The 57504-nt window shown below is 46.6% G+C and carries 60 protein-coding genes (1 of these 60 only partly in view); 37 read left to right on the top strand and 23 right to left on the bottom strand.

Annotated features, from left to right (window positions below):
- Positions 1-1378: the 5' portion of a chromosomal replication initiator protein DnaA gene (gene dnaA / locus R7Q48_RS21005; RefSeq protein ID WP_005378835.1), read on the bottom strand. Its footprint begins 29 nt before the window's first position; only the first 1378 of its 1407 coding nucleotides appear in the window; its start codon is at positions 1376-1378; its stop codon lies off the left edge, out of view.
- Positions 1379-1790: 412 nt separating this feature from the next.
- On the opposite strand from dnaA, the gene R7Q48_RS21000 reads away from it, so the two are divergent.
- The 23 genes from R7Q48_RS21000 to glmU all read left to right on the top strand — a co-directional run bounded on the left by R7Q48_RS21000 (position 1791) and on the right by glmU (position 22040).
- Positions 1791-2537, top strand: coding sequence for an amino acid ABC transporter substrate-binding protein (locus tag R7Q48_RS21000; protein WP_213894283.1), 747 nt, complete (start codon positions 1791-1793; stop codon positions 2535-2537).
- A 114-nt stretch (positions 2538-2651) separates the two neighbouring features.
- The gene (locus R7Q48_RS20995; RefSeq protein WP_005378829.1) at positions 2652-3323 is read left to right on the top strand and encodes an amino acid ABC transporter permease; all 672 of its coding nucleotides are present in this window, start codon (positions 2652-2654) and stop codon (positions 3321-3323) included.
- Positions 3320-4057 carry an amino acid ABC transporter ATP-binding protein gene (locus R7Q48_RS20990; RefSeq protein ID WP_005378827.1) on the top strand — a complete coding sequence of 246 codons (738 nt, stop codon included), beginning with the start codon at positions 3320-3322 and terminating at the stop codon, positions 4055-4057. The genes R7Q48_RS20995 and R7Q48_RS20990 overlap by 4 nt, the downstream gene beginning before the upstream one ends.
- A 242-nt stretch (positions 4058-4299) precedes the next feature.
- Positions 4300-4434 carry a 50S ribosomal protein L34 gene (gene rpmH / locus R7Q48_RS20985; RefSeq protein ID WP_005378825.1) on the top strand — a complete coding sequence of 45 codons (135 nt, stop codon included), beginning with the start codon at positions 4300-4302 and terminating at the stop codon, positions 4432-4434.
- Between the two features lie 46 nt (positions 4435-4480).
- On the top strand, positions 4481-4804 hold the full coding sequence (gene rnpA / locus R7Q48_RS20980; RefSeq protein WP_005394102.1) for a ribonuclease P protein component: 324 nt from the start codon (positions 4481-4483) through the stop codon (positions 4802-4804).
- Positions 4771-5028, top strand: a complete 258-nt coding sequence (yidD, locus tag R7Q48_RS20975; RefSeq protein WP_005378822.1) for a membrane protein insertion efficiency factor YidD — start codon at positions 4771-4773, stop codon at positions 5026-5028. Before rnpA ends, yidD begins: the two co-directional genes overlap by 34 nt.
- A 2-nt stretch (positions 5029-5030) precedes the next feature.
- Positions 5031-6653, top strand: coding sequence for a membrane protein insertase YidC (gene yidC, locus R7Q48_RS20970; protein WP_005383834.1), 1623 nt, complete (start codon positions 5031-5033; stop codon positions 6651-6653).
- A gap of 130 nt (positions 6654-6783) precedes the next feature.
- Positions 6784-8145, top strand: coding sequence for a tRNA uridine-5-carboxymethylaminomethyl(34) synthesis GTPase MnmE (mnmE, locus tag R7Q48_RS20965; protein ID WP_256903354.1), 1362 nt, complete (start codon positions 6784-6786; stop codon positions 8143-8145).
- A 100-nt stretch (positions 8146-8245) separates the two neighbouring features.
- Positions 8246-8680 (top strand): FMN-binding protein MioC, encoded by a 435-nt coding sequence (mioC, locus tag R7Q48_RS20960; RefSeq protein WP_005378900.1) that lies wholly within the window; start codon positions 8246-8248, stop codon positions 8678-8680.
- Positions 8681-9157: 477 nt separating this feature from the next.
- Complete coding sequence (mnmG, locus tag R7Q48_RS20955) at positions 9158-11053, top strand: tRNA uridine-5-carboxymethylaminomethyl(34) synthesis enzyme MnmG (RefSeq protein ID WP_256903353.1); 1896 nt, start codon at positions 9158-9160, stop codon at positions 11051-11053.
- Positions 11053-11688 carry a 16S rRNA (guanine(527)-N(7))-methyltransferase RsmG gene (gene rsmG, locus R7Q48_RS20950; protein ID WP_005378902.1) on the top strand — a complete coding sequence of 212 codons (636 nt, stop codon included), beginning with the start codon at positions 11053-11055 and terminating at the stop codon, positions 11686-11688. Before mnmG ends, rsmG begins: the two co-directional genes overlap by 1 nt.
- A gap of 10 nt (positions 11689-11698) precedes the next feature.
- The gene (locus tag R7Q48_RS20945) at positions 11699-12472 is read left to right on the top strand and encodes a ParA family protein (RefSeq protein ID WP_005383838.1); all 774 of its coding nucleotides are present in this window, start codon (positions 11699-11701) and stop codon (positions 12470-12472) included.
- Positions 12473-12496: 24 nt separating this feature from the next.
- The gene (locus R7Q48_RS20940) at positions 12497-13378 is read left to right on the top strand and encodes a ParB/RepB/Spo0J family partition protein (protein ID WP_005383840.1); all 882 of its coding nucleotides are present in this window, start codon (positions 12497-12499) and stop codon (positions 13376-13378) included.
- Between the two features lie 189 nt (positions 13379-13567).
- Positions 13568-13957, top strand: a complete 390-nt coding sequence (locus tag R7Q48_RS20935; protein ID WP_005378921.1) for a F0F1 ATP synthase subunit I — start codon at positions 13568-13570, stop codon at positions 13955-13957.
- 8 nt (positions 13958-13965) lie between these two features.
- Complete coding sequence (atpB, locus tag R7Q48_RS20930) at positions 13966-14778, top strand: F0F1 ATP synthase subunit A (RefSeq protein ID WP_005378922.1); 813 nt, start codon at positions 13966-13968, stop codon at positions 14776-14778.
- Between the two features lie 57 nt (positions 14779-14835).
- A complete protein-coding gene (gene atpE / locus R7Q48_RS20925) occupies positions 14836-15090 on the top strand; it encodes a F0F1 ATP synthase subunit C (protein ID WP_002540812.1) in 255 nt (84 codons plus the stop codon).
- Between the two features lie 74 nt (positions 15091-15164).
- The gene (gene atpF / locus R7Q48_RS20920; protein ID WP_005378929.1) at positions 15165-15635 is read left to right on the top strand and encodes a F0F1 ATP synthase subunit B; all 471 of its coding nucleotides are present in this window, start codon (positions 15165-15167) and stop codon (positions 15633-15635) included.
- 14 nt (positions 15636-15649) lie between these two features.
- Positions 15650-16183 carry a F0F1 ATP synthase subunit delta gene (atpH, locus tag R7Q48_RS20915; RefSeq protein ID WP_005378930.1) on the top strand — a complete coding sequence of 178 codons (534 nt, stop codon included), beginning with the start codon at positions 15650-15652 and terminating at the stop codon, positions 16181-16183.
- 13 nt (positions 16184-16196) lie between these two features.
- Positions 16197-17738, top strand: a complete 1542-nt coding sequence (atpA, locus tag R7Q48_RS20910; RefSeq protein WP_005378931.1) for a F0F1 ATP synthase subunit alpha — start codon at positions 16197-16199, stop codon at positions 17736-17738.
- Between the two features lie 44 nt (positions 17739-17782).
- A complete protein-coding gene (atpG, locus tag R7Q48_RS20905) occupies positions 17783-18649 on the top strand; it encodes a F0F1 ATP synthase subunit gamma (RefSeq protein ID WP_005378932.1) in 867 nt (288 codons plus the stop codon).
- Positions 18650-18684: 35 nt separating this feature from the next.
- Complete coding sequence (gene atpD, locus R7Q48_RS20900; protein WP_005378933.1) at positions 18685-20088, top strand: F0F1 ATP synthase subunit beta; 1404 nt, start codon at positions 18685-18687, stop codon at positions 20086-20088.
- A gap of 18 nt (positions 20089-20106) precedes the next feature.
- Entirely contained in the window at positions 20107-20529 is a 423-nt protein-coding gene (locus R7Q48_RS20895; protein ID WP_005378937.1) for a F0F1 ATP synthase subunit epsilon, read from the top strand.
- A 149-nt stretch (positions 20530-20678) separates the two neighbouring features.
- Complete coding sequence (gene glmU, locus R7Q48_RS20890) at positions 20679-22040, top strand: bifunctional UDP-N-acetylglucosamine diphosphorylase/glucosamine-1-phosphate N-acetyltransferase GlmU (RefSeq protein ID WP_213904097.1); 1362 nt, start codon at positions 20679-20681, stop codon at positions 22038-22040.
- An 80-nt stretch (positions 22041-22120) separates the two neighbouring features.
- Here glmU and R7Q48_RS20885 read toward each other — a convergent pair whose 3' ends face one another.
- Positions 22121-22861, bottom strand: coding sequence for an amino acid ABC transporter permease (locus R7Q48_RS20885; RefSeq protein ID WP_005383852.1), 741 nt, complete (start codon positions 22859-22861; stop codon positions 22121-22123).
- A gap of 115 nt (positions 22862-22976) precedes the next feature.
- Here R7Q48_RS20885 and R7Q48_RS20880 point away from each other — a divergent pair, with 115 nt between their 5' ends.
- Positions 22977-23753, top strand: a complete 777-nt coding sequence (locus tag R7Q48_RS20880) for a transporter substrate-binding domain-containing protein (protein ID WP_213877823.1) — start codon at positions 22977-22979, stop codon at positions 23751-23753.
- A gap of 44 nt (positions 23754-23797) precedes the next feature.
- Here the strand turns inward: R7Q48_RS20880 and punC are convergent, their stop codons facing one another.
- Positions 23798-25003, bottom strand: coding sequence for a purine nucleoside transporter PunC (punC, locus tag R7Q48_RS20875; RefSeq protein WP_318132433.1), 1206 nt, complete (start codon positions 25001-25003; stop codon positions 23798-23800).
- Between the two features lie 152 nt (positions 25004-25155).
- Between punC and punR the strand changes: the two genes are divergently transcribed.
- The gene (punR, locus tag R7Q48_RS20870; protein ID WP_017821565.1) at positions 25156-26058 is read left to right on the top strand and encodes a DNA-binding transcriptional activator PunR; all 903 of its coding nucleotides are present in this window, start codon (positions 25156-25158) and stop codon (positions 26056-26058) included.
- A 53-nt stretch (positions 26059-26111) separates the two neighbouring features.
- Here the strand turns inward: punR and ilvA are convergent, their stop codons facing one another.
- From ilvA to ilvG, 5 genes are read right to left on the bottom strand one after another with little or no spacing between them, the layout of a single operon-like run.
- Positions 26112-27659: a threonine ammonia-lyase, biosynthetic gene (gene ilvA / locus R7Q48_RS20865; RefSeq protein ID WP_005429804.1), complete on the bottom strand. Its 1548-nt coding sequence runs from the start codon at positions 27657-27659 to the stop codon at positions 26112-26114.
- Between the two features lie 4 nt (positions 27660-27663).
- On the bottom strand, positions 27664-29505 hold the full coding sequence (gene ilvD / locus R7Q48_RS20860) for a dihydroxy-acid dehydratase (RefSeq protein WP_029790004.1): 1842 nt from the start codon (positions 29503-29505) through the stop codon (positions 27664-27666).
- 13 nt (positions 29506-29518) lie between these two features.
- The gene (gene ilvE / locus R7Q48_RS20855) at positions 29519-30457 is read right to left on the bottom strand and encodes a branched-chain-amino-acid transaminase (RefSeq protein ID WP_005378953.1); all 939 of its coding nucleotides are present in this window, start codon (positions 30455-30457) and stop codon (positions 29519-29521) included.
- Between the two features lie 12 nt (positions 30458-30469).
- Entirely contained in the window at positions 30470-30754 is a 285-nt protein-coding gene (gene ilvM / locus R7Q48_RS20850) for an acetolactate synthase 2 small subunit (RefSeq protein ID WP_005378958.1), read from the bottom strand.
- A gap of 11 nt (positions 30755-30765) precedes the next feature.
- The gene (ilvG, locus tag R7Q48_RS20845; protein ID WP_005378960.1) at positions 30766-32412 is read right to left on the bottom strand and encodes an acetolactate synthase 2 catalytic subunit; all 1647 of its coding nucleotides are present in this window, start codon (positions 32410-32412) and stop codon (positions 30766-30768) included.
- Between the two features lie 465 nt (positions 32413-32877).
- Between ilvG and R7Q48_RS20840 the strand changes: the two genes are divergently transcribed.
- Positions 32878-34401 carry a YifB family Mg chelatase-like AAA ATPase gene (locus tag R7Q48_RS20840; RefSeq protein ID WP_005383862.1) on the top strand — a complete coding sequence of 508 codons (1524 nt, stop codon included), beginning with the start codon at positions 32878-32880 and terminating at the stop codon, positions 34399-34401.
- Between the two features lie 55 nt (positions 34402-34456).
- Here the strand turns inward: R7Q48_RS20840 and R7Q48_RS20835 are convergent, their stop codons facing one another.
- On the bottom strand, positions 34457-35413 hold the full coding sequence (locus tag R7Q48_RS20835; RefSeq protein ID WP_318132432.1) for a DUF2860 domain-containing protein: 957 nt from the start codon (positions 35411-35413) through the stop codon (positions 34457-34459).
- A gap of 149 nt (positions 35414-35562) precedes the next feature.
- Here R7Q48_RS20835 and R7Q48_RS20830 point away from each other — a divergent pair, with 149 nt between their 5' ends.
- On the top strand, positions 35563-36441 hold the full coding sequence (locus R7Q48_RS20830; protein ID WP_064376860.1) for an acyltransferase: 879 nt from the start codon (positions 35563-35565) through the stop codon (positions 36439-36441).
- Between the two features lie 46 nt (positions 36442-36487).
- On the opposite strand, the gene R7Q48_RS20825 is transcribed toward R7Q48_RS20830, so the two are convergent.
- From R7Q48_RS20825 to R7Q48_RS20805, 5 genes are all read right to left on the bottom strand, one after another.
- Entirely contained in the window at positions 36488-37090 is a 603-nt protein-coding gene (locus tag R7Q48_RS20825) for a thiol:disulfide interchange protein DsbA/DsbL (RefSeq protein WP_256903350.1), read from the bottom strand.
- Between the two features lie 34 nt (positions 37091-37124).
- A complete protein-coding gene (locus R7Q48_RS20820; protein ID WP_005379037.1) occupies positions 37125-38111 on the bottom strand; it encodes a serine/threonine protein kinase in 987 nt (328 codons plus the stop codon).
- 48 nt (positions 38112-38159) lie between these two features.
- Positions 38160-39581 carry a cytochrome c oxidase accessory protein CcoG gene (gene ccoG, locus R7Q48_RS20815; protein WP_005379038.1) on the bottom strand — a complete coding sequence of 474 codons (1422 nt, stop codon included), beginning with the start codon at positions 39579-39581 and terminating at the stop codon, positions 38160-38162.
- Positions 39582-39889: 308 nt separating this feature from the next.
- A complete protein-coding gene (locus R7Q48_RS20810) occupies positions 39890-40156 on the bottom strand; it encodes a YihD family protein (RefSeq protein ID WP_005379040.1) in 267 nt (88 codons plus the stop codon).
- A 166-nt stretch (positions 40157-40322) separates the two neighbouring features.
- Positions 40323-40490, bottom strand: a complete 168-nt coding sequence (locus tag R7Q48_RS20805; RefSeq protein ID WP_005379043.1) for a hypothetical protein — start codon at positions 40488-40490, stop codon at positions 40323-40325.
- Positions 40491-40786: 296 nt separating this feature from the next.
- Here R7Q48_RS20805 and R7Q48_RS20800 point away from each other — a divergent pair, with 296 nt between their 5' ends.
- Together R7Q48_RS20800 and trhA are read left to right on the top strand one after the other, a co-directional pair.
- Positions 40787-41593 (top strand): sporulation protein, encoded by an 807-nt coding sequence (locus tag R7Q48_RS20800; protein ID WP_005379045.1) that lies wholly within the window; start codon positions 40787-40789, stop codon positions 41591-41593.
- A 70-nt stretch (positions 41594-41663) separates the two neighbouring features.
- Complete coding sequence (gene trhA, locus R7Q48_RS20795; RefSeq protein ID WP_005379047.1) at positions 41664-42317, top strand: PAQR family membrane homeostasis protein TrhA; 654 nt, start codon at positions 41664-41666, stop codon at positions 42315-42317.
- 33 nt (positions 42318-42350) lie between these two features.
- On the opposite strand, the gene R7Q48_RS20790 is transcribed toward trhA, so the two are convergent.
- The 6 genes from R7Q48_RS20790 to def all read right to left on the bottom strand — a co-directional run bounded on the left by R7Q48_RS20790 (position 42351) and on the right by def (position 48720).
- Positions 42351-42935, bottom strand: coding sequence for a DUF3157 family protein (locus R7Q48_RS20790; RefSeq protein ID WP_169629131.1), 585 nt, complete (start codon positions 42933-42935; stop codon positions 42351-42353).
- A gap of 26 nt (positions 42936-42961) precedes the next feature.
- The gene (locus tag R7Q48_RS20785; protein WP_017821575.1) at positions 42962-44407 is read right to left on the bottom strand and encodes a TrkH family potassium uptake protein; all 1446 of its coding nucleotides are present in this window, start codon (positions 44405-44407) and stop codon (positions 42962-42964) included.
- 9 nt (positions 44408-44416) lie between these two features.
- Complete coding sequence (trkA, locus tag R7Q48_RS20780; RefSeq protein ID WP_005379062.1) at positions 44417-45793, bottom strand: Trk system potassium transporter TrkA; 1377 nt, start codon at positions 45791-45793, stop codon at positions 44417-44419.
- A gap of 63 nt (positions 45794-45856) precedes the next feature.
- Positions 45857-47140, bottom strand: coding sequence for a 16S rRNA (cytosine(967)-C(5))-methyltransferase RsmB (gene rsmB / locus R7Q48_RS20775; RefSeq protein ID WP_213894298.1), 1284 nt, complete (start codon positions 47138-47140; stop codon positions 45857-45859).
- Between the two features lie 80 nt (positions 47141-47220).
- The gene (gene fmt, locus R7Q48_RS20770) at positions 47221-48168 is read right to left on the bottom strand and encodes a methionyl-tRNA formyltransferase (RefSeq protein WP_053308102.1); all 948 of its coding nucleotides are present in this window, start codon (positions 48166-48168) and stop codon (positions 47221-47223) included.
- A gap of 33 nt (positions 48169-48201) precedes the next feature.
- Positions 48202-48720 carry a peptide deformylase gene (def, locus tag R7Q48_RS20765; RefSeq protein WP_005379068.1) on the bottom strand — a complete coding sequence of 173 codons (519 nt, stop codon included), beginning with the start codon at positions 48718-48720 and terminating at the stop codon, positions 48202-48204.
- A 138-nt stretch (positions 48721-48858) separates the two neighbouring features.
- On the opposite strand from def, the gene R7Q48_RS20760 reads away from it, so the two are divergent.
- The 4 genes from R7Q48_RS20760 (at position 48859) to R7Q48_RS20745 (ending at position 52174) form a co-directional block, all read left to right on the top strand.
- Positions 48859-49953 (top strand): LysM peptidoglycan-binding domain-containing protein, encoded by a 1095-nt coding sequence (locus tag R7Q48_RS20760; protein ID WP_017821578.1) that lies wholly within the window; start codon positions 48859-48861, stop codon positions 49951-49953.
- Positions 49937-51046 carry a DNA-processing protein DprA gene (gene dprA / locus R7Q48_RS20755; protein WP_213894300.1) on the top strand — a complete coding sequence of 370 codons (1110 nt, stop codon included), beginning with the start codon at positions 49937-49939 and terminating at the stop codon, positions 51044-51046. Before R7Q48_RS20760 ends, dprA begins: the two co-directional genes overlap by 17 nt.
- A gap of 2 nt (positions 51047-51048) precedes the next feature.
- A complete protein-coding gene (locus R7Q48_RS20750; RefSeq protein WP_005379074.1) occupies positions 51049-51528 on the top strand; it encodes a DUF494 family protein in 480 nt (159 codons plus the stop codon).
- Between the two features lie 76 nt (positions 51529-51604).
- Positions 51605-52174, top strand: a complete 570-nt coding sequence (locus tag R7Q48_RS20745; protein ID WP_053350677.1) for a type I DNA topoisomerase — start codon at positions 51605-51607, stop codon at positions 52172-52174.
- Between the two features lie 65 nt (positions 52175-52239).
- Here R7Q48_RS20745 and R7Q48_RS20740 read toward each other — a convergent pair whose 3' ends face one another.
- Both R7Q48_RS20740 and purE read right to left on the bottom strand, forming a co-directional pair.
- Positions 52240-53373 (bottom strand): 5-(carboxyamino)imidazole ribonucleotide synthase, encoded by a 1134-nt coding sequence (locus R7Q48_RS20740; RefSeq protein WP_225474240.1) that lies wholly within the window; start codon positions 53371-53373, stop codon positions 52240-52242.
- Between the two features lie 4 nt (positions 53374-53377).
- The gene (purE, locus tag R7Q48_RS20735; RefSeq protein ID WP_005379082.1) at positions 53378-53863 is read right to left on the bottom strand and encodes a 5-(carboxyamino)imidazole ribonucleotide mutase; all 486 of its coding nucleotides are present in this window, start codon (positions 53861-53863) and stop codon (positions 53378-53380) included.
- Positions 53864-54062: 199 nt separating this feature from the next.
- Here purE and R7Q48_RS20730 point away from each other — a divergent pair, with 199 nt between their 5' ends.
- From R7Q48_RS20730 to R7Q48_RS20715, 4 genes are all read left to right on the top strand, one after another.
- Entirely contained in the window at positions 54063-54620 is a 558-nt protein-coding gene (locus R7Q48_RS20730) for an L-threonylcarbamoyladenylate synthase (RefSeq protein ID WP_256903349.1), read from the top strand.
- A 47-nt stretch (positions 54621-54667) separates the two neighbouring features.
- A complete protein-coding gene (gene hemF, locus R7Q48_RS20725) occupies positions 54668-55585 on the top strand; it encodes an oxygen-dependent coproporphyrinogen oxidase (RefSeq protein ID WP_053350839.1) in 918 nt (305 codons plus the stop codon).
- A gap of 101 nt (positions 55586-55686) precedes the next feature.
- Complete coding sequence (gene aroE, locus R7Q48_RS20720; protein WP_005379088.1) at positions 55687-56520, top strand: shikimate dehydrogenase; 834 nt, start codon at positions 55687-55689, stop codon at positions 56518-56520.
- A gap of 3 nt (positions 56521-56523) precedes the next feature.
- Positions 56524-56787 (top strand): DUF1488 domain-containing protein, encoded by a 264-nt coding sequence (locus R7Q48_RS20715; RefSeq protein ID WP_005379090.1) that lies wholly within the window; start codon positions 56524-56526, stop codon positions 56785-56787.
- A gap of 7 nt (positions 56788-56794) precedes the next feature.
- On the opposite strand, the gene R7Q48_RS20710 is transcribed toward R7Q48_RS20715, so the two are convergent.
- Entirely contained in the window at positions 56795-57343 is a 549-nt protein-coding gene (locus R7Q48_RS20710) for a gamma carbonic anhydrase family protein (protein WP_005379096.1), read from the bottom strand.
- Positions 57344-57504: the final 161 nt, after the last annotated feature.

Raw genomic sequence — 57504 nt, 5'->3', positions numbered from 1 at the left:
AGTAATCTTCTTTAATGTCGTGGCTCTCTTCACGCAGCTGCTCAATCTTGCGACAAGCATGAAGTACGGTCGTATGATCGCGGCCCCCAAACGCATCGCCAATTTCAGGCAAACTGTGGTTGGTTAGCTCTTTTGCTAACGCCATAGCCAGCTGACGAGGACGCGCTACAGAACGAGAACGACGCTTAGACAGCAAGTCCGCTACTTTAATCTTGTAGTATTCCGCCACTGTCTTTTGAATGTTATCGATTGTCACAAGCTTCTCTTGTAGAGCAAGCAGATCGCGCAGCGCTTCACGAACAAAATCAATCGTAATTGGACGGCCAGTAAAGTTCGCGTTCGCAATAACACGGTTCAGTGCACCTTCTAGCTCACGAACGTTCGAACGCAGACGCTTGGCAATGAAGAATGCCACTTCATCAGCAAGGTGGATTTGGTGATCTTCAGCTTTTTTCATCAAGATCGCCACACGCGTTTCAAGCTCAGGCGGCTCGATCGCAACAGTAAGACCCCAACCAAAGCGAGATTTAAGACGATCTTCAACGCCATTAATTTCTTTAGGATAACGGTCAGACGTTAGAATGATCTGCTGATTACCTTCCAATAGTGCGTTGAAGGTATGGAAGAATTCTTCTTGTGAACGTTCTTTATTAGCAAAGAATTGGATGTCATCGATAAGGAGCGCATCCACGCTGCGGTAGTAGCGTTTGAATTCTTCAATCGCATTGTTTTGCAGCGCTTTCACCATGTCTTGCACAAAACGTTCTGAGTGCATGTAGACCACTTTTGCGTTCGGGTTGTTATCCACAATCGCGTTACCCACCGCATGCAATAAGTGGGTTTTACCCAAACCCGTGCCGCCGTATAGGAATAGTGGGTTGTAAGCTGCACCTGGGTTATCCGATACCTGACGCGCCGCAGCCAAACCCAGTTGGTTCGACTTACCTTCAACAAAGTTATCGAACTTGTGTTTTGGGTTCATGTTTGAGCGGTGATTGATAGCCGCAATCGCTTGAGCGTCGTCATCCCAGGTTTTGTGTACTGGCTTACGCGCCTGTAATTGCGCAGGTGCAGATGACTCGGCAGCCACATCTGCAGGCGTACGTGTCGGCGCTGGTTTTGGTGCAGAGACAGGTCGGCTCCCCACTTCAAAACGTAAGTTAGGAATATCGCCACCGCAGTATTCCTGCAGTAAGCGAGTAATATTGTTCAGATACTTATCACGCACCCAGTCCAACACAAAGCGGTTTGGCGCGAATAGAGTGAGAGTATTGTCATTGAGCTCCGCTTGTAGCGGACGAACCCACATGCTGAATTCTGTAGCTGGTAGCTCTTCTTGAAGCTGCTGCAAACATTGCAGCCAAAGCGAAGATGACACGGTGCCCCCACTGAGTAATTGAATTATCGGAAAAGACTGGCAATTTTACCTGTTGATAACCAAGATCGCCAGCGATTGATCGACGATCCAGTGAATAAGATCCAAGTTATTCACAATTATTTCTGCAAACTTGATGAGATCAACACACCTTGCCCCAAATTTGCCCACACAACGATCCACAATTGGGCAAAATTCACAAGATCGAGCGATTGGTGATAAGTCTGTGTATTATTTTATTCCCAATGCTGATTTTGTCGATCATTTCGCTAGGTTCAGTTCGCATTTTCGTCACATTTAACATTCTTCTTCTATTATCTAATAACTCACAGGTCTAGGTTATTGCTCTTGGTTATTTATTTAATTGAGCTAACTAACAGTAGTATTTCCAACCATAAAATTATGGAGATGTATTATGAAAAACTGGATTAAGGTTGCCGTTGCAGCCATTGCACTGTCGGCAGCAACCGTACAAGCCGCTACTGAAGTCAAAGTTGGTATGTCAGGTCGCTACTTCCCGTTTACTTTTGTAAAGCAAGACAAGCTACAAGGCTTTGAAGTCGACATGTGGGATGAAATAGGTAAACGTAACGATTACAAAATCGAATACGTAACAGCCAACTTCTCTGGTTTATTTGGTCTTTTAGAAACTGGTCGTATCGATACGATCTCCAACCAAATCACCATGACTGATGAGCGTAAAGCTAAATACCTATTTGCTGACCCTTACGTTGTAGATGGCGCACAAATTACCGTGCGTAAAGGCAACGACAGCATCAAAGGTGTTGACGATCTTGCGGGCAAAACCGTTGCGGTGAACCTAGGCTCTAACTTTGAGCAACTGCTGCGTCAATACGACAAAGACGGCAAGATCAACATTAAAACGTACGACACAGGTATCGAACATGACGTGGCGCTCGGTCGTGCAGACGCGTTTGTAATGGATCGTCTTTCTGCGTTAGAGCTGATTAAGAAAACAGGCCTTCCTCTGGAATTGGCAGGCGAACCGTTTGAGACCATTCAAAACGCATGGCCTTTCGTTGACAACGAGAAAGGTCGTAAGCTGCAAGAAGAAGTAAACAAAACACTGGCTGAGATGCGCGCAGATGGTACAGTAGAGAAAATTTCCGTGAAGTGGTTTGGCGCTGACATCACGAAATAAGAACTCTTTGTACTTTAGGCCGCAAAGTGGTATCACTCTCGGACTAAAATAAACTTACGTAAAGGTGGAACTTGTTTTCCACCTTTTCTTTTCTCTAGCCTTTAGGTAAGCCGTATGGGATTTGACTTTAATTACATGTTGGAACTGCTGCCGATATTGCTGAAATATCTTGGCACAACCATGGAAATGGCGACATGGGGATTGGTGTTTTCGCTGATTTTATCCGTCATTTTAGCCAATATTCGCGTATTTAAACTGCCAGTTCTGGATCAATTAAGCCAACTGTACATCAGCTTCTTCCGTGGCACCCCACTGTTGGTTCAGCTTTTCCTGCTTTACTACGGCTTACCGCAAATTTTTCCATTGATGGTCGGTATCGACGCCTTTTCAGCAGCGGTGATCGGTTTAACGCTGCACTTTGCCGCTTATATGGCGGAAAGTATTCGTGCCGCCATTATTGGCATTGATCGCAGCCAAATGGAAGCGAGCTTATCGGTCGGTATGACGACATCCCAAGCAATGCGCCGAGTGATTTTACCTCAAGCAACGCGTGTCGCACTGCCTTCATTGATGAACTATTTCATCGATATGATCAAGTCAACGTCTCTCGCTTTCACGCTTGGTGTGGCCGAAATCATGGCGAAAGCACAGATGGAAGCCTCATCAAGTTTCCGTTTCTTTGAAGCTTTCCTTGCGGTTGCTCTTATTTACTGGGGCGTGGTGGTAATTCTGACTCGCGTACAAATCTGGGCAGAAGCAAAACTGAATAAGGCGTACGTACGATGATTAAGTTAGAAAATATTCACAAACGTTTTGGTGAGACTGAAGTGCTGAAAGGCATCGACCTCGATATTAAGCAAGGTGAGATCATCGTGATTATCGGCTCAAGTGGAACGGGTAAATCAACCTTGCTGCGTACGGTGAACTTTCTAGAGCAGGCAGATGAAGGTCGTATCACGATAGATGACATCTCCGTTGATACTCAAAAACACACTAAAGCCGAAGTATTAGCGCTGCGTCGTCGAACTGGCTTTGTGTTCCAAAACTATGCCCTGTTTGCCCACATGAATGCGCGCCAGAACATTGCCGAAGGTCTAGTGACCGTTCGAGGCTGGAAAAAAGCCGATGCTCTCAAACGAGCGCAACAAATTCTGGATGACATCGGCCTTGGGGATAAAGGCGATAGTTATCCAGCGGCATTGTCTGGCGGCCAACAACAACGTGTGGGTATCGGCCGAGCGATGGCGCTGCAACCAGAACTGCTGTTGTTTGACGAACCAACTTCTGCGCTGGATCCTGAATGGGTCGGTGAAGTTCTCTCATTAATGAAGAAGTTAGCTAATCAGCATCAAACCATGCTGGTGGTGACGCACGAGATGCAATTCGCGAAAGAAGTCGCTGATAGAGTGATCTTCATGGCGGAAGGCAATATCGTTGAGCAAGGTTCTCCACAGGATATCTTCGATAATCCACAAGATCCTCGTTTGAAAAAATTCCTTAACCAAGTAGGAATAGAGTAACGATCAAGCATCAGGATCGATTGATCCTTGAGATTTTACTCACACTACGTATAATCGCCCGGCCGGAATTTCGTACTCATTGAGTCATTGACACATTATGTGAGTGTGATTACAATTCCGCCTCTTTGTTGAGAGGCGTCGGTTGTCCTTCTCTATATAAAGAGCTTCTTTATATAAGAAAGCAAATACCCACGCCGGGTTTAACAAGAACCTAAAACTACTGATCAGTAAAGGTAATTATCATGAAACGCACTTTTCAACCTACAGTTCTAAAGCGCAAGCGTACTCACGGCTTCCGTGCTCGCATGGCAACTAAGAACGGTCGTAAAGTTATCAACGCACGTCGTGCAAAAGGCCGTGCGCGCCTATCAAAATAATCGCTAGTTTATTTTGAACACGTACGCGTTTAATCGGGAGTTACGTTTGTTAACTCCCGAGCATTATCAAAACGTCTTCCAGCAAGCTCATCGAGCTGGCTCGCCTCATTTCACCATCATTGCTCGCAATAACAAACTTTCTCACCCACGATTAGGTTTAGCGGTTCCCAAAAAGCAAATCAAAACGGCTGTCGGTCGTAACCGATTTAAGCGTTTGGCTCGTGAAAGCTTTCGTAACAATCAACATCAGCTTCCAAACAAAGATTTTGTTGTGATTGCAAAGAAAAGCGCGCAAGATTTAAGCAATGAGGAAATTTTTAAGTTGTTTGATAAGCTATGGCAACGCCTGTCTCGCCCTTCACGTGGATAGCCATTGGGCTCGTTTATCTGTATCGCTGGTTTATCAGCCCTTTGATTGGTCCTCGTTGCCGGTTCACACCAACCTGTTCCACTTACGCGCTAGAAGCTTTGAGAGCTCACGGTTTTGTAAAAGGATGTTGGTTATCAGGCAAACGTCTATTAAAATGCCACCCTTTGAATGAAGGGGGGTATGACCCCGTTCCACCAGTCCAAAAACAAGACAGAGATAACTAACGATGGATTCTCAACGTAATATCCTGCTCATCGGTTTGGCCCTGGTTTCTTTTTTGCTGTTTCAACAATGGCAAGTTGCAAAGAATCCAGAACCTCAAGCAGTTGAACAGGCTCAATCAAGCAGCACTCTACCTGCACCATCTTTTGCTGATGAACTTGACCCAGTTCCTGGTCAACAGCAAGCTTCTGCAAAAACTATCACAGTAACGACTGATGTTTTAACTCTGTCGATCGACACCGTTGGTGGCGATGTGGTACATGCCAACCTTAACGAATACTCTGCTGAGTTAGATTCATCAGATTCCTTTGTTCTGCTTAAAGACGCTCAAGGTCACCAATTTATCGCTCAAAGCGGTCTAGTGGGCCCTCAAGGTATCGACTTGAGCAGCACAAATCGCCCTCACTACAACGTAAGTGCAGACAGCTTCACAATGGCTGACGGTCAAGATGAACTTCGCGTTCCGATGACATTCACTGCAAACGGCATCGAATACACCAAAACTTACATCTTTAAACGCGGCAGCTACGCGCTTAATGTTGAATACGATGTAGTGAACAACTCAGGCAACAACGCAACATTTGGTATGTACGCTCACCTACGTCAAAACCTAATGGACGATGGTGGTAGCATCACAATGCCTACTTACCGTGGTGGCGCATACTCAACAGAAGATACGCGTTACAAGAAGTACAGCTTTGATGATATGCAGGATCGCAACCTGTCTCTTAACCTAGCCGATGGCCAAGGTTGGGCAGCAATGATTCAGCACTACTTTGCCGCAGCTTGGATCCCACGTAACGAACCAGGTACTAACCTATACACTCGTGTAATTGGCAACCTAGGCGACATCGGCGTTCGTATGCCGAACAAAACTATCGCAACAGGCGATCAGGCTAAGTTTGAAGCAACACTTTGGGTTGGTCCAAAACTGCAAGATGAAATGGCAGAAGTGGCACCTAACCTAGACCTAGTAGTGGACTACGGCTGGTTATGGTTCATTGCGAAGCCTCTTCATATGTTGCTTTCATTCATCCAGAGCTTTGTTGGTAACTGGGGTGTGGCAATCATCTGTCTGACCTTCATCGTTCGTGGTGCAATGTACCCACTAACAAAAGCGCAATACACGTCTATGGCGAAAATGCGCATGCTACAGCCTAAGCTGCAAGCAATGCGTGAGCGTATCGGTGATGACCGTCAGCGCATGAGCCAAGAAATGATGGAACTGTACAAGAAAGAGAAAGTGAACCCACTAGGTGGCTGTTTACCTCTTATCCTACAGATGCCTATTTTCATCGCGCTTTACTGGGCACTAATGGAATCGGTAGAGCTACGTCACTCTCCATTCTTCGGTTGGATTCATGACCTTTCAGCACAGGACCCTTACTACATCCTGCCGCTATTGATGGGTGCGTCTATGTTCCTAATCCAGAAGATGAGCCCGACAACGGTAACGGATCCAATGCAGCAGAAGATCATGACCTTTATGCCGGTTATGTTTACCTTCTTCTTCTTGTTCTTCCCATCAGGTCTCGTTCTGTACTGGTTGGTGTCGAACATCGTAACGCTTATCCAGCAAACTCTGATCTACAAAGGATTAGAGAAAAAAGGCTTACACAGCAAGTAACCTTTTAGGAAATGATTGAGAAAGGCGGCCAAAAGGTCGCCTTTTTGTTTTTGGCTGATTACAATTCAGCTAATTAATTGTGATGGCTCCCTAGGTATCTTCCCTATAGCCCAGCTCAAAAGGCAAAATTATGACTACAGATACGATTGTCGCTCAAGCGACCGCGCCTGGTCGTGGCGGTGTCGGTATTATTCGAGTTTCTGGCCCTAAAGCCAACCAAGTGGCGTTAGAAGTCACTGGCAAAACACTAAAGCCCCGCTACGCAGAGTACCTGCCGTTTAAGTCAGAAGATGGCACTGTGCTTGATCAGGGCATCGCACTGTACTTCCCTAACCCACACTCATTTACAGGTGAAGACGTACTTGAGCTGCAAGGCCATGGCGGCCCTGTCGTGATGGATATGCTGATAAAACGCATTCTAGGTATAGATGGTATTCGAGCTGCTCGCCCTGGTGAGTTCTCTGAACGCGCATTTCTGAACGATAAACTCGACTTAGCTCAAGCCGAAGCGATTGCAGACCTCATTGATGCCAGTTCTGAAGAAGCAGCAAAATCGGCGCTGCAATCCTTACAGGGCGCATTTTCAGGCCGCATTAATACCTTAGTTGAGTCGCTGATTCATTTGCGTATCTATGTTGAAGCAGCCATCGACTTCCCTGAAGAAGAGATCGACTTTTTGGCCGACGGTAAAGTGGCTGGTGACCTACAAGCCATCATCGACAACCTAAATGCGGTGCGCAAAGAAGCTAACCAAGGCGCTATTATGCGTGAAGGGATGAAAGTCGTGATTGCGGGTCGCCCAAATGCGGGCAAATCAAGCCTACTGAACGCGCTATCGGGTAAAGAATCTGCAATCGTAACCGACATCGCAGGAACCACGCGTGATGTACTGCGTGAGCATATCCATATTGATGGCATGCCACTACACATCATTGATACAGCAGGTTTGCGTGATGCTTCCGATGAAGTAGAGAAAATCGGTATCGAACGCGCGTGGGATGAAATAGCCCAAGCAGACCGCGTGTTGTTCATGGTGGATGGCACGACAACCGATGCCACCGATCCGAAAGATATCTGGCCAGATTTTGTGGATCGCCTACCAGACAACATTGGCATAACTGTGATCCGTAATAAAGCGGATCAAACGGGTGAAGATATGGGGATCTGCCACGTCAATAACCCTACTCTTATCCGTTTGTCAGCGAAGACTGGTGCAGGGGTTGAAGCTCTACGCGATCATCTCAAGGAGTGTATGGGCTTCTCTGGCAACAGTGAAGGTGGGTTTATGGCTCGTCGTCGTCATCTCGATGCATTAGAACGTGCCGCACAGCACCTTCAAATAGGCCAGGAGCAGCTTGAAGGCTATATGGCAGGTGAAATATTGGCTGAAGAGCTACGCATCACCCAACAACATCTCAATGAGATTACCGGTGAGTTCAGTTCTGACGACTTACTGGGACGAATCTTCTCTTCATTCTGTATCGGGAAGTAAATAATCGAACGCGCGGTGCTGAGCTTAACTCACACCGCGTTTCTTTTTGTACGGCAAGCCATCCATGAGCTTTAGCCGTCGCATTCAATAAGGAAGAAGTATGATCCACATTATTACAGGCAGCACGTTAGGTGGCGCAGAATACGTAGGGGATCACCTGAGTGATCTACTCAACGAGAATGGATTTGAAACAACGATCCACAACCAGCCTTCCCTCAGTGATATCGAAAATCAAGGTACGTGGTTGGTGATCACCTCTACACATGGAGCTGGTGAGTATCCTGATAATATCCAACCTTTTATCGCAGCATTACAAAATACACCGCCAAAAATGACTGATGTAAAATTTGCGGTGATTGCGATTGGTGACTCTAGCTACGATACGTTCTGTGCCGCTGGTCAACACGCTTATGATTTATTAGAGGATATTGGTGCAACCCCTCTCGCAGATTGCTTTAAAATCGATGTACTGAGCCATGATGTGCCAGAAGACGCCGCAGAAATGTGGTTAAAAGAGAATATCGAACGTTTTTAAACTCACGACTTTCCCTTCAACAGAGTCGAAATTCGGCTCTGTTTTCTCCCATGTGAATAACTCCCACCAAATTATTTTGTTTAACCGCTCAAAAACCAACCAAACAGACTGTGGATAACTACAATAAGATCCAGTGATTTTCCTTTAGTTATCCCAATAACAACTTTGATCAATTTTACCCTCTGTGTATAACCACCACTTTTGATCCCAGGTAATCCTCGATCTGATCCAATCATGATCACAAGATATGATCCAAAGAAGATCCATGATCTTGTTGATCATTTTTAGGTTATCCACAGAAACGGTCGATCCTAATAGTAGATCTAATAAAAGATCATATATATAGATCTTATATATATTTATCTTGAAGCTTAAAACGGATAAAACGAGAAAACGTTTTTCTCTCTGGCATAAAGCAGGTAAAATACGGCTCCTTTATCTGTCCATTAAATCCCTTTGAATACCTGAGGTCAGTTCATGCTTTATCACGAAAACTTTGACGTCATTGTTGTCGGTGGCGGACACGCAGGAACGGAAGCCGCGCTCGCATCTGCACGCACAGGACAAAAAACGCTTCTCCTTACCCATAACATCGATACATTAGGCCAGATGTCTTGTAATCCGGCGATCGGTGGTATTGGTAAAGGTCACTTAGTAAAAGAAGTAGATGCTATGGGCGGTTTGATGGCTGAAGCCATCGACCATGCAGGTATTCAGTTTCGTACACTAAATGCCTCCAAAGGTCCTGCAGTACGAGCAACTCGAGCTCAAGCCGATCGCGCTCTGTACAAAGCGTACGTTCGTAATGCATTAGAAAATGCGCCTAACTTAACGTTGTTCCAGCAATCAGTTGATGATCTGATTGTTGAACAAGATCGCGCAGTTGGTGTGGTAACTCAAATGGGACTTCGCTTCCATGCGAAAGCCGTTGTGCTAACCGTGGGTACCTTCCTTGGTGGTAAGATCCACATAGGTATGGAAAGCTCGTCTGGTGGTCGTGCCGGGGATCCACCATCGATCGCATTAGCGGATCGACTGCGTGAACTGCCGTTCCGTGTGGATCGTTTAAAAACAGGTACTCCACCGCGCATTGATGCTCGTACTGTTGATTTTTCAGTGCTAGAAGCTCAGCACGGTGATAACCCAACGCCTGTATTCTCGTTCATGGGCAAACGTGAACAGCATCCGCGTCAGATTCCATGTTTCATCACCCACACCAATGAACAAACTCACGATGTGATCCGTAGTAACTTGGATCGCAGTCCAATGTACGCAGGTGTGATTGAAGGTATTGGTCCGCGTTACTGTCCGTCTATTGAAGACAAAGTGATGCGTTTCGCTGACAAAAACAGCCACCAAATCTTCATTGAGCCAGAAGGCCTAACCACGCACGAGTTATACCCTAATGGTATCTCGACCAGCTTGCCATTTGATGTGCAAGTACAAATCGTGCGCTCAATGAAAGGGTTTGAAAGTGCACACATCGTTCGCCCAGGTTATGCGATTGAATACGATTTCTTCGATCCACGTGATTTGAAGCAAACGTACGAGACGAAGTTCATCCATGGTTTGTTCTTTGCTGGCCAGATTAATGGTACGACTGGCTACGAAGAAGCCGCAGCGCAAGGCTTGATGGCGGGCCTAAACGCAAGCTTGTTTAGCCAAGACAAAGAAGGCTGGAGCCCACGTCGTGACCAAGCTTACATGGGCGTGTTGATTGATGACTTATCGACCATGGGTACCAAAGAGCCGTACCGCATGTTCACTTCTCGTGCGGAATACCGCCTGCTACTTCGTGAAGATAACGCCGATTTACGTTTAACGGAAAAAGCGCGCGAGCTAGGCTTGATTGATGATGTTCGTTGGGCTCGCTTTAACGAGAAAATCAACAATATGGAAACGGAGCGTCAGCGTTTGAAAGCAACGTGGATGAATCCGAAGTCAGAGGGTGTTGATGAGTTGAACAAGCTGCTGAAAACCCCAATGGCCCGTGAAGCGAGTGGTGAGGATCTTCTGCGTCGTCCAGAGATCACTTATTCGCAACTGACGCAACTTGAAGCGTTTGCTCCTGCTCTTGAAGATCAGCAAGCGGCTGAGCAAGTTGAAATTCAAGTGAAATACGATGGTTACATCAGGCGTCAGCAGGAAGAGATCGAAAAATCACTGCGTCACGAAAATACCAAGTTACCTGCTGATTTGGATTACCGCGATGTAAAAGGTTTATCAAACGAAGTCGTTGCTAAACTGAGCGAGGCCAAACCAGAGAGCATCGGTATTGCATCACGCATTTCTGGTATTACGCCTGCTGCAATTTCTATTCTACTTGTTCACTTGAAAAAGCATGGTTTGCTGAAGAAAGGTGAGGAAGAATAATGAGCGCATTGCGAACAAAGCTGGATTCACTGATCGCGAAAACCGATTTGGAAGTGTCAGAACAGCAACGAGAGCAGTTAGTTGGTTATGTCGAACTGCTCGACAAATGGAACAAAGCATACAATTTAACATCGGTACGTGATCCGCTTGATATGTTAGTGAAACATATTCTTGATAGTATCGTTGTAAGCGCACACCTGCCCGGTGAGCGCTTCATTGATGTTGGTACTGGTCCGGGGTTACCGGGCATCCCTTTGGCAATCATGAACCCTGAGAAAACCTTCTTTTTGCTCGACAGTCTTGGCAAACGCATCCGTTTTATCAAGCAAGTTGTGCACACATTAGGGCTGAAAAACGTGACACCAATTCAAAGTCGCGTCGAAGAATTCCAGCCTGAAGAAAAATTTGATGGCGTTTTGAGTCGAGCTTTTGCTTCAATGACAGACATGGTGGAATGGTGCCACCATTTGCCGAAACAAGAGCACGGGGTGTTTCTAGCGCTGAAAGGACAGCACCCTAAAGATGAAATGGATCAGCTTCCTGAATGGTGCAGTGTGACAGAGATCATATCTTTGGCTGTTCCTGAGTTGGAAGGTGATCGTCATCTAGTAATCTTATCGCGCAAGGAAAATTAGCGAGGTAATCGTGGGTAAAATTGTAGCAATCGCCAACCAGAAAGGTGGGGTCGGCAAAACAACAACGTGCATTAACTTAGCGGCTTCGATGGCGGCAACAAAGCGCAAGGTTTTGGTGATCGATCTCGACCCGCAAGGCAATGCTACGATGGCCAGTGGCGTGGATAAGTATATGGTCGACGCCACTGCATACGATCTTTTGGTTGAAGATACACCGTTCGATCAAGTCGTTTGTACCCAAACAACAGGGAAGTATGATTTGATCGCGGCGAACGGAGACGTGACCGCGGCAGAAATCAAATTGATGGAAGTTTTCGCTCGTGAAGTGCGTCTAAAAAATGCATTGTCGTCAGTTCGCGATAACTATGATTTCATCTTTATTGATTGTCCTCCTTCTCTAAACCTTCTTACAATCAATGCGATGGCGGCAGCTGACTCTGTGCTGGTGCCGATGCAATGTGAATACTTTGCGTTAGAAGGTTTAACTGCTCTTATGGATACAATCAGCAAGTTAGCGGCTGTCGTGAATGAAAACCTCAAAATCGAAGGTTTATTGCGTACCATGTACGACCCACGCAACCGCTTATCGAATGAAGTATCCGATCAACTTAAAAAACACTTTGGGAATAAAGTTTACCGTACTGTCATTCCGCGTAATGTTCGTTTGGCTGAAGCACCAAGTCACGGTAAGCCTGCAATGTACTACGATAAGTACTCCGCAGGTGCCAAAGCGTATCTTGCTCTAGCGGGCGAAATGCTCCGCCGCGAAGAAATCCCAGTTTAACTCTAACCTAAGGAATTCAATCCCATGTCTAAGCGTGGTCTCGGAAAAGGACTGGATGCGTTATTGTCGACCAGTTCGTTTGCTCGTGAAAAACAGCATATTGCATCGCATAGCCAAGAATTATCGGCAGACGGTGAGTTAACCGATTTAGCGATTGGTCAATTGCAGCCGGGCGTATACCAACCGCGTAAAGATATGGCGCCTGAAGCGCTAGAAGAACTAGCGGCTTCGATTCAATCACAAGGCATTATTCAACCAATCGTGGTTCGCCAGGTCGAAAATGGTCAGTTTGAGATCATCGCAGGTGAGCGCCGCTGGCGTGCTGCAAGGCAGGCGGGTTTAAAACGCGTGCCGTGTTTGGTGAAAAAAGTTGAAGATCGTGCCGCCATCGCCATGGCGTTGATTGAAAACATTCAACGTGAAGACTTGAATGTGATTGAGGAAGCCCAAGCGCTTGAGCGTCTACAAGATGAATTCACGCTGACACATCAGCAAGTGGCCGATGTGATTGGTAAATCAAGAACGACGGTGAGTAACCTATTACGTCTGAATCAGTTGGAAGTTGATGTAAAAGGTCTGGTTGCAGATAAAAAATTGGAAATGGGTCATGCTCGAGCTCTGTTAGCGTTAGAAGGCGAACAGCAAGTCGAAGTAGCTCAACAAGTGGCTAAGAAGCAAATGACTGTTCGCCAAACCGAACAGTTAGTAAAAAAGTGCTTAGCCCCACAAAATGAGCAAAAAGGGCAACAAGAGGATACCGAAGCCGAGCAAATGTCGCATAAATTGAGTCAGCTGCTTGATGCAAAAGTTTCTCTTACCCGTTCTGCAAACGGAAAAGCGAAATTGACGATAAGTCTTGATGAGCCTCACAAATTGGACCAACTAATTGCCAAGCTTGAGGCCTAGATGAGATAATTGATTTAGGTCAATTAATCTAATTAATCGAATTTTGTGCGAAAGTTGTCGTTTTGTAAACAAAACTGTAAGTTTTTGATGCAATCGAATTGCTTTACGTTGAACTGAACGTATAATTTTCGCCAATTTCCCAGCACAGAGAGTTAAGTGCGAAGTGGATATTACTAGAGGTACGAATACATGGTAGCTGCGTTAGCTAGACCAGGACGAGAGCTCGCAAGGCAATTGTTAATGATCCAGTCTGGCGCGGTTATTTTTGTGGCAGCAGGAATGGCGGTAGCCATAAATCCTGACTGGGGATTTTCAGCGCTGATTGGCGGAGGCATTTTTGTTGTTGCCAATGCAGTATTCGCGCTGTGTGCTTTCATGTTTAGTGGAGCTCGCGCTGCCAAGCGCATCGCTGCTTCCTTCTATACGGGTGAAGTACTGAAAATTCTCATCACGGTTGCACTGTTCTATGTTGCCTACATGTATATGCAGGTGGAACTTGTTCCCCTCAAACTAACCTATTTGCTGGTACTAGGTATTAATATCTGTGCACCAGTGCTATTCATTAACAACAAAAAATAGGATGAGTTATGGCTGCGCCAGGTGAAGCGCTAACATCGTCCGGTTACATTGCCCACCACCTTTCTAACCTATCGCTATACAAGTTGGGTTTAGTAGGGTCGGAGACAAGTTTCTGGAACGTACATATCGATAGCCTGTTTTTTTCTTGGTTTACTGGTTTAATCTTCCTCGGAATTTTTTACAAAGTAGCAAAGAGAACAACAGCGGGTGTACCGGGTAAGCTTCAGTGTGCTGTAGAAATGATCGTTGAATTTGTCGCCGATAACGTCAAAGACACGTTCCATGGACGCAACCCACTGATCGCGCCTTTAGCACTGACTATCTTTTGTTGGGTATTTTTGATGAACGTGATGGACTTAGTTCCTATCGACTTCTTACCATACCCAGCAGAGCATTGGCTAGGTATTCCTTACCTTAAGGTTGTACCGTCTGCTGATGTGAATATCACCATGGCTATGGCTCTAGGCGTTTTTGCATTGATGATTTACTACAGCATCAAAGTAAAAGGTCTAGGTGGATTCGCAAAAGAACTTGCACTACATCCATTCAATCACCCACTGATGATTCCGTTTAACCTACTAATTGAAGTGGTATCGCTATTAGCGAAACCTCTATCACTTGGTATGCGTCTATTCGGTAACATGTTCGCGGGTGAGGTTGTATTCATTCTTTGTGCGGCAATGCTACCATGGTACTTACAATGGATGGGTTCACTACCGTGGGCAATCTTCCATATCTTGGTTATTACGATTCAAGCCTTCGTATTCATGATGTTGACAATTGTTTACCTGTCAATGGCACACGAAGATCCTGATCATTAATTTTTTTAAAGCTTTTTATTTGGGCACTAAGCCAACAACTATAAATTGGAGATAGTAATGGAAACTTTACTGAGCTTTTCTGCAATCGCCGTAGGTATTATCGTCGGTCTTGCTTCTCTTGGTACAGCGATTGGTTTCGCACTGCTAGGTGGTAAATTCCTAGAAGGTGCTGCACGTCAACCAGAAATGGCTCCTATGCTACAAGTTAAGATGTTCATCATCGCGGGTCTACTTGATGCGGTTCCAATGATCGGTATCGTAATCGCGCTACTATTCACTTTCGCAAACCCATTCGTTGGTCAACTAGGTTAATCACCTTTAACTCGGGACGGGCGATTATCGCTTGTCACTGATTAACACTAAGTCCAAATAGAGGGGTAGCTGTTGTGAACATAAACGCAACTCTGCTAGGTCAAGCAATCTCGTTCGCACTATTTGTGTGGTTCTGCATGAAGTATGTATGGCCACCATTGATGCAAGCGATCGAAGAGCGTCAGAAGAAAATTGCTGATGGTCTTCAAGCAGCAGAACGTGCTGCGAAAGACTTGGATCTAGCACAAGCCAACGCTTCTGATCAATTGAAAGAAGCGAAGCGCACAGCAACTGAGATCATCGAACAAGCGAACAAACGTAAGTCTCAAATTCTTGATGAAGCTCGCGAGGAAGCTCAGGCAGAACGCCAGAAAATCCTAGCGCAAGCAGAAGCAGAACTTGAAGCTGAACGCAATCGTGCACGCGATGAGCTGCGCAAACAAGTTGCTACTCTGGCTGTAGCTGGTGCTGAGAAAATCCTTGAGCGTTCTATCGATAAAGATGCGCAAAAAGATATTCTCGACAACATTACTGCAAAACTTTAAGTCTGGGGGCGCATATGTCTGATTTGACTACTATCGCACGCCCCTATGCTAAAGCAGCCTTCGACTTTGCTTTAGAGAAAGACCAGTTGGACCAATGGGGCCAAATGTTATCTTTTGCTGCTGAAGTGGCCAAAAACGAACAAATGAACGAACTACTAACGGGTTCGGTTTCTGCTGACAAAATGGCAGAAATTTTTGTTGCAGTTTGCGGCGAACAAGTTGATGCGCACGGTCAAAACCTTTTGAAGGTAATGGCTGAGAATGGTCGTTTAGCGGCCCTTCCTGATGTTTGTAAAGAGTTTTTTACTCTGAAAAAAGAACATGAGAAAGAAATTGATGTTGAAGTAATTTCAGCAACAGAGCTTTCTGATGAACAACTTGCAAACATTGGCAGCAAACTTGAAAAGCGTCTTGAACGCAAAGTGAAGCTGAATTGCAGTGTAGATGAGACCCTACTTGGTGGGGTTATTATTCGAGCCGGAGACCTAGTCATCGATGACTCAGCGCGTGGTCGTTTGAACCGCCTGAGCGATGCATTGCAGTCTTAATGGGGATTGGAGCATGCAACTTAATTCCACGGAAATTAGCGATCTGATCAAACAACGTATCGAATCTTTCGAAGTTGTTAGTGAAGCTCGCAACGAGGGTACTATCGTATCGGTAAGCGATGGTATCATCCGCATCCACGGCCTAGCGGACGTGATGCAAGGTGAAATGATTGAATTACCGGGTGGCCGTTATGCACTGGCACTTAACCTTGAGCGTGACTCGGTTGGTGCGGTTGTAATGGGCCCATATGCTGACCTTAAGGAAGGCATGAAAGTTACAGGTACTGGCCGCATTCTTGAAGTGCCAGTTGGTCCAGAACTACTAGGCCGCGTAGTAAACACGCTGGGTGAGCCTATCGATGGTAAAGGTCCAATCGAAGCGAAAATGACTTCGCCTGTAGAAGTGATCGCACCAGGTGTAATCGACCGTAAATCGGTAGACCAACCTGTGCAAACTGGTTATAAGTCAGTTGACTCAATGATCCCAATCGGTCGTGGTCAGCGTGAGCTTATCATCGGTGACCGTCAGATTGGTAAAACAGCACTGGCGATCGACGCGATCATCAACCAGAAAGACTCTGGTATTTTCTCTATCTACGTAGCAATCGGTCAGAAAGCATCGACTATCGCTAACGTTGTTCGCAAACTAGAAGAGCACGGCGCACTACAAAATACTATCGTAGTAGTTGCATCAGCTTCTGAATCTGCAGCGCTTCAATACCTAGCGCCTTACGCAGGTTGTGCGATGGGTGAATACTTCCGCGATCGCGGTGAAGACGCACTGATTGTTTACGATGATCTATCTAAGCAAGCGGTAGCTTACCGTCAGATCTCTCTACTACTTAAACGTCCACCAGGCCGTGAGGCATTCCCAGGTGACGTATTCTACTTACACTCGCGTCTACTAGAGCGTGCAGCTCGTGTAAACGAAGAGTACGTAGAGCGTTTCACTAACGGTGAAGTGAAAGGTAAGACTGGTTCTTTGACTGCTCTTCCTATCATCGAAACTCAAGCAGGTGACGTTTCAGCATTCGTACCGACTAACGTAATCTCGATTACCGATGGTCAGATCTTCCTACAAACTGAGCTATTCAACGCTGGTGTTCGTCCTGCTGTTGACCCTGGTATCTCAGTATCTCGTGTAGGTGGTTCAGCTCAGACGAAAATCATCAAGAAACTATCAGGTGGTATCCGTACAGCACTAGCTGCATACCGTGAACTAGCGGCATTTGCTCAGTTCTCTTCTGACCTTGATGACGCAACGAAGAAACAGCTAGACCATGGTCAAAAAGTTACAGAACTAATGAAGCAGAAGCAGTACGCTCCAATGTCTGTATTTGACCAAGCTCTAACTATCTTCGCGGCAGAGCGCGGTTACCTTGATGATGTAGAACTTAACAAAGTTCTAGATTTCGAGGCGGCTCTACTATCGTACGCTCGCGGTCAATACGCTGAACTAGCAGCTGAGATCGACAAGTCTGGCGCTTACAACGATGAAATCGAAGCTCAGTTGAAGAAACTGACTGACGACTTCAAAGCAACCCAAACTTGGTAATTAGGTCGGTGGCAGTTTCTGCCACCAACTAACGGAGAGTAACGATGGCCGGCGCAAAAGAGATACGTAATAAAATCGGTAGTGTTAAAAGCACTCAGAAAATTACGAAAGCGATGGAAATGGTAGCAGCTTCAAAAATGCGTCGTTCTCAAGATGCAATGGAAGCTTCTCGTCCATACGCTGAAACAATGCGTAAAGTGATCGGTCATGTGGCTAACGCAAACCTAGAGTACCGTCATCCGTACCTAGAAGAGCGTGAAGCTAAACGTGTTGGTTACATCATCGTTTCGACAGACCGTGGTCTGTGTGGTGGTTTGAACATTAACGTGTTCAAAAAAGCCGTTACAGACATGCAAGCATGGAGAGAGAAGGGTGCTGAGATTGAGCTAGCCGTTGTTGGCTCAAAAGCAACAGCTTTCTTTAAACATGGTGGCGCAAAAGTTGCGGCACAGGTTTCTGGTCTTGGAGATAATCCAAGCCTACAAGACCTAATCGGCTCTGTTGGCGTAATGCTGAAGAAATACGATGAAGGTGAACTGGACCGTCTATATGTAGTATTCAACAAGTTTGTAAATACTATGGTTCAGCAACCAACGATCGATCAATTGCTACCTTTGCCTAAATCGGACAGCGAAGAGATGCAGCGTGAGCATTCATGGGACTACATCTATGAGCCTGAACCAAAACCTCTACTGGATACGCTATTAGTGCGTTACGTAGAGTCTCAGGTATACCAAGGTGTGGTTGAGAACCTTGCTTGTGAGCAAGCGGCTCGAATGATTGCGATGAAGGCTGCAACGGATAACGCAACCAGTTTGATTGACGATTTGGAACTTGTGTATAACAAAGCCCGTCAGGCTGCGATTACACAAGAACTATCAGAAATCGTTGGTGGTGCAGCTGCGGTTTAAGCTTAGGTAAAACGAAATAGTTTAGAGGATTAACGATGGCTACAGGTAAGATCGTACAGATCATCGGTGCGGTAGTCGACGTAGAGTTCCCACAGAGCGATGTACCTAGTGTATATGACGCTCTAAACGTAACGGACTCAAAAGAGCGTCTAGTTCTTGAAGTTCAACAACAGCTAGGCGGTGGCGTAGTTCGTTGTATCGTAATGGGTAGCTCTGATGGTTTACGTCGTGGAGTAGAAGTGGTTAACACTGGCGCTCCAATTTCAGTACCAGTAGGTACTAAAACTCTAGGTCGTATCATGAACGTCCTAGGTGACGCGATTGACGAGCGTGGTGAAGTGGGTGCGGAAGAGGTTTACTCTATCCACCGTAGTGCACCAAGCTACGAAGAGCAATCAAACGAAATTGCACTTCTAGAAACGGGCGTTAAAGTAATCGACCTAATTTGTCCATTCGCTAAGGGTGGTAAAATCGGTCTATTCGGTGGTGCTGGTGTAGGTAAGACCGTTAACATGATGGAACTTATCAACAACATCGCACTACAGCACTCAGGTCTATCAGTATTTGCTGGTGTTGGTGAGCGTACTCGTGAAGGTAACGATTTCTACTACGAGATGCAGGAAGCGGGCGTTGTAAACGTTGAGAAGCCTGAAGAATCAAAAGTAGCGATGGTTTACGGTCAGATGAACGAGCCACCAGGTAACCGTCTACGTGTTGCACTGACTGGTCTAACAATGGCAGAGCGTTTCCGTGACGAAGGTCGTGACGTACTACTGTTCATTGATAACATCTACCGTTACACACTTGCAGGTACAGAGGTATCAGCACTACTAGGTCGTATGCCTTCTGCGGTAGGTTACCAGCCAACTCTTGCAGAAGAGATGGGTGTACTTCAGGAGCGTATCACGTCAACGAAATCAGGTTCTATCACGTCTGTACAGGCGGTATACGTACCAGCGGATGACTTGACTGACCCGTCTCCAGCAACAACGTTCGCGCACTTGGATGCAACGGTTGTACTTAACCGTAACATCGCTGCAATGGGTCTATACCCTGCGATCGACCCGCTAGATTCAACATCTCGTATGCTTGATCCACTAGTCGTTGGTCAAGATCACTACGAAGTTGCTCGTGGTGTTCAGCAGACTCTTCAGCGCTACAAAGAGCTGAAAGATATCATTGCTATCCTAGGTATGGACGAGCTATCTGAAGAAGATAAGCAAGTTGTATCTCGTGCACGTAAGATTGAGCGTTTCCTAACTCAGCCTTACCACGTAGCAGAAGTATTTACAGGTGACCCTGGTATTTACGTACCTCTAAAAGAGACTCTACGTGGCTTTAAAGGTCTACTAGCTGGTGAATACGACGACATTCCTGAGCAGGCATTTATGTACTGCGGTAGCATCGACGATGCTATTGAGAATGCGAAGAAGCTATAAGGCTAACTAGGAGGCGATATGGCAGCAATAACCTTTCACCTAGACGTAGTAAGCGCTGAGAAGAAAATCTTCTCTGGTCGTGTTGAAACGTTTCAGGTGACCGGTAGCGAAGGTGAACTTGGTATTTTCCATGGTCACACACCGCTGCTGACCGCTATCAAGCCTGGTATGGTGCGTATTGTGAAACAGCACGGCCACGAAGAAATTATTTATGTTTCTGGTGGTATGGTAGAGATTCAGCCTGGTACAGCGACTGTACTAGCTGATACAGCTATCCGTGGTGAAGAGCTAGACGCAGCGAAGGCAGAAGAAGCCAAACGCCGCGCTGAGGAGCAAATCCAGAATCAGCATGGTGACATGGACTTCGCACAAGCGGCCAGTGAACTGGCTAAAGCCATTGCTCAGCTACGAGTTATCGAGCTGACAAAAAAGCGTCGCTAAGCTCAATTAGCAACGTTGCATGAAAAAAGGCGGCCAATTGGTCGCCTTTTTGATTAATTTTAGTTGGAAATTTACCTTACTCCATTAACTATTTTAAAAGAGCTGTTTAAAATAACGGCCAATTAACATAAAACGTCAATAGGTTATCAATGAAATTCAGTGCTGTGATTCTTGCAGCGGGTAAAGGTACCCGTATGCATTCGAACATGCCTAAGGTGCTACACACTTTGGCAGGTAAGCCAATGGCAAAACATGTGATTGATACATGTACAGGTCTTGGCGCACAAAATATCCACTTGGTCTTTGGTCACGGTGGTGATCAAATGCAAACTACTCTTGCAGAAGAGCCTGTAAATTGGGTACTGCAAGCGGAGCAGTTAGGGACTGGTCATGCGGTTGATCAAGCATCTCCTCGCTTTGAAGACGATGAAAAAATCCTCGTGCTTTACGGTGATGTTCCACTGATTTCAGCTGAAACGATTGAAAACCTATTAGATGCACAGCCAACAGGCGGTATTGCACTACTAACAGTGATTCTAGATAACCCGACAGGCTACGGTCGTATTATCCGTAAGAATGGTCCTGTTGTGGCGATCGTTGAACAAAAAGATGCAACAGAAGAACAAAAACAAATTAAAGAGATCAACACTGGCGTGATGGTTGCGACTGGTGGGGATCTTAAGCGTTGGTTGTCTGGCTTAAACAACAACAACGCACAAGGCGAATACTACCTAACTGACGTTATTGCAGCTGCACACGATGAAGGTCGTGCCGTTGAGGCAGTACACCCAGTCAATGCCATTGAGGTGGAAGGGGTCAATGACCGCGCACAGCTTGCTCGTCTAGAGCGCGCTTTCCAGTCAATGCAAGCTCAGAAGCTACTAGAGCAAGGTGTCATGCTACGCGATCCAGCACGCTTTGATTTGCGTGGTGAGTTACAGTGCGGTATGGACTGTGAAATCGACGTGAATGTTATCATCGAAGGTAAAGTTTCACTGGGTGATAACGTGGTTATCGGTGCGGGTTGTGTACTGAAAGATTGTGAAATCGACGACAACACCATCGTTCGCCCTTACAGTGTGATTGAAGGTGCAACGGTTGGTGAAGAATGTACGGTTGGTCCATTTACTCGCCTTCGTCCTGGTGCTGAAATGCGTAACGATTCCCATGTGGGTAACTTCGTTGAAGTGAAAAATGCGCGCATCGGAGAAGGTTCAAAAGCGAACCACCTAACTTACTTAGGTGATGCAGAGATCGGTCAACGTACTAACATCGGTGCAGGTACTATCACTTGTAACTACGATGGTGCGAACAAGTTTAAAACCATCATCGGTAATGATGTTTTTGTTGGTTCTGATAGCCAGCTAGTGGCGCCTGTCACTATCGCTGATGGCGCAACCATCGGTGCAGGCACGACACTAACAAAAGATGTTGAAGAAGGTGAGTTAGTAATTACTCGCGTCAAAGAGCGCAAAATTACTGGCTGGCAGCGTCCTGTAAAACAAAAATAAGCATTACCTACACTCTGTCTCTATATTGTCAAAGCCGCTCAACAAGAGCGGCTTTGTTGTTTCTAGCTAAGGCTTCATCGCTAGTAGCTAGGAATGGCAATACGTTTTTCGAGCCAACGAACGGCTTGAGATACAAATAGGATGAGCAACAAGTACTCCAAAACGAGGAAGGTATAAATTTCTAGGGGTAAGTACTCATTCACCACCAGCTCATTAGCACGGCGAGTGAGATCGCTTAAACCAATCACACTGACTAAAGAACTCATCTTGAGGATGTAGACGAATTGATTGCCCAGTGGTGGGAGAATTTGCCGAAACGCTTGGGGAAGAATTACCAAGCGCATCTTTTGCCAATAGCTTAAGCCCAAAGATTCAGCCGCTTCATGCTGGCCACGGCTGATAGCTTGTATTCCACCGCGAAATACTTCCGCCATAAACGCGCTCTCAGCGATAGTCAGTGCAATAACACCCGCCCAAAAGTGATTGAGTGAGACATCCAATAGCGTAGGCATGCCGTAATACACCCAAAGTAGTAAGACTAAAACTGGCACTGAACGGATCACCTCGACATAAATACGGTTTATCCACTTCAGAGAGGCAGAGTCCGACAGAGCGGGTAACGCAACGATCAGGCCCAAGCTCATCGCAAATAACATACTGAGGAGTGATACCTGAATGGTGTCATTAAACCCAGCGATTAAAAACTTTAGATTGGTGAGCCCTTGATCCGTCGAAGGGTCAAGTACATACCAGCCCCATTGATAATCTGAACAACCAGTGAGTAATAGCAGTGAAAACAGCCATAGAGTTCGAAACGTCACATTTACTCCCTGAATTAACTAAAAAACTTCCTTTGTTGCTGCTATGTTATCAGTAGAGCTCTAATAAAGGTTAATTATTAAACCGTATAAGGTCATTATTTTTAAGGGAATAAAAATGAGAAAGATTTTACTAGTGCTAGGAATGTGTTTGCTTGCTGCGACTCAAGTCGCTCACGCTGAAAGCCGTCTTCAATCCATTTTAGACAATGGCGTACTCCGAGTTGGAACGACGGGAGATTGGAATCCGATGACGATGAAAGACCCCGCGACAAACAGTTATCGTGGCTTCGATATCGATGTAACAACAGAACTTGCTAAAGATCTCGGTGTAAAAGTGGAGTATGTGCCCGCGGATTGGAAGACGCTAGTTAATGGCATTACCGCCAACAAATACGATATTACTGGCAGCGCATCTCTGAACATGTCGCGCGCGAAAGTAGCTGGATACAGCCAGCCGTATTTCTACCTTGCCTTTGTACCTGTGGTGCAAAAGAAAGATCTCGCCAAATTTTCTGATTGGGCGGATTTTAATAAACCAGAAGTAAAAGTCGCAGCGACGTTAGGTACGGTACAAGAAAAAATGGTGAAAGAGTTCTTCCCGTCTGCTCAGCATATTGTTATTGAAGCGCCAGCGCGCGACTTCCAAGAACTACTAGCTCGCAGGGCCGATGTATCGGTGACGTCCAATGTGGAAGCAGCGACGTTGGTGGATAAGTTTAAACAGTTGGCGATAGTGCCAGTGACCGCACCGCGTAAACCAACCCCAATTGCTATGTTGTTGCCGCAAGACGATCAAGTATGGATTAATTACATCAATCACTGGGTAGAGTTGAAAAAGACTCAAGGCTTTTTTAAGCAGACTGCCAAGAAATGGGGGTTGAAAAGCTTATAAACAGAAAGAGCCGCATTGCGCGGCTCTTTTTATTATCTGAACGATTAAAGTTCGTCTTCACTCACGACTCGGGCGTTGTCAGGAGTCGTAAAGTGCTTGGATAATTCGCGATTCGACAGAATGTATCCCATCCACAGCCCACCCATACAGATGATGATTGCGATGCCAGTAACCACCTGAGCTTGGCTTGCCATTGCGGCTACCAATGCACTTGAGAAGCTACTTACACAGATTTGCAGGCTGTTTTGCAGACCTGCTGCTGTTGCAGGGCTCTGTTGTGCGCTGGCCAGTGCACGGTTTACCACGATTGGGTACAGTGCGCCGTTAGCAACGGCAATCAAACAGAATGGCGCAAGAATAGGCCAAATCGATGACAGCTCCCACTGTGAAGCAATGAAAATCATTAATGCCGCGACACTAAATAGGCCAATCAGTTGGCGCAGAACCTTTTCATCACCAAATTTTCGAACGCCTACTTTACCTAAGTAGCCACCAGCCATAAACGCGATGGTTTGTGGGATAAAGCTCAAACCAATATCTTTTGCTTCGTAGCCCAGTTGCGCCATGATTTCTGGCATCCCAGTTAGGTAAGCAAAGAATGCAGCTGAAGCCGTCGCAAACATAAACACGTTGCCAAGGTATTTTTTAGAACTCAGAAGCGCTTTGATGTCGGCAGATATACTGGTTTGTTTGATTTCTGCTTTCTCGTCTTTTTGTGCCATGGTCGCAAAGACCAAAAAGACACCAACCAGTGTTAGCGTAATAAAGATACTGTGCCAGCCTAAGTTATCTGCCAATACAACCCCTAATTGAGGTGCTAGTGCTGGTGATAGCGCGACGAGTGGCATGATTGTCGCAAAAATTTGTTGGCTACTGCTTGAGTAGCGCTTAATGACCATAGCCTGCCAGATCACGGCTGGTGCACACACACCGATAGCTTGGATAAAGCGCAGTGTGAGTAGTTGCCATACTTGATCACAGAAAGCCAAACCGAATGACGCGATAGTAAATAACACCAACCCGGCTGCGAGTGTATTACGATGGCCAAATTTATCGGATGCCAATCCCCACATTAGTTGGCCAATCGCCATACCAACGAGGAATACCGTTAAAGAGAGCGCTATTTGCTCAGGGCCTGTTGCAAAGTCGATTTCCATCGCTTTGAATGCTGGCAGATACATATCGGTAGCAACGAAGCCAAGCATCGATAATGCTGCCAGATAAATGAGCTGTAGTTTTGAGATTTTCATGATTCAACCAGTCAAATTATTTAATCACTTTTTAATCAACATCAGTTGGCGCCAACCCTGATTTATTTACCTTATTATTCTATTTTTCGATTTTGAGAAAATAAAACGCTAAAATTGTTGGTTATCAATCAAATTTTTTGAAAGGTTAAATCATGTTCTCTAAAGCGTCTTTGGAAATGCTGGATACGGTTGCCCGTTTAGGCAGTTTCACCGCTGCGGCTGAGGTATTGCATAAAGTCCCCTCAGCCATTAGCTATGGAGTAAGGCAGGTCGAGCAAGATTTAGATGTGGTGCTGTTTCGACGTTTACCAAGGAAAGTCGAGCTAACTCCAGCGGGTGAACTTTTTATGGCCGAGGCGCGCTCTTTGCTGCGTCAAATGGAAGAGGTGAAAGCACAAACGCGGCGAGCGGCTCAAGGATGGAAAAGCACGTTAAAGCTGACCTTAGATAACGTGGTGAAGTTAGAAAAACTCAAACCTTTGGTGGAAGATTTCTATCGCGAGTTTGAATTTGCTGAATTGCAGATCAATATGGAGGTCTTCAATGGTTCTTGGGAAGCCATAGCACAAGGTCGAGCCGACATTGTCGTTGGCGCGACGTCTGCGGTTCCCGTTGGTGGGGATTTTGAAGTCAAAGATATGGGCGTATTAGATTGGGCATTTGTGATGTCACCCGCTCATCCTTGCGTTCGACAACAAGTGCTTACTGAAGAGTTTGTGAGTCAATTTCCGGCGATCTGTCTTGATGATACTTCGAACGTGCTGCCAAAACGCCATACTGGCCATTATCCGCAACAGCGCCGATTATTATTGCCCAATTGGTATAGTGCGATTGAATGTTTAAAAAATGGGGTGGGCGTGGGTTACATGCCACGTCATATTGCAACACCCTTAATCAATGATGGTGTGCTGGTGGAGAAGGTCATGCCGGATGATAAACCGCTCAGTCACTGCTGCTTAGTATGGCGCAAAGATGATAATCATAAATTGATCCAGTGGATGGTGGACTATCTTGGGTCGCCTAATCAGCTACATAAAGATTGGTTACAGTCATAAAAACACCTCGCTAATGCGAGGTGTTGTCTTTGATATATTTGAAATGTGGCGTTTTATGACAAGAAAAACTTATACGATGGGTTGTCTGTCTCGTCTTTGCATTGATAGCCAAGTTCGCGCAAATGCGCAGAAAACTGAGCTAAATCGCTTTCATCTAACTCGAAACCACATAAAACACGTCCGTAGTCAGCGCCGTGGTTACGGTAGTTGAATAAGCTGATATTCCAATGGGTACCGAGTGTACTCAAGAACTTCAGTAGCGCTCCCGGATATTCTGGAAACTCAAAGCTGTAGAGGCGTTCTTTGAGTGGCTTAGATGGTTTACCACCAATCATATAGCGTACGTGCAGTTTCGCCATTTCATCATCAGAGAGGTCAACCACAGGGTAACCACCATCACGCAAGTCATGGATGATGTTTTCTAGTTCTTCCTGACCGCCTTGCAAACGCACACCGACAAAGATATTCGCCAGTGCGTCATCGTTGTAACGATAGTTAAACTCCGTTACGGCACGACCGCCAATGAGGTTACAGAACTCAAAGAAGGCACCTTGACGCTCAGGAATGGTGACCGCAAGCAGGCCTTCACGTTTCTCACCAAGCTCGCAGCGTTCAGAAACATAACGCAAACCATGGAAGTTGGTGTTGGCGCCTGACAGTACGGTGCCTAGATTTTTGCCTTCGAGTTTGTTTTGCTCAGCAAACTTCTTTAAGCCCGCTAGAGCAAGTGCGCCGGAAGGTTCTGCGATAGCACGAGTATCTTCAAAGATGTCTTTCACAGCAGCGCAGATTTCATCACTGGAGACTGCGATATGCCCATCAATGTACTTTTGGCACAGACGAAACGTCTCTTCACCAATGCGCTTTACTGCGACGCCATCGGCAAACATGCTGACTTGGTCTAGTACGACTGGCTCACCAGCATCCAAAGCTGCTTTTAAGCATGAAGAGTCTTCTGGCTCGACCGCAATTACTTTGATTTCTGGCATCAACTGCTTCACAAGCACCGCTACGCCTGCGGCTAAACCGCCACCACCAACAGGTACGAAGATGTAATCCAGGTGACCATTTTGCTGCAGCATTTCCATGCCGATAGTACCTTGACCTGCAATCACCAGTGGATGATCGAATGGTGGGACAAAGGTATAACCGTTTAACTCGGATAGGCGCTCAGCTTCCGCTTTTGCTTCATCAAAATTACTGCCATGCAGCACCACGTTGCCACCAAACCCGCGTACCGCATCGACTTTGATATCTGGTGTGGTTTTTGGCATCACAATGGTGGTTTTTATGCCTAGCTTTGTACCCGAAAGCGCCATGCCTTGGGCGTGATTACCTGCGGATGCAGCAATGACACCAGCGGCTTTTTGTGCTTCAGACAGGCTTGCCACCATGTTGTAAGCGCCGCGCAGTTTGAACGAGTGTACGGGCTGGCGATCTTCGCGTTTGATTTGCACATTGTTACCAATGCGTGCAGCAAGGCGAGGCATTTCTTGTAATGGGGTGACTGTTGCAACTTCATACACAGGAGCTCGCAAGATCTGGCGCAGATAATCTGCACCAGATTGGTTTTCCTGTTTTAAGGGAAAGGGTTGACTCATAAAGCTAGCCCTCGAGCTTAGATTTGTCTCGTACTGCACCTTTGTCAGCACTGGTCGCCATACTTGCGTAAGCTTTGAGTGCAAATGAAACTTCACGTTGGCGGTCAACAGGTTTCCAGCCTAGTTCGTCTTGTTTTGCACGTCGATCAGCAAGCTCTTGTTCAGATACTTGGAGTGAAATTGAACGGTTTGGAATATCAATTGCGATCATATCGCCTTCTTTTACCAGACCAATCGCACCGCCATTTGCCGCTTCAGGAGAGGCGTGACCAATAGACAGACCTGATGTACCACCAGAGAAGCGACCGTCAGTCAGAAGTGCACACTCTTTACCGAGTCCCATCGATTTCAAGTAAGTGGTTGGGTACAGCATTTCTTGCATGCCCGGACCACCTTTAGGACCTTCGTAGCGGATAATTACCACGTCGCCCGCTTTAACTTTTCCGCCTAAGATGCCTTCAACGGCGTCTTCTTGGCTCTCGAAAACCACGGCAGGACCAGTGAACTTAAGAATGCTTTCATCAACGCCAGCGGTCTTAACGATACAGCCATCAAGTGCGATATTGCCAGATAGAACAGCTAGACCACCTTCTTGGCTGAAAGCATTGTCTTTGGCACGAATACAACCTTCAGCGCGGTCATCATCAAGTCGATCCCAGCGACAATCTTGTGAGAATGCTTGTGTAGTGCGAATACCTGCAGGACCTGCGCGGTAGAACTTGAGTACTTCTTCGTCTTCAGTTTGGATGATGTCGTATTTTGCGAGCTGCTCTTTCATGGAAAGACCAAGTACGGTGCGCGCATCATTGTGCAGTAGACCGGCACGGTCAAGCTCACCAAGGATAGCCATTACACCACCAGCGCGGTGCACGTCTTCCATGTGATATTTCTGAGTGGACGGTGCGACTTTACACAGGTGCGGTACTTGGCGAGACAGGCGATCGATATCTTCCATATCAAAATCGACTTCGCCTTCTTGCGCTGCTGCCAATAAGTGCAAAATCGTATTAGTTGAGCCACCCATAGCGATGTCCAGTGCCATAGCATTTTCAAAGGCATCAAAGGTTGCGATGTTGCGTGGCAATGCGGATTCGTCATCTTGCTCGTAGTAACGACGAGTCAGTTCAACAATGCGTCGACCCGCGTTGAGGAATAGCTGTTCACGGTCTGCGTGAGTCGCCAACATAGAACCGTTGCCCGGCTGAGAAAGACCGAGTGCTTCAGTTAAACAGTTCATCGAGTTTGCGGTAAACATGCCTGAACACGATCCACACGTTGGGCATGCACTGCGCTCGATCTGTTCGCTTTGCTCATCAGAAACTTTTGGATCTGCGCCCTGGATCATTGCATCAACAAGGTCTAGCTTGATGATCTGATCGGAAAGCTTGGTTTTACCCGCTTCCATAGGACCACCAGAAACAAAGATAACAGGAATGTTGAGACGCATTGATGCCATCAACATTCCCGGAGTGATTTTGTCACAGTTAGAGATACATACCATGGCATCGGCACAGTGCGCGTTGACCATGTATTCTACTGAGTCTGCGATCAGTTCGCGTGAAGGCAGTGAGTACAGCATGCCGCCGTGACCCATTGCGATACCATCATCAACCGCGATGGTGTTGAATTCTTTCGCAATACCGCCAGCTTTTTCGATTTCGCGTGCTACAAGCTGACCCATGTCTTTCAGGTGTACGTGACCCGGAACAAATTGAGTAAACGAGTTTACAACGGCGATGATTGGTTTACCGAAGTCTTCTTCTTTCACACCCGTTGCACGCCACAGTGCTCGTGCACCCGCCATGTTACGACCATGTGTGGTGGTAGCTGATCTATATTTTGGCATTTCCTAATCCTTCTTACTTCTGTTCTGGGTACACATAGTCTAACCAGCCCCACTTATCTTCCGTGGTGCCGTCAAATAGGCCAAAGTAGGCTGCTTGTAGTTCTTTAGTGATAGGGCCGCGCTTACCAGTGCCCACTTCAATCTTGTCGATGGTTGCCACTGGTACAATCTCAGCCGCAGTACCTGTCATGAAGACTTCATCGGCAAGGTAAAGGGCTTCACGAGCAATGTTCGCTTCACGTACTTCGTAGCCTTTATCGCGTGCAATTGTCATGATCGAGTCACGAGTGATGCCCGGTAGAATCGCGCTAGTTGCTGGTGGTGTGGTGATTACGCCATCTTTGATAACGAAGATGTTTTCACCAGCCCCTTCCGATAGGTAACCATCTACGCTTAGCGCAATACCTTCGTCGTAACCGTGACGACGCGCTTCACCACCAACCAGTAGTGAAGATAGGTAGTTACCGCCTGCTTTAGCCGCAGTTGGGATGGTGTTTGGCGCAGCGCGATTCCAGCTTGAAATCATCGCATCGACACCTTTTTCTAGCGCTTCTTCGCCTAAGTAAGAGCCCCAAGGAAATGCTGCAATGATTAGATCCATCTCAGTGCCAACTGGTGGACATACGCCTAAGCCAACATTACCGACAAAACCCAATGGACGAATGTAAGCGCTATCGAGTTTGTTTTGGCGCAGTGTTTCGCGGGTCGCTTCCATGATTTCTTCTACAGAGAAAGGGATCGGAAAGCGGTAAATCTTGGCAGAATCTTTTAGACGTTGTGCATGCTCACGGTGACGGAAGACAATTGGGCCTTTTGGTGTGTTGTAACAGCGCACGCCTTCAAACACGGATGTACCATAGTGCATTGCGTGAGTCAGAACGTGAACGTTCGCCTCTGCCCATGGAACCATCTCACCATTAAACCAAATGAAATCTGCAGTTTTCGTTGCCATTTGTTGCCTTCCTTATGCACTTACGTGTTGTTGTAAGTTGTGATTTGGCAGTTCATCGTTGCGGATTTTTAGCACCTCAACCTTACGAACGTCCCACAACTTCTCTATTTGATTGATCAAAAACGAGATTGGTCGATCGCTGTCGACGATGATCTCGACGCTGGCTACTTTGCTTTCGTGGTTTTGCGTAGCAGCGACTTGTTTGATCACGAAGCCTCGGTGACGAATCACACGTAGAACGCGCTCCAACAGTACCGGTTTGTCATCGGCTTTGATGTCGAGTAAATATCTGTCCATGCGATTGTCTCCTATGTATTTTCCAACATATCACTGTTTGATGCGCCAGGTGGCACCAATGGCCACACGTTTTCTTCTTCATCAATCAAAACGTGAAGCATGTAAGAAGTTTCACTCGCTAGCATCTCTTTGAGAGCAGGTTCGACTTCTTCTTTCTTGGTGATGGTTTTGCCCGGGATATCGAACGCTTTTGCTAACATCACGAAATCTGGGTTGTCATCAAGAATGGTTTCACTGTGGCGACCGTCAAAGAATAATGACTGCCATTGGCGAACCATGCCAAGACGTTGGTTATTAAGAAGGACAATCTTCACTGGAATCTGACGACGCTTCAGCGTGCCCAATTCCTGAACGTTCATCATAAATGAACCGTCACCTGTAATAAGGATAGACTGATCATCAGGACGTGCGACTGCAGCACCCATCGCCGCTGGCAAGCCAAAGCCCATGGTGCCAAGGCCAGCAGAAGTGATAAAATTTTGTGGTTCGCGTGGCTGGATATGTTGCGCTGCCCACATCTGGTGCTGACCGACGTCGGTCGAGACAATTGAGCTATCTGGCATCATGTCAGACAGTTGTTTAAGCAATAGCGGTGCGTAGATTAACTCGCCTGGGTGGTCGTAACGCCACTTAAAGCCGCTGCGCAGACTTTCACTGTGATGAACCCACGGTGAGATATCTTGAGTCAGCTCTAGCTGAGGAAGAATGGTGTTGATGTCGCCACGTAATGGTGCGTTGGCGTGGCGCAGTTTATGAATCTCCGCAGCATCAATGTCGATGTGAATCACTTTCGCATTTGGTGCAAACGTGTCGAGCTTACCCGTCACACGGTCATCAAAACGCGCGCCAACCACGATCAATAGATCAGCTTCTTGAACCACTAGATTGGCGGCTTTGGTGCCGTGCATACCCAACATACCAAGATAGTGAGGATCATGGCGTTCAATGGTACCGAGGCCTTTTAATGTGCTAACTGCAGGCATTGGGTTTAAGCGAAGAAATTCGCGTACTGCATCGGTTGCTTTCGCAAGTTGCACGCCACCACCAACATACAACACTGGGCGAGTTGATGCTGCCAGCACATCTTGCGCACGTTTGATATCTTCAGCGCTGACATCTTCGATTGCTGGTGCTATGTATGGAGGAAGAAGGTCTGTGGGTGCTTGAGCGAGTTGAACGTCTTTGGCGATATCGACAATGACAGGACCCGGACGACCGGTTTTTGCTACCTCAAAGGCTTCGGCAAGTGTCGGAGCTAGATCTTCAATTTCGGTCACGAGATAGCTGTGCTTAGTACAGGCTAGGGACATTCCGATCACATCCATTTCTTGGAATGCATCGGTACCGATATGAGAGCTAGCTACCTGGCCTGTGATGGCAACTAGAGGTACGGAGTCAAGGAAAGCGTCGGCAAGGCCGGTAACAAGGTTAGTGGCTCCTGGGCCGGAAGTTGCCATGCACACAGCAACGTCTTGAGTGGAACGAGCCATCCCGATAGCTGCCATAGCGGCCCCTTGCTCGTGACGGCATAGGATGTGTTCCACCCCACCGTCATACAAAGCATCATAGATTGGCATGATGGCCCCGCCGGGGTAGCCAAAAACGGTTTCGATGCCTTGCTGTCTTAAAGCGGCTACGACAAGTTGTGCACCAGTCATCGTAAACCTCCTTTGCTACGTTGTGGCTCGTAGCGATTGCCATATTTATTGCACTTCATGTGCACTCCCATTCTTCCCGTTAAACTGTCCGAGGGTTAGACAGATGACAACTTGTAGTTGTAAAAAAACCCCCGGACTTTTCAGTGCGGGGGTTTTTTGTAATTTGTGGTTACCTTTCGCCCACAATACCCCGCGCGGTGCCAATAATGACCACGATAATCAGGGCTAGCAGTGCGTTGATATGAGCGAAAAGGTTCATCTGTCTGTCGTTCTTTTTTCGTTAAAAAATGTTGTGTAATGTTCTACGAAATTGTTTGCGTCATTAGTGGTATCACACAATTCCGCTGCATGACAAGCAAAAAGTCATTCTTTTTTCACATTAACTCTCAATTGGGACGCGGTATATAACATAACCAACTAGATAAAACATTTGTTTACAGAGTGTTCAAAAAAATTGAGGAACGTATGGGGCTGGCAATCATTCATAGTCGAGCAAGCGTCGGGGTGCAAGCGCCATCGGTTAGTGTAGAAGTTCATATCAGCAACGGCATGCCAGGGTTTACCTTAGTAGGCTTGCCAGAGACAACGGTAAAAGAGTCCAAAGATCGCGTACGCAGTGCGATCATTAATTCTAACTTTCAATTTCCTGCTAAGCGGATCACCGTGAACTTGGCTCCGGCAGATCTACCTAAGGAGGGAGGACGTTTTGATCTTCCTATTGCATTGGGAATTTTGGCCGCTTCGGAGCAAATCGCGACAGATAAGCTCAAAAACTACGAATTTGTTGGTGAGTTAGCACTATCTGGTGGTCTGAGACCTGTAAAAGGTGTGCTGCCTGCTGCGCTGGAAGCTAGTAAGATTCAACGCCATTTGGTCGTCCCACATGTGAATGGCGATCAGGCGGCGCTGGTGGGGAAGGAACAACATAAATCGGCCCAATCATTACTGGAAGTATGTGCCGAGCTTTGTGGTCAACATCGACTGAATCTTTTTCAAACGCCTAAGCGAAAAACGATCGAAAAACATGGTCGAGACTTACAAGATATTATTGGCCAACAACAAGGTAAGAGAGCACTGGAGATTGCTGCCGCTGGAAACCACAACTTACTTTTCCTTGGCCCGCCAGGTACTGGAAAAACGATGTTGGCTTCGCGTTTGTGTGACTTATTACCGGAAATGAGTGACGAAGAAGCAATGGAAACCGCTTCGGTGGCATCGTTGACTCAGAGTGAAATTAATGAGCATAACTGGAAGTCGCGTCCGTTTCGTTCTCCGCATCATTCAAGTTCAATGGCGGCATTAGTCGGCGGTGGTTCGGTACCCAGACCAGGGGAGATCTCTTTAGCCCACAACGGGTTATTGTTTCTCGATGAAATGCCCGAATTTGATCGTAAAGTTCTGGACTCGTTACGCGAACCGCTCGAATCTGGAGAGATCATTATCTCTCGAGCGCAAGGTAAAACACGCTTTCCGGCTCGTTTCCAATTAGTCGGAGCCTTGAACCCAAGCCCGACAGGATATTACGAAGGCAATCAAGCGCGCACCAATCCACAAGCTATTTTGCGCTACCTTGGTCGATTATCTGGACCACTGTTAGATCGCTTTGATATGTCTTTAGAAATCCCAGCTTTGCCCAAAGGGACATTAGCAGAAGGTGGTGATCGCGGTGAGCCGACTGCTATCGTAAAAGCGCGTGTGAGCCATGCGCGTAACAATATGCTAAACCGCAGTGGTAAGGTCAATGCACTGCTAGGTAGTCGAGAAATTGAGGCGTTTTGTCCCTTGCATAAGAGTGATGCTGAGTTTCTTGAAACCGCTTTGCATCGTTTAGGGCTCTCGATTCGTGCATATCATCGTATTATCAAAGTGGCGCGAACAATCGCCGATCTGGATGGGGCGGAGCAAATTGAACGAACGCATTTGGCCGAGGCGCTTGGGTATCGAGCGATGGACCGTTTGCTGAAACAGCTTACGGCGCAAGCGGTATAGACAGCAAAGTGTCATCGCAACAAGTGTTGTAAGCACCTTGTTGCGATGAAGTACGTTAGAAGGTGTAGTTGAGACCAAGCGACAATAGGTACTCTTTCTCCTCATAAAACGTGATATTCGAGTCAGTTTGGCTATAGCCGGCTAAAGAAATGAACGACCAGTCTTGCCAGTCAAATACGTTTTGATATTCGTAGGCCGCAAATAGGCTGATGGTGTCGTCATTTCGTGTTTTAGCAAAAGTTTGGCTAGCTGCTTGATAGTCTTTCCATGCATAACCCGCGGTGAGGGCCAATCGATGACGGTTGATAAATTTAAACCAGCTAATGTCAAATCCGTACGAATCAAATGACTCCGCCTTACCGTCGGCATCTTGATTGATGTAGGTGAAAGCGGGTTGCAACATAGATGTTTGGTTGAGTGGAATGCGATAGTCGCCTTTGACATAGTAAAGGTTAGCATCGCGAGCAAGTGAGCGCTCTGTCACTTCCTCCTGCTCGATGTCTTTATCAGCATAAGCAAGATCAAGGTTGAAGTTCTTATCAATCAACCCTTTGATCTGAAAGCGATACGCATTGCCGTCAACATCCGTCTCTTTACGTGCGGTTCCTACTTGATAAGGGTTGCGCCAAGTTTCGCCTTTGAGTACCGTCGGCAGATAGGAAACATCGAGCACGGTGCCAGATTGTAGCTCGTGTTGATAGCCCAACTGAAAAGCGAGTGTACCTACCGCGACATCTGAGCGTGTGGTACCGGCGTAAACTTGGTGGTTGAGTCGGCTACCAAAGGTGTATGTCACACTCCCTAGCGGTGCAGCGATAACGGAACTGTCACTATCGGCACGCTTATCGAGAGAATCGATGGTGTTACTATTTTCTGTATTGAAATTGGATTCTGATGATATGAATCCGGCATTCAGCGAAATTTCACCGCCAAAACCTGCGGTTTCAGCGAGTTGAGCCTGAGCAGAACTGACGACAAAGGCCAAAGGCAAGAGAAGTAGCCTTGGTTTCATTCGTTATCTCCTTGTTGTCGAATGAGTGGTGCACATATTGGTTGCGGTAACAAATCTGACCATTCCCACGCATGTTCCAATGTGGCAAAGGCGCAGTATAATTACACGCTGTTTTATTCTTCACACATTATCACTGTTGTTTGACTATCATGTTGGCATATTTGTTATTTTTTTTTAACGCTTCTTTTGTGATTCTCAATTCTGCGGTTTGTTCACTCGCAATTTGTGTTATCGCTGTATTTAAAATATTGCTTCCTGGCGTAAAGCTAAAAGCACTAGCGACCGCTTGTGCCAATAAGGTGATGTGGTTATGGGCTACCGTTAATGCGTGCATTCTGGCGGTATCTAACCGTGTTGAGTGGGATGTTCAGGGCGGTGAAGCGCTTAAAAAAGACGGGTGGTATCTGCTGATCAGTAACCATCTCAGTTGGACAGATATTGTTGTGCTTTGCTGCGTGTTTAAAGACCGTATTCCCATGCCGAAGTTTTTCCTCAAGCAACAACTGCTGTATGTGCCTTTCATCGGGATGGCGTGTTGGGCGCTCGATATGCCATTTATGCGTCGCTATTCGCGAGAGTATCTGATCCGCAACCCTCATAAGCGAGGTCAAGATTTAGAAACGACACGTCGCTCGTGCGCTAAGTTCAAACACACTCCAACCACAGTGGTTAACTATGTCGAAGGAACCCGGTTTACCGAAGAAAAGCAGCGTAAGAGTAAAGCAAACTATCAATATTTGCTGCAACCAAAATCGGGCGGGATTGCGTACACGTTAGCGGCGATGGGGGAACAGTTCGAGAGCATTATCGACGTTACGTTGGCGTACCCAGAAAATACGCATAAACCGTTCAAGGATTTATTGATGGGTCGCATGAGCAAGGTGGTTGTGCGTGTAAATGTGTTACCCGTTGATGAAAGAGTGCTCGGTGATTACTTCAACGATAAGCCCTATAAGCGACAATTTCAGCAATGGTTGGGGGATGTGTGGCAAGAAAAAGATCGGTTGCTACAAGAGATTTACAAATAAACAAAAGGGGAGCGACGTGCTCCCCTTTTGATTGATATCGATGTGCTTATTTTAGTGTCAGCAAGTAGTTCACCAGAGAGAAGTACTCATCCATCGTTTTGATGCTTTGTGCTTGAACTAGGTATTTGTTGTTAACGATAACCGCAGGAACGCCGGTTAGACCGCTGTTTTCAAATTGCTTGTCCATACGGCGAACCATTGAATCAACCGCGAAGCCTTTGAATGCAGAATCGAATTTTTTCGCGTCTACAGCTTCATCAAGGAAGATTTGACGAAGTTCTTCATCATTACGTGGTGCTTTCTTTAGATTGTGGATGCGGTTAAACATCACTGGCACCATTTTGTCTTCCACTTTTAGTGCAACCATCGTTGCGTAGGCTTTGCTCATTGATGGGCCCATGTTGCCACCCATGAAAGAAACGTGGTTTTTTAATAGCTTAGTACCTTCTGGCAACTGCTTTTTCAGTTGCTGGATAACTGGTTCAAAGCTATTACAGTGCGGGCAGTAGAAAGAGAAAAACTCCGTCACAAGAGGTTTTTTTGATGCCTCAAGATCCAATACTTTGTAATGTTCACCTTCTTTGAATTGCGCTGCATGTGCCGACAGGCTTAACATCAGCATAGAAAACAGTGCGAACAGTTTTTTCATCGAAATATCTCCATTTTTGAATTTTTGGCCTGACTTACCATTGAGGCATTAAAGACAGCGGTGCTTCTTCTAAAGCGGCGATCTGCTCTTTAAATGCAAGGACCTGACCTTCCCAGTATTTTGGCTCATTAAACCATGGAAAAGCGAGAGGAAATGCAGGGTCATGCCAACGTTTTGCTAGCCATGCCATATAGTGCACCATTCGTAGACCGCGAAGTGGCTCGATTAGTTTCAATTCTGCAGGATTAAAGTCGCAAAACTCTTGGTAAGCCTCTAAAACAATATCCAACTGCATCAGTTTGTCTTGGCGTTCACCGTTCAGTAGCATCCATAAGTCTTGTACTGCAGGGCCGTTACGAGCGTCATCCAAATCAACAAACATAGGGCCATCTCGCCACAAAATATTGCCTGGGTGGCAATCGCCATGCAAACGAATCATATTGAAGCCTTCTTGCCAGTGGCTTTCAATTGATTTGATCAGCATATCCAAGTCATTGAAGAAGCTGTTCTCCAAGTGCATTGGAATCATATTGGCGTTTTGCAGAATCTCTCTTGGTTGATACAGGTATTCTTGTAAGCCGATCGTAGGGCGATGTTGGAAGGCTTGGCGGCTGCCGACTTTATGGATTCGGCCAAGGAAACGCCCTACACCTTCGAGCTGATCTAAATTGTCAACCTCGTATTGGCGACCACCCACGCTATCAAACAGCGCAAAAGCATAGCCTTGATAGTGATGCAGGGTTTCACCGTTGATGCGCACAGGTGGTGCGACGGGGATCTCATTGCCAATCAGCTCTAAAGTAAAGTCGTGCTCCTCTTGGATCTGTTCATTGCTCCAACGTTCAGGACGGTAAAACTTGACGACATAACGACGACGCTCTTCGTCAGTAAATTGATAAACACGGTTTTCGTAGCTATTGAGGGGAAGAAAGCCTGATTCTGCGCGAACGCCGATGCTTTCTAACGCGTACCACATAAAGTCTGGGGTAAGGGCGTCAAAGTTAAACATACTTTGGGACATATAAACAAAAAGGCTCATTACTGAGCCTTTTTCCATTAGTCATCGAAGTTATAGCTTCTTGATAAATCGGCTTTCCACTTCAATGGTGAATTCGTTGCTCTTATCGGTGAGTATAAACTGAATTGTCGTAATCGCAGAGTTTAGCTTGTCAGGATCGGCACCAAGACTCATTGGCAGGTTCAATACCTCACCTGGCTGGACCTGAATTGTCTGCTTACCATACCAGCTTACATCGGATAGCCCTTCAACATCCAACGAGTACTCTTGCACTTGCTGAGTTTTGTTGATCACCTTGAGGGTGTAGGTGTTTTCTACTTCTCCCGAGCTATTAACGCGGAACAGTTGGTTACGGTCGCGAATAACACTCATGCCGGCTGGGTCTACCGCTGCAATTTGGGCAAAGAAAAGACCGACCATGACGAGTAGTACGGCACCATAGCCTAGCAGCTTCGGACGCATGACTTTGGTACTCTTACCCGATAAGCGATGCTCGGTGGTGTAACTAATTAGGCCTTTCTCGTAGCCCATGCGATCCATGGTGTTGTCACACGCATCAATACAGGCGCCACAGTTGATACATTCATACTGCAAGCCGTCACGAATATCGATACCTGTTGGGCACACCTGCACACACAAATCACAATCAATACAATCACCCAAACCAAGCTGCTTTGGATCGGCTTTACGCGGACGTGGGCCACGTTTTTCCCCACGTTTTGCATCGTAGCCAACGATGAAGGTGTCTTTATCAAACATGGCAGACTGGAAGCGCGCGTAAGGACACATGTGAATACACATGATGGAACGCATCCAACCAGCATTACCATAAGTACAAATGGCAAAGAACATTACCCAAAAGACGGGCCAGAAGTTGGCGTTAAAGGTGAAAAAGTCGATAACCAATTGCTTCATTGGTACGAAGTAGCCAACAAAAGTAAAACCAGTGGCGAGTGCAATGGCAAACCAAGCTATATGTTTGACGGCTTTACGCATCGCTAAATTCGCCGTCAGCTTATTGGAGTCTTGTTTACGGCGTTTATTGGCACTACCTTCGAGCTTCTCTTCAAACCAGATATACATGAAGGTCCAGACGGTTTGTGGGCAGAGATAGCCACACCAAACCCGACCTAAGAAGGTGGTAATAAAGAACAACCCAAACGCCGCGATCACAAACAGCAAGGCGAGTAGGGTAAGATCTTGTGGGTACAGGGTGGTACCGAAAAAGTTGAACTGCTGGTTGCCAATATCAAGCAAGATCGCTTGACGTTCACCGTAAGGGATCCACGGTATCAAAGCGAAGAGAAGCAGTAAGAACCAACCACCGTAACGACGCAGTTTCTGGTAAGTCCCTTTGCTTTCGCGTACATAGATGCGATTACTTGGGTTGAACCGATCCCCGTTTCCTTTATGGGTTTTGGGATTATAGGTTTTAGGAGTCACATCTTTGATATCGATCTTGTCCTGACTCATGCACTCATCCTTCTTAGGCTTTTATAATGTACGGCGTCATTTCTATTGATGTCGCTCGATGACATTGCTGCTCGTTCCGTCATAAAGATGACCGAACATAATTATTTTAGTAAATACTGATGAACGGCGATTATACAATCAATAACAATTCCGTTTCTTTAACGCAGTCAATGTTTAACAACAAAAATCAGTACAGTTAACCTGATAATTGGCTGAACAGTTATAACCAATTGTGGGACTAAAAACTTTGGTTATAAAAAAGCGACTCACAGAGAGAGTCGCTTAAAGAATACTGGCTGTTGAGCTGGTTATTTGATGATGCCACGAGCGCGTAGGATCGCCGTTTTAAAATCGTCCTCTTGGTCTTTTTTGAGTCCAGGGATCATTTCATCTTTGCTGCTATTACGCATTTTAAGGTGGTAGATCAGTACATCGTCGGTCAGATCTTCTAGCTTTCCTTTATAGCCTGCTTCTTTTGCCAGCTTAACGATGAACTGCAAGAGGTTCAGCTCTTGATCTTTATGCCATTCAGGCTCTAGTAGCTCAAGCAGCTCTTCAATGCGATGACACTTCATTTCTTTCTCCACAGAATTTATAGGTGTAATTAGCAGTAAAGGTACCAAATTGCTTTGCGAAGACCAAATAGGAAAAACTATCTCTTTCTCTGTAGTTTGTTTTATGTCTTTGAAGTTTTATGAATAGCGCGCAAAGAAAAAAGCGCAGCTGGCGCCGCGCTTTTGATTAAGCTGCTTTGATAACTTTGGCCGGAACACTCGACATCATTGCTGTCTTCTCAACCAATGTCATTGCTGGCGCAACTTGCTTTGCCTTTGGTGCAGTAGTAAAGCCACTGCGGCGGCGCATTGCACTAGTATTAGTGTGTGCGAACCTGACTGTTGTTGGGCGCATTAATTTACCTAACTGTCAGGCATATCCATTGCCGATGTAATGGCCTGAATCATTATGAGCTAGGCTCCAACAAGATTGAAGAATCACTCTTCTGGCTCTCGCCAATCCAGTTAATGAGTCAGGAATACCGATATGCATGCATATCAAGTGTAAGATTAGCATCCTTGTAATAATTGGTCGATAGTTGAGCAATTGAATTGTTTAGATTTTGTCATTTTGTCGCGATGTTCGAGGCAATTTTTGTTTGATCCCACGATCAGCAGTAGTAGTATGAGATCTCGATGAAGGAGGTGCCTATGTCATTTTTGAAGAAGACACTTGCCAGTTTTGGGATTGGGAGCGCGAAGGTCGACTCAATCTTAAACCAAGACGTGCTATACCCAGGTCAAAGTGTGGATGTGTCGATCCATGTATATGGTGGTGCGACTGAACAAGCGATCGACAACATTGATTTAAAACTCTGTTGCCGCTACATCGCAGAAGCCCCTGATGACCGTGGTGCGCGAGAAGGACACAGCATGCGCCGAGTACCTCAAACTCATGTGCTTGCTAAGTGGAGTCTCCCTTACGCATTTACCATCCATTCCGGCGAAGAGCGTACCTTCGATGTTAAGCTCGATGTGCCTTGGAACACGCCTGTCACCATTGGTGATGCCAAAGTATGGTTAGAAACTGGCTTAGACGTTGCTGCTGCTTTGGATCCGACTGATAAAGACATCCTCACCGTCCGACCTGATCCTCTGATGGATGCGGTACTATCTGCATTTGAAGCGCAAGGTTTACGAATTCGCCAGGTGGAATGCGAGGAAGTGAAAGGATTCGATCTACCATTTGTGCAAGAGTTTGAACTGGTGCCAACCGACGGACCTTACCACGGCGTGTGGCGCGAATTAGAATTTGTTGCCCACCGCAGTGAGCAAGAGCTCAAGTTGTGGTTTGAAGTTGACCGCACACGCAAGGGGCAAGGTGGCATGCTCGCGAGCTTACTGGGTAGTGGCAAACTCAAGCGAGAGCTGACCATTCCTGCCACGACTAAGCCAGATCAAGTTGGCGAACTGGTACTCAATTATCTCGATCAAACTACTGCCGTTCATGAGTCTTAATTTAAGCTTACACGTGTAAGCCTAATGTGCCATACTAGAGCAAATTTCAAACTCTAGTATAGGCGCATTGATGTCCGAGCTGCAGAAACCTCAATACAGTCAACGTGAAGAACTGGCCAATACCATCACCCACGGTATAGGGATGATTTTTGGTATTGTTGGCTTGATACTGCTGTTAGTTAAAGCCATAGACCATCAAGCTGACACTTTAACGCTTACCAGTATGGCGATTTATGGTGCGAGTATTATCGTGCTATTTTTGGCCTCGACGCTCTATCATGCGATCCCTCATCCCAAAGCGAAACGTTGGCTAAAAACCTTCGACCACTGTGCTATTTATCTTTTGATAGCAGGCAGCTATACCCCTTTCTTGTTAGTCAGCTTAAGAACACCTCTAGCATTTGGGTTGATGATCGTTATTTGGAGCATTGCGTTGATCGGCATCATCATGAAAGTTGCGTTCGTCTATCGATTTAAAAAGCTTTCTTTGATGACGTACTTGGTGATGGGATGGTTATCGTTGATTGTGATTTATCAATTAGCTATTAACTTGGATGTCGGCGGACTTACACTGCTTGCCGCTGGTGGAATTGTGTATTCACTGGGGGTGATTTTCTACGTTGCGAAGCGCATTCCTTTTAACCATGCGATCTGGCACGGCTTTGTTTTGGCTGGCTGCGTGTGCCATTTCTTTGCGATTTATTACTTTGTTGAGCCTATCTAGCCGATAGGCTCAACAAAGAATATTAAACACGTATTAGCGAGTTTTTACCTCTAGCACTTTGGCAGAAAACTGGTATTGCTGTGATTGCGGTACAGCCAATTTAATGCTCTTACCTTGTTCCGCTTGCTGTGGTCGCAGGTAGGTATCCGCCATGCGCTTGATGGATTGCCAAACAGTCACGTTTTCTTTTGCCAGTTGCTGACCAGACATATCAAACACTTGCACCTCAACTTCCACTTGAATGACAGATTGAGAGCTTTGGTTAGTGATTGATGTAGGTAAAATAAGCTCACCGCTTTGATAGCTTGCTGAACCAATCAATATATCCACACCTGAATCTGATAGCTGCATGGTTGGCTTTTTGGCGTTTACCACCACGGTCGTGCCAACGGTTTTCGTTACCACAGGAATTGTCGCAATCGCAGGAGCTGCGATTGTTTCAACTACGCTTGCTGTTGTTTGTGTCTCCGTCGCTTGCTGCGCCGGTTTTTTCATGACGTACTCCCAGGTAAAGTCATCGTTCAACTTCACTTCTCGACCATCGGCTAAAGTGATGACCTCGGCGGCGTATGTGGATGAGGCGGCAAGTAGGGTCGCCAGAGTAATCCATGTTTTCATTGTTATACCTTTTAATTAGAGTCTGCTTAGCGGCGCCAAAACGCAGGAAAGAACAGTACAAGAATAGTCAGAATTTCCAAGCGGCCCATTAACATCCCAAAGCTTAAGAGCCATTTGGCAGTATCGGGCAGAGGCGCGAAGTTGCCTGTCGGGCCAATCACACTGCCCATACCAGGGCCAACATTGGCAACGGCGGTGATTGAGCCAGAAATACTGGTCACAGGGTCGAGGCCAAGAGCACTTAAACAACCCGCGATAAAGATAATGGTGATAAAAAACATCAAGCCAAATGCCACCACTGAGCGAACAATATCATCATTCACCGGTCGCTGGTTATAACGCTGTACAAACACTCCTGAAGGGTGAATCAACTTCATCATTTGTTTGTTTAGCAGCGTCATTGCAATTTGGAAGCGGAAGATTTTGATCCCGCCTGACGTTGATCCTGAGCATGCTCCCGCCATCATTAAGAATGCGAAAAGAGTGGTGGGTAATGCGCCCCACGCGGTGAAGTCCTCTAAGCCAAAGCCGGTTGTGGTGACGACAGAGACGATATTAAACATCGACACTCGCAGCGCATCCAGAATGGTGTATCCATCTCGAATCACTAACCAGGCTGAAATCACTAAGCTTGAGAACACGAACAGGTACGCAAATCCTCTAACTTGAGCGTCGTTAACCAACACATCAATACGGCGTTTACGTAACGCGGCGATAAAGAGCAAAAACGGCAAACCACCTAAGAACATAAAGGTAGTGGCCACCCAATGTGCGCCATTAGAGAAGTGGTTCATTGACCCATCAGATGTAGAGTATCCACCCGTCGATAGCGTAGTAAAGGCATGGTTGATTGCTTCGAACAGGTTCATGCCGGTGATCAAGTAGCCCAAAATACATAGGCCCGTTAGCATTAAATATACCGCTACGATGTTTTTGGCGACCGTTTTCGCTCTTGGACTACTTTTATCCGACCAATCTGATGATTCGGTTTGGAATAGCTTCATACCACCGACATTCAGCATAGGTAACACTGCTACCGCCATCACGATAAAACCAATGCCACCAAGCCATTGTAAAATAGAGCGCCACAGCAATATGCTCGGCGCCATGTTGTCTAGGCCACTGAGCACCGTTGAGCCCGTCGTGGTGATACCCGACATCGTTTCGAAGTAGGCGTCGGTGAAGCTGATGTGGTTGATAAACACAAATGGCAAGGCGGCAAACGCACTCGCGATGGTCCAAACCAAACTGGTGATGAGGAACATATCGCGTACGCTGAGCTTGAACTTGGCGGTTCGACCTATCGTTAGGCAGATGAAGGCGGCAAGGTGCGTGATCACAACGGCTTGGGCGAAATCGAGGAATCCCCCCGTACCGGTAAAGAAAGCGACCAAAGTCGGCACGTACATAAACAGGGCCAGTTTGGATAAAACTAGCCCGATAACAAACAGTACGGGACGTAAGTTGACCATAGGAAAATCCTAGAGGAAGAATGGACTCGGCTGGAATAGCGCTTCGACGTCTGATACGTATTTTTTGTTGACCAGGAACATCACCACATGGTCATCCTGCTCGATGACCGTACGGTCGTGGGCAATAAGAACTTCTTCGCCACGAACGATAGCACCAATGGTGGTCCCAGGTGGAAGTTTTATATCTCCAATCGCACGTCCAACCACTTTAGATGTACTTTCATCACCGTGAGCGACGGCTTCAATCGCTTCCGCAGCGCCGCGGCGAAGTGAGGACACGTTTACGATATCAGCGCGACGAACGTGCGTTAGCAAGGCTGAAATAGTGGCTTGCTGAGGTGAGATTGCTACATCAATTACGCCGCCTTGTACCAGGTCTACATAAGCGCCACGTTGGATCAGCACCATCACTTTTTTAGCGCCCATGCGTTTTGCCAACATTGCAGACATGATGTTGGTTTCATCTTCGTTGGTCAGCGCGATGAAGACGTCGACTTGGTCGATGTTCTCTTCCGAGAGAAGCTCTTGGTCTGCCGCATCACCGCAGAACACGATGGTATTTTCTAGTTGCTCAGAGAGCTTTTCTGCACGCTGGTAGTTACGCTCAATCAGTTTCACGCTGTAAGTTTGCTCTAGGCGTTTTGCCAAGCTTGCGCCGATGTTACCCCCGCCAACAATCATGATGCGGCGGTACGGTTTTTCTAGACGCTGAAGCTCACTCATCACTGAGCGAATATGATTACTTGCTGCAACGAAGAACACTTCATCGTCGGCTTCAATAATCGTGGTGCCTTGTGGGCGAATCGGGCGACCCTGGCGGAAAATAGCTGCCACACGGGTATCAATGTGCGGCATGTGCTCACGCAAAGCAGATAGCGCATTACCCACCAACGGGCCACCATAGTAGGCTTTCACCGCCACTAGGCTGACTTTCTGTTCAGCAAAGCTCACCACTTGCAGCGCGCCTGGGTATTGGATCAGACGTTCGATGTAGCTCGTAACGAGTTCTTCTGGTGCGATAAGGTGATCAACAGGAATAGCGCCAGATTTAAACAGGGCTTCTTTTTCTGCCAAGTATTCTGGAGAGCGAATACGCGCAACGCGGTTTGGGGTATTGAATAGAGTGAACGCGACCTGACAGGCGGCCATGTTGGTTTCATCAGTGTTGGTTACTGCGACGAGCATATCGGCGTCTTGCGCGCCAGCTTCGTGTAGCACGTCTGGATGGCTCGCATGGCCATTGACCACACGTAGGTCGTATTTGTCCTGCAATTCACGCAGTCGGTCGGCATTATTGTCGACGATGGTGATGTCGTTGTTTTCACCCACTAGGTTTTCTGCCAGTGTGCCGCCAACCTGACCTGCACCAAGAATAATGATCTTCATACTCTTTTCTCGTATCTGAAAAAGGCGATTGAAATCACTCCAATCGCCCTATTTAGCATGCTGTTACGCGTGTGTTTTAGTTAGCACTGCGTAGTAGAAACCATCCATATCTTCTTCGCCTGGTAGAATTTGACGACCAGGCTGGTCGGGATCAGAATCCAGCAGTTGCGCATCCGCGGTACGTGCTAAAAACGCTTTTACTTGCTCCACGTTTTCTTGCGGTGTGATTGAACAAGTCGCGTAAACCATGGTGCCGCCGGGCTTCAGTTGCGTCCACATGGCATCAAAAATTTCACTTTGTAGCTCTGCTAATGCGGCGATGTCGTCTGCACGACGTAGCCATTTGATGTCTGGGTGACGACGAATCACGCCAGTCGCAGAACATGGGGCATCCAGCAAAATGCGATCAAATTGCTCGCCTTGCCACCATTCTTGTGGATTACGCGCATCACCGCAAACCACTTTTGCCTGAAGGTTGAGACGCTTCAGGTTTTCATGCACACGTTTCAAGCGTGTGTCGTCGCAGTCAATCGCGACCACTTCACTGCCCGACGTGCGCTCTAGAATGTGCGCCGTCTTGCCACCTGGCGCTGCACAGCAATCTAAAATCAGTTCGCCGTCTTGTGGTTTTAGGTAGTTGATCGAAAGCTGCGCCGCCGCATCTTGGACCGAAACCCAACCTTTTTCAAAACCAGGTAGCTTCATCACATCACATGGTGCGGCCAATTTTATGGCGTCCATTGCTTCTGTGTGTGGCGTGCTATCAATGTTTTCATTTTTGAGCAGCGCAAGGTATTCATCACGAGTGTGGTGTTGATGGTTCACACGCAGCCACATTGGTGCTTTTTGGTTGTTCGCTTCAACAATGCTTTCCCATTGCTGTGGGTAGGCCTCTTGCAGCAGTTTTAGTAACCAGCTTGGGTGACCGTACTTGCCAGCGTTGTTGCTGACGGCCATTCGGTCGAGTTCTTCTTGGTTGCGTTGGTAGTTACGCAATACAGCGTTAATCAAACCACGCAGACGAGGACCTTTCAGCTCTTTAGTGCCTTCAACCGTTTCACCAACTGCTGCGTGCGCAGGAATACGCATGAAGCTCAGTTGGTAAATACCAACCAGAATTAGGTGATGGAATACACGTTGTTTGCCTTTGAGGGGCTTATCCATCAACTGGTTTGCGATCATTTCTAGGCGAGGTAGGTAACGTAGCGCACCGTAACAGATCTCTTGTAGCAGAGCATGGTCACGAGGTCGTACCGTTTGCTGAGCCGCTGGAAGAGCGCTTGAAAGTGAGTGGCCCTTGTCGACGACAAGATACAGGACGTTAGCAGCCGCAGCGCGAACATTCATGATGAGTACCTTAAAGTAAAGGAGGGCATCTCTGCCCTCTAAAAGTTCGTATAATTGGGGATAATAACCCCTAGTATGGCTTAAACCAGCAGAGTGCCAACTTCAAACCAAGCAGCACGCGAATTCAGAATATCCTGAACTGACATGGCTTTTTTGCCAGGAACTTGCAGTTGCTCTAGCACCAGTACGCCGTCGCCTGTCGCAACATAAATACCGGTTTTATCTGCTTGCACGATGGTGCCGGCTGGCTTGTCACTGGTTTGCTCTGCCACACGGCTTTGCCATACTTTGATGCTGTTTTCTGCCGCCTCAAAGTGGCTCATTGGCCATGGGTTAAATGCACGAACGCAGCGCTCAATGTGCGCCGCATCGTCGTTCCAGTTGATGCGTGCTTCTTCTTTGCTGAGTTTTTTCGCATAGTTCGCTAGCTCATCGTCTTGCTTCACTGGCACTGCTTTACCCGCAGCAATGTCTGCTAGGCAGTCAATCAGGGCTTCTGGACCAAGCTCAGCCAATTTTTCGTACATTGAAGCGCTGGTATCTGTCGCTTCGATTGGCAGAGTTGCAATCTTCAGCATATCACCAGTGTCGAGACCGATGTCCATCTGCATGATGGTCACGCCAGTTTCTGCATCGCCCGCCCAAATAGAGCGTTGGATTGGAGCCGCACCACGCCAACGAGGTAGGATAGAACCATGTACGTTGATACAACCCAGTTTAGGGGTATCAAGAACCGCTTGTGGCAGCAGCATACCGTACGCCACGACAACCATGAGGTCGGCGTTCAGATCGGCAAGTTCTTGTTTCGCTTCGTCGGACTTAAAGCTTTCAGGTTGGTAAACCGGGATATTGTGTTCTAGCGCCAGTTGTTTTACCGGTGGCGCAGCCAATTTTTTGCCACGACCCGCTGGACGATCTGGGTTTGTGTAAACCGCGATGACTTCATGCTCCGAAGACAACAACGCCGCCAAGTGACGGGCGGCGAAATCCGGAGTACCTGCAAAGACAATTCGTAAAGACTGACTCAAGGTAGACTTCCTTCTAATTGGTATGGTTCGAGATTAAGCGTTTTGCTGCTTCTCGTTAAAGCGTTTGATTTTCGCTAGCTTGTCCTGAATGCGTTTGCGTTTCAGTGGTGATAGGTAATCCACGAACAGCTTACCTTGTAGGTGATCAAGCTCGTGTTGAACACAAATCGCTAGCAGGTCGTCGGCTTCAAAGGTGAACTCTTTGCCATCACGATCCAGTGCTTTAACGGTAACTTCTGCAGCGCGAGGCACAAGTGCGCGCGCACCTGGTACCGACAGACAGCCTTCTTCGATGCCATCTTCGCCACGCTTTTCCAGAATCTCAGGGTTGATTAGCACCATCGGCTCATCGCGAGTTTCTGAAATATCAATCACTACGATACGTTTGTGGATATCAACCTGCGTTGCAGCAAGGCCAATACCTTCTTCGTCGTACATGGTTTCAATCATGTCATCGACGATTTTTTGAATCTCAGGTGTCACCGCTTCAACAGGCTTTGCGACTGTGCGCAGGCGATCATCCGGGAATGTTAATACTTGTAATACAGACATATTCACTCGAAATATTGAACTGTGCCGAAACAGCACAAACCTTGTTGGCTCAATTCTAGACATTTTATAGCCTAAATGACAGCATCCTTGCACCAATTTCCATTCTGGTTCCTGCTTAATAGACCAAGGACGAGGGTCATGAATCGAATTTTCCGCAACGTTGCCAGTGTTACGTTGCCGTTACTTTTCTCTTTCAACGCTGTAGCAAATGTGGATGCGAACCCACTGACTGTTAAAGATGATGCGCCACAAACATATGTAGTTGTGAAGGGCGATACGCTATGGGATATTTCGGCCATGTACTTAGATAGCCCGTGGTTGTGGCCTCGTTTATGGCAAGTAAACCCGGAAATCGATAACCCTCATTTAATTTATCCCGGTGACAAGCTGTCTTTGGTGTGGATTAACGGTCAGCCCGTGTTGAGCCTAAAACCGGTTAAGAAGCTGAGCCCGAAAGCTCGCATCACAGAAAAGAAAGCCGTACCAACGGTCGCGGAAGGTTTGGTGATGCCTTACCTTAAATCGGATCGGTTGCTAGATAAAGATTCGTTGAACAGAGCAGCAAAAGTGATGGGTAGCAGCAAAGGCAGTAAGTATCTGACTGCAGAAGATGTGCTGTATATCAATGGCAATCAGACCGCGACAGGTTGGGCTATTTACCGACCAGTAGCTACCTTTTCGCGTGACGATGTGTCCGAAGAGATTACCGCGCTGCGTTTGATTGCCAAAGGCGAGCTCGTTGAAGCTTCGAGTGATTATTCAGGTTTGAAGCTTACATCGCAAATGCAAGAAATCCTACGTAACGATATCGCGTTGCCAAATCAATCGGTTGAGAATACTGACTTCACGACTACGTTCTATCCGCTGCCGTCGCCACAAGGCAGTTCTGCAAAGTTGCTAGGTAATATCGAAGGTATTCGCTTTAGTTCAACTAACCAAGTCGTGGTGATTGATAAAGGCACGTCAGACAATCTCAAGCAAGGCAGTGTGTTTGATTTAAAAGAAGACGCGCACCCAGTTTACAAAGACGGCGATGAGTTCAAGAAAGAGTTTGGCGTGCTTGATAAGAAAATTACTTTGCCTCAAAGCAAAGTTGGTGAGTTGCTGGTCATTCGTCCTTATGAGTACTTTAGCTTGGCACTGATCACTAACAGTACGAAACCCATTAACCAAGATATTTCGGTGGTGTCACCGTTGGCGGACGAATTAACCATCGATGAATCGACGAAATAACGATGATCTCGCTGCCTGGTTAAAACTGAGTTGTTTGCCAGGCATTGGCGGCGTCAAAATGAATAAGCTACTGGCAAGAGACACGCCACGTAACATCGTAAACTTCTCTCCTGAACAGCTACAACAACTTGGGTTAACAACTAAGCAAATTCAAGCTTGGGCTTCAACAGATAAAGAAGTCGATGCTTGTTTAAGCTGGCTTGAGGCTTCTACAAATCATCATATCCTGACACTGACTGACCCGTGTTATCCACCTCAGCTCAAACAAATCGTTGCACCGCCACCTCTACTTTTTGTTCAAGGAAACCCTACTTGTCTTTCTCAGCCACAAATCGCGATGGTTGGAAGTCGAAATGCGAGTATTGATGGATTACAGCATGCACGTCAGTTTGCTGCAGAGTTTGTTCAGCACGATTTTATTGTCACCAGTGGTCTCGCTTTAGGCATTGATGGTCATGCGCATGATGGTGCGTTGCAAGCGGGTGGTAAGACGATTGCGGTGCTAGGATCTGGCTTAGAAAATATTTATCCGGCACGTCATCGTGGTTTAGCGCAACGTGTTATTGAACATGGGGCTTTGGTGTCTGAGTTTCGGCCTAATGCCAAGCCGCGCCCAGAAAACTTCCCGCGTCGTAATCGTATTATTAGTGGATTATCGCTTGGTGTACTGGTCGTCGAGGCGGCGAAAAAGAGCGGCTCGTTAATTACAGCTCGTTACGCGCTTGAGCAAGGTCGAGAAGTATTTGCGCTGCCAGCGTCAATCAATGCCCCCAATGCCTGCGGTGGAAACCAGTTGATACGTCATGGCGCTTGCCTCGTAGAAAAGACGAAAGATGTCTTAGATGAAATACAGTCCTTGCTTGATTGGTCTATTAATCAGAGTACCGATTTATTTTCTACGTTAAATGATGAAGAAGAATTGCCATTTCCTCAGCTGTTAGCTAACGTAGGAAGTGAAGCTACACCGGTTGATATTCTTGCAAACAGGACCAATATACCTGTCCAAGAAGTCATGATGCAGCTCTTAGAGTTAGAACTCTCTGGGCATGTCGTTGCGGTTTCAGGTGGCTATATTCGAAAGGGGAGGGGCTAGCTATGATGATGGATATACTGATGTATCTATTCGAAACCTACATCCATAGCGATGCAGAGTTACAGGTCGAACAAGACGAGTTGGAAGAAGAGTTGCTTCGTGCAGGCTTCCAACAAAAAGATATCTACAAAGCCCTTGTCTGGTTAGAAGAGCTTGCCGCATTGCAGCAAAGTGACACCTCTTCTGCAATCTCGACTTGCATGGCTTCGTCATCAACTCGTATCTACACAGCGAAAGAGATGCAGCGTTTAGATTTGGAATGCCGAGGATTTCTATTGTTTCTTGAGCAAATCAATGTGTTAACCACAGAAACTCGCGAAATGGTGATTGACCGAGTGATGGGATTAGAAACGAGTGAGTTTGAGCTTGAAGACCTCAAATGGATCATTCTGATGGTGCTGTTTAATGTGCCTGGCAACGAAAACGCTTACACGCTAATGGAAGAGCTGTTGTACACCAAGGAACAAGGGATTCTTCACTAACCATCTGGGCAAGTTCGAGTTTAACTAGAATAAACGCGAGCTTGTCTTTTTGTGTGTTTTTCACGAAACGGTAAGTATGAGTAGTAAAATCGACAACACCCTTTTCTCTGCCCATGAACACGCTTTGGAGCACGAGCCGTGTCCAAAATGTGGTGGTGAGCTGACTCTCAAGCACGGAAAACATGGCCCATTTCTCGGCTGTAACCATTACCCAAGCTGTGATTACATTAAACCGCTACACAGCAATGATGGGCACATCGTGAAAGAGTTGGGTGTGCCTTGTCCTGAGTGTGGCAATGAGTTGGTACTCCGCCAAGGGCGCTACGGCATGTTTGTCGGTTGTAGTAACTACCCGGCTTGTCATCATATTGAGTCGATTAATCAACCAGAGCCAGAGGCGCAGTCACAAGAGCAACACGCTTGCCCTGAATGTGGCAAAGGACATTTGGTTGAGCGTAAAACCCGATTTGGCAAAACCTTCTACGCGTGTGATAACTACCCTAAATGCAAATTTGCTGTGAACCTTGCTCCGGTCAAGGGGCGATGCGAAGAGTGTGGTTTTACTCTGTTGGTGGAGAAGAAACTTGCCAGTGGTGTGAAATTGCAATGTGCTAATCGTAAGTGTCAGCACACCCAGCAAGGGTAAATACATCAAAGGAATTAAAAAGGGTCGCATCGTGCGACCCTTTTTTGTTTTTTTGCTGCCAAACGTTAGTGTTGAGGCTGTTTAGCGAACGCTTGCACGGCTGGGAAAGCTATTGGGTCTAAGATGTCTGCCAGGGCGCACAACCTACGGTGCAATTCTCCTGGGTAGTCGCCACACACGTTGATGTGTCCCATCTTGCGACCTGCACGTTTCTCTTTGCCATACCAATGAAGGTGGCAACCATCCATTGATAACAATGCATCTGGTAGTGTGTCTTCACCAAGAATATTGATCATTGAGGTTTCACGAACCAATTTCGTACTACCTAATGGTAAGCCGCACACTGCGCGCAGATGGTTTTCAAACTGACACGTTTCTGCACCTTGCTGTGTCCAGTGACCAGAGTTGTGCACGCGTGGAGCAATCTCATTCACTAAAAGTGCCCCATCGACATCAAAGAACTCAAGCGCTAATACGCCAACGTAATCTAGGCTATCTGCGACTGCCGTGAACATTTGCTTTGCTTGTTCCTGTAACCCTGGCGCATCAATCGCAGTAGAAAGACTCAATACACCGTTGGTGTGAACATTCTCTGCCAGAGGGTACACTTCCACACTGCCATCTTTGCTTCGAGCACCAACCAGTGATACTTCGCGGTTAAAAGGAACAAACTCTTCAGCAACAATCGCTTGAGTTGGTGTTGCCGCGATGCACTCTGCCATCTCAGTCCAAATGTCGTCGACTTGAGAAGCTTCTTTTAAGCGCCATTGGCCTTTACCATCGTAACCACCTAATGCACTTTTCAGAACCATTGGCATACCAACGTGTTCAATTGCGCGGTCAAAGTCTTCACGAGTTTCAATGACGTAGTATTTCGCGTTGCGCACGCCGGCATCATCAAGCAGTGCTTTTTCAATACGGCGATCACCACCTGCTTTGATGGCTTGCGTACTTGGTAGGAACTTGCCGCTCGCTTCGCAAACCTTGAGCACGTCATGTGGAATATGCTCGAACTCGGCAGTAATCACATCAACTTGCGTAATCGCATTTTCCAAACCATGGCCAAGTACCTGTTGAGTTAAAGGGTGAACGACATCACCGTTGGTGACATCGTAAGCTGAAATTTGAATATTCAGTGGCGCACCAGCCAGAGACATCATACGAGCCAACTGACCCGCACCAAGAACCAGTACATGCATCTGATTAATCCTCTGCAGGGTTTGGATTTGCGAGAACTGTTTCCGTTTGCTCATTACGGAATGCTTCTACCTTCGCCATGATGTTTTCATCATGAGTGCCTAGGATTTGCGCTGCTAGGATACCGGCGTTTGCTGCGCCCGCTTCGCCAATCGCCAATGTACCAACCGCAATTCCCTTTGGCATCTGTACAATAGAAAGCAGTGAATCCATACCTTTCAGTGCACGAGACTGAACGGGAACCCCAAGCACTGGCAAACTAGTAAACGCCGCCGCCATACCTGGTAGGTGGGCTGCACCACCTGCGCCTGCGATGATAACTTTGATGCCGCGTTCTTTTGCGCCACTGGCGTAGTCAGCCAGTAATTGAGGAGTTCGGTGTGCTGACACGACTTTTGTTTCGTAAGGCACGCCAAATTGGTCTAGCATGTCCGCTGCTAGTTTCATGGTTGGCCAATCGGATTTAGAACCCATGATGATACCGACTTTCATCTCAAACTCCTTTAAGCTGCAAAAATTAGGTGAGCTATAAATTTGTGCGCATTATACGGGGATTTTTATCTCAAGCAAACGTTTGCGTCTTGTTGTTGGCGCTATTGATACATTTTATAAAAAAATTGCTTTAGTGTCTGAGAATGAATATTTGTACACTTAGTGAAAACAACACAGTCAAACAAATAGGAAGTAATCGGTGGATAACTTTGAACAAGTGCTCGACGCACTCAAGCAAGGCGAAGTGATTGCCTATCCAACAGAAGGGGTTTTTGGTGTCGGATGTGATCCAGATAACCCAGAAGCAATTCAAAAGCTATTAGAGCTCAAGCAGCGTCCGGTAGAAAAAGGGCTGATTCTCATCGCGGCAAGTTATGATCAGCTCTTGCCTTATATTGATGAATCTCAGTTGACTGAAGAACAATTACAGACTGTTCATGCCACTTGGCCAGGCCCATACACTTGGATCATGCCAGCGAGCGATAAAGTATCCAACTGGGTTTCAGGGCAGTTTGATTCAATTGCGGTTCGTGTGACTGATCATCCTTTGGTGCAAAAAATGTGTAATGCATTCGGAAAGCCGTTAACCTCTACCAGCGCGAATCTTTCCGGCTTACCACCGTGTATGACCACGGAAGAAGTCGAAGAGCAGTTGGGTGATAAGCTGGTCGCCATTCTTCGTGGCGAGACCAGCGGTCGTGATAAACCCAGCGAGATTCGTGACGCCAAAACTTCACAAATATTAAGACAGGGTTAACCCTGCTAGCCAGCCATCATTAGGTTTCACGTAATAGGTAATAACGTATGTCAGCGATCGATAAGCACGCCGTAAAGCAGTTCTTGATGTCACTTCAGGACTCCATTTGTCAGCAGTTAGAACAAGAAGATGGAAAGGCCGTCTTTGTCGAGGATGCATGGCATCGTGAACCGGGCGAACGTCTTGGTGGCGGTGGGCGCTCACGTGTTATGCGTGATGGCCTTGTTTTCGAGCAGGGAGGCGTGAACTTCTCGCATGTGGAAGGGAAAGAAATGCCAGCATCTGCGACAGCGCATCGTCCAGAGCTAGCGGGTCGTCGTTTTGAAGCGATGGGTGTTTCTTTGGTTATTCACCCTAAAAACCCTTATGTACCGACTTCACACGCCAATGTCCGCTTCTTTATTGCAGAAAAAGATGGCGAAGACCCAATTTGGTGGTTTGGTGGTGGTTTTGACCTAACGCCGTTCTATCCATTTGAAGAAGATTGCCAATCATGGCACGACACTGCAAAACTGCTTTGTGCGCCATTTGGTGACGATGTTTACCAAGAGCATAAAGCATGGTGTGACAAATACTTCTTCCTACCACATCGTAATGAAACTCGCGGTGTTGGCGGTTTGTTCTTTGATGATCTAAACCAGTGGGAATTTGATAAGTGTTTTGCTTACATCAAAGCAGTCGGTGAAGGCTATTGCCAGGCTTACTTGCCGATCGTTTCTCGTCGTAAAGAGATCGAGTATGGTGAGCGTGAGCGTGAATTCCAACTATATCGTCGCGGCCGTTACGTAGAGTTCAACTTAGTGTATGACCGTGGTACCTTATTTGGTTTACAAAGTGGTGGGCGTACTGAGTCGATTCTGATGTCAATGCCGCCGCTCGCTCGCTGGGAGTACTGCTACGAGCCAGAAGCGGGATCGCCAGAAGCTGAACTTTACGAGCGATACCTAACGCCCCGAGAGTGGTAAGCACGGAATCTCCTTTTCTATATAGATAGATAGTGATAGGGTCATCTGTAATCAGGTGGCCCTGTTTTCTCTATATCTAAGTAAGGAACAAAGGTAAGGAAATGACCCAGCAAATCGATCGCTATGCCGTGTTTGGTAATCCTATCGGACACAGTAAGTCGCCATTCATTCACACCTTGTTTGCTCGTCAAACTAATCAATCTTTGGTGTACACCGCAGAAAGTGCACCTGTTGATGGTTTTATTGACGCGGCGAAGGTGTTTTTTGCTGAAGGTGGCAAGGGGTGCAACATCACTATGCCATTTAAAGAAGATGCTTATCAATTTGCTAGTCGATTGACAGAACGGGCTCAGTTAGCAGGCGCGGTAAATACCCTCAAGAAGTTAGACGATGGTGAAATCATCGGTGACAACACTGATGGTGCAGGTTTAGTGCAAGATCTGCTTCAGCATCAGGTTGTATTGGAAGGCGCGCGAATCCTAATTATTGGCGCTGGTGGTGCAGCTCGTGGTGTTATTAAGCCACTACTTGATCAAAAGCCGACCTCTTTAACCATTACCAACCGTACCTTTAGTAAAGCACAGGAGCTTGCAGAGCTGTTTGTCTCTCACGGTCCTATCCTCGCCAAAGAGATAGCAAGTATTGATGAAGAGTATGATGTCATCATTAACTCCACATCCGCTTCTCTTAGTGGTGAACTGCCGACTATTTCATCCTCCATCTTTGCCGCTAACAGTACAAGCTATGACATGATTTATGGCAAAGGGGTGACGAGCTTTAACTTATGGGCAAAAGAGAATGGTGCCGCTCATGCGTATGACGGTCTTGGAATGTTAGTTGGGCAGGCTGCGGAAAGCTTTATGCTCTGGCGTGGCTTACGTCCTGGTGCCAAACAAATTCTCAGAGAACTAAGAAAGAACCTTGAAGGTCAATAAGCGATGAATCAATCCATCTTATTCCCAGATATTCAATCATGGGATGAAGTATCACAATCGGTAAACTTTTCGGCGCAACAATCAGGCGCACTAATAGAGTGCTTTGTGACGAAACAAAAGTTAGAAAAGCTCAGTGGTTCACTGATTGAAACTGAGCAAGCGGCAATTAAAGTGTTTACTGATTACCGATTTGACCTAGAAGAAATGGCTGAAGAGCTAATAGAAGATGAAGCCTTCAACGAAGAAGGCCATATCATCATCGGTTAACAGGGTTTTAGTTCAAGTCTTTTACTTCATTTAAGTAGTCGTTTTTGTTCTGCACATAGTTGTTGGCAGACTTTTGCAAGAAAGCTCGTTCTTTTTCTGATAGAGGGCGAGCTTGTTTTACTGGGCTTCCAACATATAAGTAGCCACTTTCTAATACTTTCCCAGGTGGCACTAAACTGCCTGCTCCGATCATCACCTCTGACTCAATTACAACAGCATCTAAAACAATAGCTCCCATACCAACCAAAACACGATCGTGGATCTCACAACCGTGCAGCATCACTTTGTGGCCAATCGTAACGTCATTACCAATAATCAATGGGTAGCCGTTTGGGTTTTCGGCGTTCTTATGGGTGACATGCAAAACACTGCCATCTTGAATATTCGTTCGATCACCAATGTGAATGTGGTTTACATCGCCTCGCGCTGCTACCAATGGCCAAATGCTAGAATCATCGCCAATTCGGATATCACCGACTAAAACAGAGGTTGGGTCAACGTAAACACGCTCACCAAGTTCAGGCTTTATACCTTTGTAGCTTCTCATTGAGCTCATCTTTTTTCCTTATTCAGGGCGATTACAGGGTATATGGAGGTAGAATAGTAGTGAAAACTCGCCTTTTAGAATAAAAAACACCCAAACGATAAAAAAATCAAAAAAAACGAGAAAAAGGGCTTGCCAATGTGATCGCAATCTCTATAATGCCACCTCGCTGA

The organism is Vibrio sp. 378, from assembly GCF_033339435.1.
Note: the sequence above shows the minus strand (reverse complement) of the source record. Positions and strands in the feature narration are given on the sequence as shown.

Bases quoted from the DNA above. Each gene is read 5' to 3' on its own strand.
- rpmH (WP_005378825.1), top strand. From the start codon at position 4,300: ATGAAACGCACTTTTCAACCTACAGTTCTAAAGCGCAAGCGTACTCAC.
- R7Q48_RS20710 (WP_005379096.1), bottom strand. From the start codon at position 57,343: ATGAGCTCAATGAGAAGCTACAAAGGTATAAAGCCTGAACTTGGTGAG.
- R7Q48_RS20835 (WP_318132432.1), bottom strand. From the start codon at position 35,413: ATGAAACCAAGGCTACTTCTCTTGCCTTTGGCCTTTGTCGTCAGTTCT.
- yidD (WP_005378822.1), top strand. From the start codon at position 4,771: ATGGCAACGCCTGTCTCGCCCTTCACGTGGATAGCCATTGGGCTCGTT.
- R7Q48_RS20825 (WP_256903350.1), bottom strand. From the start codon at position 37,090: ATGAAAAAACTGTTCGCACTGTTTTCTATGCTGATGTTAAGCCTGTCG.
- R7Q48_RS20800 (WP_005379045.1), top strand. From the start codon at position 40,787: ATGTCATTTTTGAAGAAGACACTTGCCAGTTTTGGGATTGGGAGCGCG.
- R7Q48_RS20785 (WP_017821575.1), bottom strand. From the start codon at position 44,407: ATGGTCAACTTACGTCCCGTACTGTTTGTTATCGGGCTAGTTTTATCC.
- ilvG (WP_005378960.1), bottom strand. From the start codon at position 32,412: ATGACTGGTGCACAACTTGTCGTAGCCGCTTTAAGACAGCAAGGCATC.
- R7Q48_RS20750 (WP_005379074.1), top strand. From the start codon at position 51,049: ATGATGATGGATATACTGATGTATCTATTCGAAACCTACATCCATAGC.
- ilvD (WP_029790004.1), bottom strand. From the start codon at position 29,505: ATGCCAAAATATAGATCAGCTACCACCACACATGGTCGTAACATGGCG.
- R7Q48_RS20830 (WP_064376860.1), top strand. From the start codon at position 35,563: ATGTTGGCATATTTGTTATTTTTTTTTAACGCTTCTTTTGTGATTCTC.
- def (WP_005379068.1), bottom strand. From the start codon at position 48,720: ATGTCTGTATTACAAGTATTAACATTCCCGGATGATCGCCTGCGCACA.
- R7Q48_RS20940 (WP_005383840.1), top strand. From the start codon at position 12,497: ATGTCTAAGCGTGGTCTCGGAAAAGGACTGGATGCGTTATTGTCGACC.
- ilvA (WP_005429804.1), bottom strand. From the start codon at position 27,659: ATGAGTCAACCCTTTCCCTTAAAACAGGAAAACCAATCTGGTGCAGAT.
- R7Q48_RS20990 (WP_005378827.1), top strand. From the start codon at position 3,320: ATGATTAAGTTAGAAAATATTCACAAACGTTTTGGTGAGACTGAAGTG.
- atpG (WP_005378932.1), top strand. From the start codon at position 17,783: ATGGCCGGCGCAAAAGAGATACGTAATAAAATCGGTAGTGTTAAAAGC.
- atpE (WP_002540812.1), top strand. From the start codon at position 14,836: ATGGAAACTTTACTGAGCTTTTCTGCAATCGCCGTAGGTATTATCGTC.
- mioC (WP_005378900.1), top strand. From the start codon at position 8,246: ATGATCCACATTATTACAGGCAGCACGTTAGGTGGCGCAGAATACGTA.
- atpB (WP_005378922.1), top strand. From the start codon at position 13,966: ATGGCTGCGCCAGGTGAAGCGCTAACATCGTCCGGTTACATTGCCCAC.
- R7Q48_RS20995 (WP_005378829.1), top strand. From the start codon at position 2,652: ATGGGATTTGACTTTAATTACATGTTGGAACTGCTGCCGATATTGCTG.
- trhA (WP_005379047.1), top strand. From the start codon at position 41,664: ATGTCCGAGCTGCAGAAACCTCAATACAGTCAACGTGAAGAACTGGCC.
- aroE (WP_005379088.1), top strand. From the start codon at position 55,687: ATGACCCAGCAAATCGATCGCTATGCCGTGTTTGGTAATCCTATCGGA.
- R7Q48_RS20820 (WP_005379037.1), bottom strand. From the start codon at position 38,111: ATGTCCCAAAGTATGTTTAACTTTGACGCCCTTACCCCAGACTTTATG.
- R7Q48_RS20790 (WP_169629131.1), bottom strand. From the start codon at position 42,935: ATGAAAACATGGATTACTCTGGCGACCCTACTTGCCGCCTCATCCACA.
- glmU (WP_213904097.1), top strand. From the start codon at position 20,679: ATGAAATTCAGTGCTGTGATTCTTGCAGCGGGTAAAGGTACCCGTATG.
- trkA (WP_005379062.1), bottom strand. From the start codon at position 45,793: ATGAAGATCATTATTCTTGGTGCAGGTCAGGTTGGCGGCACACTGGCA.
- R7Q48_RS20805 (WP_005379043.1), bottom strand. From the start codon at position 40,490: ATGCGCCCAACAACAGTCAGGTTCGCACACACTAATACTAGTGCAATG.
- R7Q48_RS20840 (WP_005383862.1), top strand. From the start codon at position 32,878: ATGGGGCTGGCAATCATTCATAGTCGAGCAAGCGTCGGGGTGCAAGCG.
- R7Q48_RS20715 (WP_005379090.1), top strand. From the start codon at position 56,524: ATGAATCAATCCATCTTATTCCCAGATATTCAATCATGGGATGAAGTA.
- purE (WP_005379082.1), bottom strand. From the start codon at position 53,863: ATGAAAGTCGGTATCATCATGGGTTCTAAATCCGATTGGCCAACCATG.
- yidC (WP_005383834.1), top strand. From the start codon at position 5,031: ATGGATTCTCAACGTAATATCCTGCTCATCGGTTTGGCCCTGGTTTCT.
- R7Q48_RS20880 (WP_213877823.1), top strand. From the start codon at position 22,977: ATGAGAAAGATTTTACTAGTGCTAGGAATGTGTTTGCTTGCTGCGACT.
- punR (WP_017821565.1), top strand. From the start codon at position 25,156: ATGTTCTCTAAAGCGTCTTTGGAAATGCTGGATACGGTTGCCCGTTTA.
- ccoG (WP_005379038.1), bottom strand. From the start codon at position 39,581: ATGAGTCAGGACAAGATCGATATCAAAGATGTGACTCCTAAAACCTAT.
- R7Q48_RS20810 (WP_005379040.1), bottom strand. From the start codon at position 40,156: ATGAAGTGTCATCGCATTGAAGAGCTGCTTGAGCTACTAGAGCCTGAA.
- ilvE (WP_005378953.1), bottom strand. From the start codon at position 30,457: ATGGCAACGAAAACTGCAGATTTCATTTGGTTTAATGGTGAGATGGTT.
- atpA (WP_005378931.1), top strand. From the start codon at position 16,197: ATGCAACTTAATTCCACGGAAATTAGCGATCTGATCAAACAACGTATC.
- rsmB (WP_213894298.1), bottom strand. From the start codon at position 47,140: ATGAATGTTCGCGCTGCGGCTGCTAACGTCCTGTATCTTGTCGTCGAC.
- ilvM (WP_005378958.1), bottom strand. From the start codon at position 30,754: ATGGACAGATATTTACTCGACATCAAAGCCGATGACAAACCGGTACTG.
- R7Q48_RS20745 (WP_053350677.1), top strand. From the start codon at position 51,605: ATGAGTAGTAAAATCGACAACACCCTTTTCTCTGCCCATGAACACGCT.
- mnmG (WP_256903353.1), top strand. From the start codon at position 9,158: ATGCTTTATCACGAAAACTTTGACGTCATTGTTGTCGGTGGCGGACAC.
- R7Q48_RS20935 (WP_005378921.1), top strand. From the start codon at position 13,568: ATGGTAGCTGCGTTAGCTAGACCAGGACGAGAGCTCGCAAGGCAATTG.
- R7Q48_RS21000 (WP_213894283.1), top strand. From the start codon at position 1,791: ATGAAAAACTGGATTAAGGTTGCCGTTGCAGCCATTGCACTGTCGGCA.
- dprA (WP_213894300.1), top strand. From the start codon at position 49,937: ATGAATCGACGAAATAACGATGATCTCGCTGCCTGGTTAAAACTGAGT.
- rsmG (WP_005378902.1), top strand. From the start codon at position 11,053: ATGAGCGCATTGCGAACAAAGCTGGATTCACTGATCGCGAAAACCGAT.
- atpH (WP_005378930.1), top strand. From the start codon at position 15,650: ATGTCTGATTTGACTACTATCGCACGCCCCTATGCTAAAGCAGCCTTC.
- R7Q48_RS20895 (WP_005378937.1), top strand. From the start codon at position 20,107: ATGGCAGCAATAACCTTTCACCTAGACGTAGTAAGCGCTGAGAAGAAA.
- atpD (WP_005378933.1), top strand. From the start codon at position 18,685: ATGGCTACAGGTAAGATCGTACAGATCATCGGTGCGGTAGTCGACGTA.
- mnmE (WP_256903354.1), top strand. From the start codon at position 6,784: ATGACTACAGATACGATTGTCGCTCAAGCGACCGCGCCTGGTCGTGGC.
- hemF (WP_053350839.1), top strand. From the start codon at position 54,668: ATGTCAGCGATCGATAAGCACGCCGTAAAGCAGTTCTTGATGTCACTT.
- punC (WP_318132433.1), bottom strand. From the start codon at position 25,003: ATGAAAATCTCAAAACTACAGCTCATTTATCTGGCAGCATTATCGATG.
- R7Q48_RS20740 (WP_225474240.1), bottom strand. From the start codon at position 53,373: ATGCATGTACTGGTTCTTGGTGCGGGTCAGTTGGCTCGTATGATGTCT.
- R7Q48_RS20760 (WP_017821578.1), top strand. From the start codon at position 48,859: ATGAATCGAATTTTCCGCAACGTTGCCAGTGTTACGTTGCCGTTACTT.